Source organism: Pseudooceanicola sp. (assembly GCF_029213205.1).
Classification (GTDB): domain Bacteria; phylum Pseudomonadota; class Alphaproteobacteria; order Rhodobacterales; family Rhodobacteraceae; genus Pseudooceanicola.
This window is the reverse complement of record NZ_JARGNH010000011.1, coordinates 56,910-113,244: the sequence shown is the minus strand read 5'-3', so window position 1 is coordinate 113,244 and position 56,335 is coordinate 56,910. Positions and strand designations below refer to the sequence as shown.

Sequence of the window (56,335 nt, the reverse complement as noted above, 5' to 3'; positions counted from 1 at the left end):
GCCGCGCTTATGGCGATGATGCTGTTGACCTGGATCGGCAGCAAGCAACATCAGATCAGGGCCGAATTCACGGCGTTACGCGCCCGCCAAAAGACCGGTGTCGAACAGCCCCGCCGCGCCGCCTTGACCATCGTCATTGGCCTTGTCGTCCTGACGTTGCTGATGTTCACCAAGAACGCCTATAGCGAGAGTTTTCGGTCTTTTTATACCTTCTACCTGATTGAACGGTTCGGCCTTTCGATCCCTTCAGCGCAAATGATGCTCTTCATCTTCCTGCTGGCGGCGGCTGCGGGTGTCCTGGTTGGCGGCATTGTTGGCGACCGGATCGGCCGCTATCGGATCATCTGGATTTCGGTGCTGGGTCCCCTGCCCCTGACATTGATCCTGCCCTACGCGGATTTGTTCTGGACCGGCGTTCTGACGGTGTTGATCAACCTGATCATGGCCAGCGCCTTTGCCTCGATCCTGATATATGCGATCGACCTGCTGCCCAATCGGATCGGGTTGATCGGCGGCTTGTTCTACGGTCTGAACTTTGGGCTTGGCGGGGTCGCGGCGGCTTTTCTTGGTGTGCTGGCAGACAGCTATGGCGTCGAAGCGGTGTATCGGATCTGCTCGTTCCTGCCGCTGATGGGCCTGCTGGCCTGGTTCCTGCCCCGTATCGACGAGGGCGGCGGAACGTGATCCTCAAAACACCGGGCGGGCCTGACCAGCACGCGGCACGCCATTTGCGACAGTCAGGCCCGCCCGCCTGACCTCTTCGTCACAGCTGGACAATTCCCGGCAGTGGCGACGGGTTTGTGACTACGCGCCCGCACCCGCCGTAACCTCGGCCCGCAGCCGTTTCGCCGCGGCACCGGGGGCAGCACCCCAGACGGCGATCCAGCGATAGAAGATCGGCGTCAGGAACAGGGTGAACACGGTGGCAAATCCCAGCCCGCCGACGATCACCCAGCCCACGGCGATGCGCGCCTCCGCACCCGCGCCCGAGGTCAGCACCAAGGGCAGGCCGCCAAAGACCGTGGACACCATCGTCATCATCACCGGCCGGATGCGCAGCCGCAAGGCGTTGCGGATGGCGCTGTCGATATCCTCGCCGGCTTCGCGCAACTGGTTGGCGAATTCCACGATGAGGATACCGTTCTTCGCCATCACCCCGATCAGCATCACAAGACCGATCTGGCTGTAATAGTTCAGCGATCCGCCGGTGATCGAGATCGCCAGAAGCGCCGCCGCAAGCCCGAACGGCACCGTCATCATGATGACAACCGCGCTGGCGAAACTCTCGAACTGCGCGGCAAGCACCAGCAGCACGACGATCAGCGCCACGCCAAAGACAACATACATGCCGGCGGCCGTGTCATCGAGTGTTGCGGCCTCGCCGGTGAAGGTAATGCCCATGCCATCGGGCAGGACCTCCTCCGAAATCTCCAGCAAGCGCTCCATCGCGGTCGACAGATCGACGCCTTCGCCCAGGTTCGCCTGCATCGACACCGCCAGGGAGCCGCCGAGCCGTTCGATCTGCGCATCGCTGACCACCGTTTGCAACGAGGCCACGGCCGAAAGCGGAATATAGGCGCCGCTGTCCAGACGGATCGACATCGAGGCGATGTCAGAAGGGTCATCAATGGGGGGACCGCCGGGAACGACATTCACATCGACCTCGACGTCATCGGAAAAGACGCTGACCGCGACATCGCCCTGCACCAGGGCGCGCACCAGGCTGGTGACATCCGAGCTGTCCAGCCCCATGTCACGCGCGGCACTGTCATCCACGGTCACTTCGAGCTGGGCATTGACGCTGTTGTTGGACAGCTGCGGGTTCAAAAAGGTGGCGTCCTGTGACATGGCCGCGACAAGCTCGCCGGCGGCATCGGTCATGTCCGCCAGATTGGTCCCCGTCACCGCAAAGCCAAGCCCGCCGCCGGCACCGCGAATGTTGAGACTGTTGGTCGAGCGCGCGCTGACCTGAACGCCGGGCACCGATGACAGCCGTCCGCTGATCTGCGCGATCAGCTCTTGTTGGCTGAAGTCGCGTTCGGCCCAGTCCGGCAGGCGCACGACGATGAAGGCGCTGGTGCCGCCACCGACCCCGATGATGCTCTGCACCGCTGCGATCTGCCCGCTTTCCAGGTAGGGCGCCAGAATATCCTCGACCAGCAGGACCTGCGAGTCGAGGTAGTCGACGGTCGTGTCCGAGGCGCCGCGCGCCTGCACAAGGAAAAAGCCGCGGTCTTCCTCCGGGGTCAGGGTCGAGGGCAGCGTCACCGCCGCCCCGGCGGCGATCATGGCAAAGCCAAGCGCCACCGCAAGAACCAGAATCGGCGTGCGGATGGCGAAATCCATCACCCGGTCAAAGCCGCGCGCCAAAAGGCCCGGCCCGGTTTCCACGGCGTCGGCGCGCGGCTTTCCCGGGTCAAGCAAGGCCGCCAAAACCGGCGCAAGCGTAAGCGCGGTGAACGACGACAGCGTCACCGCAAAGGCCAGCACGAAGCCGAATTCCGAAAACACGCCCCCGGCCTGCCCGGGCAGAAAGGAAATCGGGATGAACACGGCGGCAAGCGTCGCCGTTGTCGAGATGACAGCGAAGAAAACCTCGTTGGTGCCGGCGGCGGCGGCGGCATAGGCCCCCATGCCGGATTTGCGTTTGCGCACGATGTTCTCGATCACGACGATGGCATCATCCACAACCATCCCCGTCGCCAGAACCAGCGCCAGAAGGCTGATCGTGTTGACGGAAAACCCGGTAAGCCAGATCGCGGCAAGCGTGCCGATCAAGGCCACCGGGATCGTGACCGCAGGAATGAGCGTCGCCCGCGGTGAGCGCAGGAACAGGAAGATCACCGCGATCACGATGACCGTGGCCAGCAGGATGGATTTGACCACCTCGTTGATCGACCCTTCGATGAAGATCCCGTCATCCGACGTCACCAGAAGCTGCACGCCCTCGGGCAGCTGCGCGCGCAACTCCTCGACAGCGATGCCCACGTCGCGGGAAATCTCCAGCGTATTGCCGACGGATTGCCGCGTGATATCAAGACCGACGGCGGTTTCACCATTCACCCGGCTGTAAACGCTGGCGTCTTCCGGGATCAGCTGGACAAAGGCGACATCGGCCACCTGCGTGGTGTCGTTGATCGGCAGTTGATTGATCGTGTCGACGGTCACCTCTTCGTTGCCGACCCGCAAGGACAGGGTTTGGGACTCCGTCGACAGCGACCCCAGGGCGGTGTCGTCGCGCAGCTGGGCCAGGGCGGTGGAGACATCGAAAATGGTCAGGCCCCGGCTCAGCAGGGACGGCATGTTCACCGCCACCCGAAACTCGTTGGCGCGGTCGCCGCGCAGGGTGATCTCGGCGATGCCGTCGATCAGGGACAGACGCTCATAGACCTTGTCTTCGGCGATCTGGGTCAGCTCGTCAAAGCTGGCGTTGCCCAACAGGGCAAGGCGAATGATCGCGTCGGCATTGCTATCGCTCTTGCTGACGCTGGGATCGTCGATATCGTCGGGTAGAGAGCGCAGGGTGCCCGAGACGATCTCGCGCGCCTCATTGGCGGCCACGTCGACATCGGTGCCATCGGAAAGATCAATCGTGATGCGGCTTGATTCCGCGCTGGACGTCGATTCAATGAAGGACATGCCCTCAAGCGCGCTCAGCGCGTCCTCAAGAACCTGGGTGACTTCGGTGTCCACCGTACTGGGCACCGCGCCTTCATAGGTGGTCCTGACCGACAGGACCGGGCGGTCCACGTCGGGCATTTCGCGGATGTCGACACTGCTGAGCGCCGCAAGACCCGCGATGATGATAAGAAGGTTCAGAACAACCCCGAGGATCGGCCGCGCGACGAATTTGTCGGCGAACCCGGCCTTGTGCGCCCGCTTTTCGAAACTCATGCGCCCGGCCCCTCGCTGGTCCGTGCCTCTGCCACCTGCGCGCCTTCGCGCAGTTTCGCGGCCCCCTCGGCCACGATCTGCGCACCCACCGGGGCGTCGGTTTCAACCCAGACCTGATCGCCGTTGCGGTACCGAATGGTAACAGGGGCGCGGCTGGTGCTGCCATCCTCAACCACCCAGATACCCGCGCCAGAGCGGTCCCATGTGATCGCGGTGGCCGGCACCACCGGCAGCGGATCGGTCTCTTCGGACATGCGGATGGCAAAGGTCATGCCCGAAAGCAGCAGACCCTCGGAATTGTCGATCTCCGCCTGCACCGTGGCGCTGCGGGTCACACTGTCCAGACGGCTGTCAAAGGCGGTGATCTGACCCTCGAAAATGCGCCCGGCATAGGTCGGGGTCGATACGAAAACCGGCTTGCCCTCGGTCAGCAGCGCGATCGAGCGTTCGGGCACCTCGAAGGTCGCCAGCAATGTCGTGGAATCGTCCACCGTCACGATGGCATCGCCGATCGACAAACGATCCCCGATGTTGACCTCGCTCAGGCCCAGGCGGCCGGAAATCGGCGCGACAATGGTGCGGTCTTCCAGCGCGATCTCGGCCAGCCCGACATTGGCCTCGGCCAGCCGCAGCGCGACTTCGGCCTCCGACAGGGCAACGTCGGTCACCACCGAGGTGCCGTTGATGCGCAGCCCCTGGTAGCGGCTGACGGTCTCCTGCGCCTGATCACGGCTGGCCTGCGCGATCTCAAGCGACAGGCGTTCGGTGCGATCGTCCAGCCGCAAAAGCACCTCGCCTTTCTCGACCAGCTTGTTGGCACGCAGGGCTGAGTCGACGACCTCGCCCGCTTCGGACGCAATCACTTCGGCGCGACCCAGCGAGACGGCGCTGCCAACGGTGCGCAGGACCAGCGAGTAGTTGCGTTCCTCCAGCGGCGCGAGAACCACCGTCGTCGCCCGGCCCTGCCCGCGCGCGCCGCCGGCTCTGCCACGCGGCGCGGCCGTCTCCTCGGCCGGGGCGCCGCCCCAGAACTGTGCGATCTGTTCGGGCGCGCCGAAAGCGATGACGTAGGCGCCCGCGAGGACTGCCAACGAGAGAAGGACAACAATCAATTTCTTCAAGGGTTTCCGGGCTCCTGGGTTCGCGTCGTCCATCGGGATGGATCAGCGGGAAATCTGTAAACTGGGTCTTATGCAATGCACCACACGTTGCAACACACCATCGCGTTGACTGGGGCGATGCCAGACAACAACCGCTTGTCTCCGCGCGATCGCAGCCGCACGCGCTGGCAAAAGCCGGAATGCCAAGGTGGCTGAATCCGCGCCCGCCTTAACAACACGTGCAAGAACACCGCCTGATTGATTTATCATGAAAGTCGTCCGCCTGATGCTTGTCTTCCTCCTGATACGGGCCTGCCGGTGTATTCTGTCGATTTGGGTCCAACTTTTCGCGGCGGGGTCCTGTCGACCATGTGTTCCCGAGACCTCTCAGCGCGACAGCGGGACGCGGAGAGACATCACCACCGCCATGCGGGTGATCTCGGGCCCGGTCCTGGAATAGCGTCACGGGCGGCGTTTCTGGGTCATGGGCCATAGCCATGCACCTGCCCTGCCCGCCTCAAGCAAGGGTCTTCTGGACAGCCTGTTGGGTCAACCCATCCCGCAACCGGAAATGGCATTTCTGTCCCGGTGCGCTGCCGCGCGGCTCTGACAATCGGTCATTGCCGCCTGAAAAGGCGGCAACCCGCGCGGGATGATGGGCGTTGCGAATGCGCTGACTGGCGAAGTTTGGCCGGCCCCCACCCCGGGTGGTGTCATCCCAGTTGGTTCAGGACCTGGCGAACTCGCAAAACATCCTGTGCCCGGGACAGGGTTGGTGCGTGGCCACAATCGTCGATCACAGTCGAGTCCGGCTTGGGGCCGGACTGTTTCATTTTGTCGAAGATTTCCTCGGTTACGAGATCCGATTTCGCACCGTGGAACAGGTGGCAGGGCGTGGTGATCCTTGCCCAGCGATCCCATGACATGCCCGTCGCGGCGCCGCCGGCCAAGTGCCGGATGATCGCCGGATCATAGTGCAGGGTCAGCCGTCCGTCGCTGCGCCGGCGCAGCGAACAACGTGCCAAACGGTGCCAGAACGCGTCCGAGGCGGGTCCAAATGGCGCATAAGCGTTGCGCAGCCAGATTTCAGCTTTGGTGAAACTGTCAAAATGTGGCGGGTTGCCGACATAGGACTGGATCCGCTCGATCGCGGCTTCCGGCACTTCGGGACCAATATCATTGATCAACAGGCAGGTCAGACGGTCGGCATGTGCCCCCGACGCCATCCGCATGCCGATCTGTCCACCCAAGGACGTGCCAAACCAGGCCGCGCGGTCCAGCCGGTAGTGATCCATCAGGTCAGAGGCGATACCAGCATAATATTCGACCGAGTATTCGGCGTCAGGATTGACCGACCAACTGGACAGGCCACGCCCGATCATATCGGGGCAAAGCACGTGATAGGTATCCGACAAGCCTGCCGCGATTTCGTCGAAATCCCGTCCGGTGCGCGCCAGCCCGTGCATCATCAGAACGGCCGGGGCGCCGGGTGTCCCCCATTCGGTCACATGAATTTCGTGATCCATCACCGGGACGAAGGCAAATCGTGGTTCGGTCATCTGCGCGCCCCCTTGGTCATCAGCGTGCCAACGATCCCCTTGGGAAAGAAATAGACCAGCAGAATGAAAATGATGCCGAGCCAGAACAACCAACGGTCCGGGTCCAGGAATTCAGGCAGCAGAGGAATGCCCGCCATCGCTTCGGCTGCCGCCCCCATCAGGTCGCGCAGGTAGTATTGCGCCATCACCATCAATACCGCACCGACAACGGCCCCCCACATCGTGCCCATCCCGCCGATGACCACCATCAGCAGGATGTCGATCATGATCGAAAAAGACAGCGTGGTTTCCGGCCCGGTGTATTTCAGCCAGACCGCATAGACCGACCCGGCCAGCGACGCGACCACCGCCGACAAGCAGAAGACGAAGGTTCGATAGGCGACGACGCGATAGCCGACAGCCTCTGCCCGCGCCTCGTTCTCGCGGATCGCCTTCAGAACGGTTCCAAGCGGCGACGCTGTGATCCGCAGCATGAGGAAGAACAGCACCATCGATGTCAGGAACACGAAGTAATAGGCGGCCAGTTTTCCGTTTAGCTTCACCCCAAACCAGCGCAGGACCTGGCCGTTTTCGTCGACCAGCAGCTTCGTCGTCGGCTTAAAGAGTTCAGGGACCCGGTAGGTGATGCCATCTTCGCCCCCGGTGATCTGCGAAAGCTGCGAGGCCAGCACCAGTACCACCGAGGCAGTGGCAAGGGTGATCATCGCGAAAAAGATCGCCTTGACGCGCAGGCTGATCAGGCCGATGGCCGCGGCCACGACCAGCGAGAGCAAGACGCCCGCGCCAGTGCCAAACGCGACCGCATCCCATCCCGGGCCCATCTGTTTGAGTGCAATGGCCGTCCCATAGGCGCCAAACCCAAAGAACATGGTATGGGCAAAGCTGACGATGCCAGTGTAGCCGATCAGCAAATCATAGCTGGCGACCAGCACGATAAAGATGCAGATGCGTGCCGCGACCTCCAGTGCCCGCACGTCCTGAAACAGGAACGGGGCGAACAGCAACAGGGCCGCGATGACGAGCATAGTGGTCTTGATGGCAAGGGCCCCAAATGTGTCTTTCATAGGTCCCATCTACTTCACCGCAGGACGCAGGCCGCTGGGGCGCCACATCAGAATTGCCATCATCAGGATCATGTTTGATGCCAGCGCAAGTTTGGGAGCAAGATAGCCGATGTAATTGGCTGTCAGCCCAACGATGATCGCGCCCAGCAACGTGCCTTCGATCGAACCCAGGCCGCCAATGATGACCACGATGAACACCACGATCATCATCTCGCCGCCAAGGGCCGGGGTGATCAGGGTTTCATACCCCGCCCACATTGCGCCCCCCAGGGCCGCCAATGCAGAGCCCAACATGAACACCCCAATGAAGAGCCGATCTATCTTGAACCCCAGCGCCTCGACCATCTCACGGTTCTCGACGCCGGCACGGATCAGCAAGCCAACCCGGGTGCGGTTCAGCAGGACCATCAGGCCGATGAAAACTGCCAGTCCAAGGCCAAAAGCGAAGACGCGATAGATTTCGATACTCACGTCGCCGATGATCCATGCCCCATGCAGAAAGGCCGGTCGTGGGACGGTCATGGGCGTGCCCCCCCAAATCGCGAGGATGATCTGTTCAGAAACGATTAACGCCCCCATGGTGATCAGGATCTGACGCAGATGGTCGCGGTAGACCGGGCGGATGATCACGGTTTCAAAAAACAGACCTGCGGCGAGACCAAACGCGATGGCCGCCAGCAAAGCGAGCCCAAGAGCGGCCGATGCGAGCATGATGTTGTCGCCATCCAGCCACCCCCCCAACGCAGCCAGAACCGAGGCCGCCACAAAGGCGCCAAAACTGATAAAGGCGGAATGGCCGAAGTTCAGCACGTCCATCAGCCCGAAGACCAGGCTGAGGCCCGACGCCATCAAGAAGACCATCATGCCCATCGAAAGGCCGGCAATCGTCAGCGTGACCCAGGAAGACGGCGCGCCGATCAGCACAAAGGCAATCGCCGCCAATGCCACCGGCAGAAGGTTGACGCCCCCGAAACGACCTAAAGTGTCAGAAAGTTTGTTCATGGCGCCCCTCATGCGGACAGGCCGAGCAAACGGCCCTGTAATTCGGCATCGGCGGCGAAATCGGCCATCGCGCCCTGATGAACGACGCGGCCGTCGTCGATCACCGCCATGTCACGGCCCAGACTGCGGGCAAAGTTGAAGTTCTGTTCAACCAGCAGGATCGTCGTGCTCTGTGCGATCTCGCGGAACGCTTCGCCCATCGCGGCGACGATCGACGGGGCAAGCCCCTTGGTCGGCTCGTCGATCAGGATCAGCGCGCGCGGTTCAACGATGGCACGGGCAACGGCCAGCATCTGTTTCTGGCCGCCGGACAGGCTCCACGCCTGTTTGGTCCAGAACTTTTCGAGCGCTGGAAACAGATCATAAATGCGCGACAGGCGGGTTTGGTCAAACTTGCCTTTGGCGGTGGCAAGAACAAGGTTTTCTTCAATCGTCAGGCCACCGAAAATACCCATGTTTTCCGGGACGTAGGCGATGTTCTTGCGGGCGATATCCGCAGTGGCCATGCCGGAAATCTCTTCGCCCTGGAATGTCACGGACCCTGGCGAAGGTTTCCATAACCCCATGATCGAACGCAAGGTCGTCGTCTTGCCGGCACCATTTCGGCCCAACAGGACAAACACGCCCCCCTCGTTCACGTCAAAGCTGACACCGTGCAGCACCGCATATTGGCCAATGTCGGTTTTCATATCGCGAACAGACAGCAAGGTCATGCAGTCTCCTCCGTCGCGGTGCCGAGATAGACGTCACGCACAATCTGGCTGCGCATGACCTCTTCGGGGGCGCCATCGGCCAGAAGCTCTCCGTTGTGCAGCACAATGATGCGGTCAGCCAGGGCGCGGACCACATCCATCTTGTGTTCCACCAGAAGCACCGTCTTGGAGGGATCGGATTTGATCGCAGCGATCAGATCCAGAACATCCGGCGCATGATCCAGAGACATGCCTGCGGTCGGTTCGTCGAACATATAGATGTCGGGCTCCATGGCCATCAGCAAGGCCACCTCCAGTTTGCGCTGGTCGCCATGCGGCAACGCCGCAGCGGGCATGTGAGCCTTGGCGCCAAGCTGCGCGGCATGCAGAAATTTTTCGGCCCTGTCAGTGAGATCGGTCAGCGCCACAGCCGGTCGGAACAGGCCCCATCCGGCGCCGGCGCGGGCCTGCACCGCGAGTCGGATGTTTTCCAGCACAGATAACTGCGGGAACAGATTGGTCAGTTGAAAGGCCCGTCCGAGCCCAAGCCGCGCCCGCGCAGAAGGAGACAGGCGGGTGATGTCGGTATCGCCCTTGTGGACCGTACCGGCGCTGGCGGTCAGCTGTCCGGAAATCAGGTTGAAAAAGGTGGTCTTGCCCGCCCCGTTGGGGCCGACAATCACCGTCGTTTCGCCCGGATGAAACGCGCAGGACACTTGGTTGACTGCGACATGTCCGCCGAAACGGATGGTCAGCCCGTCGGTGCTGAGAGAAGGTTGAGGCATGGCGCTAGCTTGCAATCCAGAGAGCCGACCCGGCCCGCCGCCTAACGGCGCAGGCCGGATCGCGCGATCAATTGTTGTGGCGACCGATGGGAATGTCCATCTCGTCGGGTTGGATGATCCGCACCAGGTCAGGGATCGCCCAATCGACGTTGTCATCCACGCGGATCTTGAAATGCACCATGGATTGAAGCGCCTGATGGTCTTCGGGGCGGAATGTCATCATGCCCTTGGGGGTTTCCCATGACATGCCTTCCATCGCCTTGATCAGGTCGTCGGTTTCATAGCTTTCGGCCGTGTCCAACGCCTTGACCACAGCCAGAGCGGCGGCCATGCCCCCGGCGGTGAAAAAGTCCGGCGGGGTGCCGAAACGCTTCTGATGCTCCTCGACCAGCCACTTGTTGATCGGGTTGTCGTAGGCTTCGTAATAGTAATAGACCGCGCCTTCCATGCCGGGAAAGCGTTTGTAGGTCGGCAACACCGGCAGGATATGACCGCCCATGGAAATCTCGATGCCGTAGCGGTCCGGATCCATCGCCTTGATCTTGCCGGGCGCGTCACCGCCACCCGCGATATAGACAAGAATGACCTTGCGGCCTTCGTGGTCTTTCAACGCATTGAACATCCGCTCGGTGGCGGCGGTGAAATCGGCGGTGCCCTGGGGCACGTATTCCTCGGTCACCACCGTCGCGCCGCTGCCTGCCAGCGCGGCCTTGAACGCTGTGATCCCGTCACGGCCAAAGGCGTAATCCTCGGCGATCGTGGCGACAAACAGGTTCTCGTCGGGCCGCAACGCAAGCGCCTGCGCCTGCATGTCCATGGACGAGTTGCGAGAGGTCTTGAAGATATAGCGGTTGCTGTCCGGCCCGGTCAGGCTGTCGGCCACAGCGGGTTCGACAATCAGGATCTTCTCGTATTCCTCGGCAATCGGCAGCATCCCCTTGGTGACCCCCGACGAGGTGGCGCCGACGGCCAGCAACACCTCGTCATCGCCATAGGCTTCGGCCAGCACGGCGCGGGCGACATCAGGCTTGAACTGGGTGTCCTTGATGATGACTTCGATGGGGCGACCCTTGACCTCATTTGTCCCCTTCGTGGCGTATTCGAGGCCCAGTTCGAACCCGGTCTGTGCCTGTTTCGAGAAGGCCTCGAAGCTTGAGCCGGACAGGCCGTGAACAAGTGCGATTTTTATCGGATCCTGCGCTGATGCCGCCCCTGCAAAGGTGGCGGAAACAGCAATGGCAGCGGCGAACCGCGTCAGTCGTTTCATGGTTTCCTCCCATACCGACGGGGGTGACCGTTGCGCGCACCTGACCCGTCGTCTACATAGGTTTGTATCATCCGGGACTGGATGGCTTGGGGCAAGATCGTGGAAATACGTATCGACGATTGCTATGAAACCGGCAGATTTGCGGAGTTGGCCTTCAACTTTGCCCCCGTTGGCCTGGTGGTCACGGAGAGCCGGGTGATCCGCGATTGCAACATCGCATTTGCGGATATGTTCGGCTTCAGACCGGATGAGTTGCGCGGGCAGATCTTTGCGATCCTGTACCCCTCCGACGAAGAGTTCGTGAACATCCGCGACCGGGGTATCAAACAGTTGCGGGAAACCAACCGCTATTGGGACGAGCGGATCATGGCACGCAAGGACGGCACTTTGTTCTGGTGCCGCGTTCGCGGCCATTCGTTCACGCCAAACCAGCCGCTGGCGCGCGCGGTATGGAGCTTTGCCGATCTGAGCGCGGAACGCCCCTATTTTCCGCTGACCCGCCGGGAACGTGAAATTCTAAGCTACGTGTCGGACGGGCTGACCAGCAAGGAAATCGCGCTGCAACTCGATATTTCCTACCGCACGGTTGAAGTCTATCGCGCCAAGCTCTTGCGCAAGTTCGGGGTCAACAACACCAGTGGCCTGTTCCAGTCTCTGGGCGGGATCGATGGCGATCATGTCGTATCCTCCTCTGGCAAATCCTAGGCTCCAAACGCAGCGTGTCACACCCTGAGCAAGACGGGTGCCGCGCGGGTGAGACGGAATACAGCGGATCGGACGGCGCTTCTGGGTCATCGGCAAAAGCCATGCACCTGCCCTGCCCGGCTCAAGCGCGTTTCTTCTGACGAGGCCGCGACGACGCGCTATCCTCAATGAAGGGGGCCGGAACGACGGTGATGAAGGGGGCGGTCAGCCGGTGGAGTCGGTCCGCCCATGCGCCGCGCCTCTCATGCCGGTGTCACCAGATGACCCTTCGGGATGTATGCCGCACGGTTTCAAAACGATTGACGGCACCAGAAACGACGTCAGCGGGTGATGCGCATCACCCGGAGTCACGCATAGCGCCGCATCGCTGCGGGGCGGCTCTGCGCACTTTTGCGGTTTTTCCAAGCCATGGGCTGGTAGGCCCTTTTGAAATGCTCGGCAATTTCGCTTCTGGCTGAACAGACGCTTAGGCAGTCCCGTGCTGGCGGACCATTCAGGGCCGCTTTGTGCGCGGTTGCCATCCCAAACAAAATTTGCAGCGCCTTGCGGTCTGTGTCCTCCAGCCCGTTCATGACCACCGGCCCGAGCAGGAGCGATTCCGACAAGCAGCCATTTGCGGTCACGATCTCATGTCGGTCACAGGCGAAATGTATCCAGGTGATCCGGGTCTTGCCCTGCATGTGCCGGATGCGGGGCAGCGACGTCAGTGACTTTGCGGGGGCCAACGCTTCGCTGGCGAAAATTTCCTGCAATTGTCCGCCGCCGCCCACCAGGAGACGATGTTGTGGCGACACGATCAGGTCATCTGTGGGGAGATTGTGGCCCAGGGCACCGGCCTTGATCAGCACCGGCTTGGACTCGTCGTCGACCGCATCCAACGGATGGTCATGGCTGTGGCTCCAGCGGATCGGTTGCGGGCCATGGTCCGCGGTCATCACCAGATCACCAGACCGAAGCGTTTCCACCGGGCGCGGGCCGTCGGGTGTCTCGATCAACGTTCCAAGTGCGTAGCACACGACCAAATCTGAAAAATTGGAATAGTTGACGTTGCCGTTGCTGTTTTGATTGGAGATCGAATAATTGACCCCGGCAATCATGGGCGTGTCCGAGACCAGCGCATAGTCCAGCATATTGATCGGCGTGTAGTCATCATTCGAAGTTGTGTTTTCGAACACGACATACACGGTGAAAGAAGGATCGCCATTGTCAGGCGTCACGTCAAACCTTTGCCGCGAGGCAACCTTCGCGTTGTCGGTAAAGATTGTCGATTGGGGGGCGACAACCTGATTGTTATCGAACGGATCGTTGTCATTGAAAACGGCATCATCGTCGATGACGCGGAAGGTTTCTTCGGCACCGGACGAGAACGAAAACGAATGGGTTCCGGCCGGATCGGTCCACAAATCTTCCATGGTTGCTGAGAGGGTCGTGTTTACCGACAGGACAGCAAATGCCATGGATCAGACCTTTGTAGTGACCGTGTTTGCACGACCGCGCCGCACTTTTCTGGAGCCTTTGCAGATAAAGGTATTTAGCCAGCAGAAATGTGGCGAGAAAGTGGCGGACGGCGCGGCGCAATCCACACCGTTGCATGAAATCAGCAGTTTTGCAGACCTCGTATTTGAGGCGAGCCTGCCGCCTTCCCCGTTGATTTCATGGCAGGCGAATGATCTCGGCGGTGCCGCGTGCGTTGAAGCGGTCATGAGTGCGAGGCGACGCGGAATCGGGTGCACGCGAAACATAGCCCGCGACCAGGTCGGTCACATCATGCTCAAGCTGGCCGAGGTGATCCCGACTTCCGTAGCGAGGCCGGATTGAAAGACCGGCCCCATCCGGCCCAATGCGACTATGACGCAGGCCTGCCGCGGCTGGATGTCGAGCAATGCAAGATTTCGGCGCAGCTCCGTCTCGAAAAGGTCTGCGCTGTGAAGAAGGCCGCGAAAACGGCGCCCATTAGATTGCGTGCTAACTGTTAATGCTCTAATCCCGTTCAGAGAGCGAGGAGTCAACCGAACTCATCCAAAGGATTTGCCATGCGCCCGAACCAGGCCACGCATCCCGTCCTTCCCTTCGTCGCCGCAGCCGTGCTGGCGATTGGCCCAGCCCGCGCCCAACCGACGGAAACGGACCTTGCCCGCATCGCCAGTTTCTTTGCGACTGCGCAGGTGGTTGAGGGGCCCAGCTTGGTCGATTGCACGCTGTCCGGCGACACCAAGACGACCTGCTTTTCCATCACCGTCAGCCATGTGCCACGGACCTACACGCCCGGCCCCTGGTGCCCGACGAACATTGCCGACGGCGCGGACGCGGGTGGCATCTGGTTCCTCGACGGCGAGACTGTCGATGTGGACGGCGCGTTCATCGCCTCGCTGGCCGAGGTCTATGGCGATACAAACTGGCAGCTTTTCGACCCCGACACCGGCGCGGTGCGCTTCACCGGCACGCTCGAATCCTGCGAGGCTGCGGCACGCCCCGATGTCGATCCGGCCTATCAGAACTCCTGCGTCCAATGCCTGCCCGAATACCTGCCCGAGGGCACAGCACTTACTTATGTCATCCCGCTGGTCCCGGTGCCAACGCAGCGCCCGGCCCCCACCAACCGCGGTGGTTCGGGGATCGCGCTGAACGGGGTGCGCCTGGACGGTCCCGCGCCGGTCGATGCGATCCTCGGGGCCTATACCATCGCGCCGTTCGACGATTGCGGCGGCCATGTGAACCCGCATGTCGGCTATCATTATCATGCCGTAACGGATTGCCTGACCGGCGTGCCGACCACCATCGCGGGGGCCACCTCGGATGCTGTGGCGGCGCATGGCGGCCAGATCGGCATCGCGATGGACGGCCATGCGATCTTTGCGCATCTCATGGCCGACGGTCAGGCACCACAGGGGCTGGATGCCTGCCACGGGCACGCGGCCGAGGGACTGCCCTACCACTATCACGCCGGTGCGGCGGGCTCGAACCAGATTCTCGGCTGTCTTGCGGCGGAAACCGGCTGCACGCTCGTAGAAGGTCAGACGGTTTGCGACGCCAGTCGCCCGCCGCCGCGTCCTTAACCCCAGCTTAGCCCTTGTGCATTCTTCTATGCGCGGGCAACGCACAACGAATGAGATGCCCATGACCCTGCGAAGTGCCCCTGTCGGGGCCGCGATCATCCTGGCCACCACCACCGTTGCCGCCTTTGCGCAGGCCCCCTATCCCGTGCCCGACACCAGACAGAGCACCTGTTATGATACCGACGTCGTGATCGATTGCCCCGCGCCGGGCGATGCCTTTTATGGTCAAGACGCGCAACATCAGGGCCCTGTGCCGAGCTACACTGCCAACGGCGACGGAACGGTGCGCGACGATGTGACCGGGTTGATGTGGCTCCAGTCGCCTGACCTCAATGGTGACGGCGATATCAACGTCGCGGACAAGCTCAGCTATGGCCACGCCATGGCAATGGCGGACCAGTTGAGCTTTGCCGGATATGATGACTGGCGGGTGCCGACGATCACGGAGCTTTATTCCCTGATCGACTTCAACGGCATGATGCCGCCGGAAAACAAGGGCACGGACACTGCGGGCCTGGTCCCGTTCATCGACACCACCTATTTCGCCTTCGGTTTCGGCGACACCGATGCCGGCGAACGGGTCATCGACGCACAAATGGTGTCCAGCACGGTGTACGTTTCGGGCACCATGCGCCGCAATGACCCCACGGTGTTTGGCGTGAATTTCGCCGATGGCCGGATCAAAGGCTATGGCATGCACCCGCGCGGTGACGACAAGCTGTTCTATGTGATGCTGGTGCGCGGCGACACGGGCTACAGTGTGCCTGCATTTACCGACAACGGCGACGGCACGGTGACGGACGCCAGCACCGGGTTGATGTGGGAGCAGGCTGACAGCGGTGCGGCGATGTCGTGGCAGGATGCCCTGAGCCGTGCCGAGCGCCTGAATGCCGAAGATCACCTTGGCCATGCCGATTGGCGCCTGCCCAACGTTAAGGAATTGCAGGGCCTCGTCGATTACACGCGCGCGCCCGACACCACCGGGTCGGCTGCGCTGGACCCGGTCTTTGCGATCAGCGCGATCATCAACGAAGCGGGGCAAGTGGACTATCCCTACTTCTGGAGCGCAACCACGCATGCCAATTTCACCCGATTTCCGGGGCGCTATGCGTCCTATGTCAGCTTTGGCCGGGCGATGGGCTACATGAACGGCTGGACAGATGTGCACGGCGCCGGCGCGCAGCGCTCCGACCCCAAGCTCGGAGATCCCGCCGACTATCCCGAGGGTCACGGTCCGCAGGGCGATGCAATCCGTATCCTGAACCACGTCCGCCTTGTGCGGGACGCCGACTGACGGCGGGCTCATGTCAAGCAACATCACCCCCACCCTTCCCTCCGGTTGCGATGGGACGTCCCGGACAGCCGCGCCGGCGTGGCAACTGGTGCGCGCCGTCATGATTGTCGCCACCCTCTGGCTGGTGTCGAACCAGGTGTATTACAGGCTCGTCGATGCGCTGGGGCTGGACAGCGGCTATGACGGCGCGCCGTTCTTGTTTACGGCCTATTACCTTGCCTGGTCAGCCTTTGCTGTCTGGCTGTTCCGCCCGCTGATTGTCCAAAGCCTGGACCGTGACGTCGTTGCGCGCGAGGGACTTTTTCTGCTGCCTGTCCTTCTGGGTTTTGCCCTTTTCGTGATTTACGGATTGTCGGTTTTCCCGAAGGTCTCGACGGTGCGCGCGCCGCCCGACCCACCGGAGTTCATGTTCGCCTCGGCCTGGTACTACCTGCCGAAATCCGCCGAAATCCTGTTCCAGCAAACACTTGTCGCAGGGCTTATTCTGACGGCTGCCCGAGCAGGCTATGCCATCGTCAGCATAGCGCTCGGGATGGCGGCAGCCTTTGGCGGCTTTCATCTGCTTCTGGCGTTCGACGGCTTCACCTCCGTTTACGTCACCCGTTTCACCCTTTCAGCGACCCTGTTCGGGGCTTTGCTGCCCTACTTCTACCTGCGCACCCGCAACGGATTCAGGTGGGCCTATTCGCTGCATCTGGGGTTTTACGCGCTCGACGCGACACTGACGCATTTCATTCTTGCGGCCCCTCCTTGGGCATAGAGCTATCGGGCCGGATTGCAGGAAATTAGGAACAAGGATTACCACCATGAAAACCATCAAGATCACGCTTTGGTCCCTGCTGGCCGGCCTCAGTCTGCTCTGGGTCGCGGCCAGTCTACCGCTGCCTGAAAGCCTGAGCGTCATCGCCGTCCGCAATCTGCTGGTGCAGTATTCCGGCGTGCTGAGCATCGGCGCGATGAGTGTGGCGATGATCCTGGCCGCGCGCGGGCCATGGCTGCAGCGCTGGCTGAACGGTCTCGACAAATCCTACCGCCTGCACAAATGGCTGGGCATTGCCGCGCTGGTCACCTCGACCACCCATTGGGTCGCGGCAAACGGTCCGAAATGGGCCGTGTCATGGGGGCTGATAGAGGCGCCAAACAGGCAACGCCGGACCGGTGAACTGCCCGATCTTGGCGCGGTTCAGACAGTCCTGAACAATCAGCGCGGCACAGCCGAGATGCTGGGCGAATGGGCGTTTTACGGGGCTGTGCTCTTGATCGCTGTCGCTTTGATCAAACGCATACCCTATCGTTTCTTTGCCAAGACCCACAGGCTGATCGCACTCGCCTATTTGGCGTTGACCTTTCACGCGGCGGTCCTGATGGACTTTGACGCATGGACGCAGCCGGTTGGCATTGTCACCGCGCTGTTGATGATTGCTGGTGGTGTTGTGGCGGTGTTGGCCCTGACCCGGCGGATCGGGCGCAGTCGCCAGGTTACCGGCAAGATTACAGCGCTGCTCCATTTTCCGTCGATGAAGATCACCGAATCCGAAATCACCGTGGACAAGGGCTGGTCAGGGCACGAGGCAGGACAATTCGCCTTTGTCACCTTTGATCGCAAGGAGGGCGCGCACCCCTTCACCATCGCATCGGCTTGGGACCCGGCAACGTGTTCCATCGCCTTTATCAGCAAGGGGCTGGGAGACCATACCGAACGTTTGCCGGAAACGCTGGCGGTGGGCGATGATGTCACTGTGGAAGGGCCTTACGGGCGTTTCACATTCGAGGATGGCAAGGATCGTCAGATCTGGATTGGCGCGGGGATCGGGATCACGCCGTTCATCGCGCGGCTAAAACACCTGGCCTCGACAGCCGACGGCAAACAGATCGACCTGATCCATTGCGTGCCCGAGATCGCGCCCGAACCGCAAGCCTTGCTGGAGGCCGACGCCACCGCGGCGGGGGCGCGATTGCATCTGATCCGCGACAAAGAGGACGGGCGGCTGACCGGCGCCCGCCTGCGCGAGATGCTGCCCGACTGGGCCGCGGCCAGCATCTGGTTCTGCGGGCCAGCGGGTTTCGGCGAGTCACTGCGGCGCGACCTTGTGGCAAACGGCCTGCGCCCGGCCGATTTCCACCAGGAACTCTTCAACATGCGCTGAGTGGCGAGATCGTCGATCCTTGCGGGGCATCGTCCGGCAATTCCGTTCTGAAACACATGGATAGAGGGAACCCGCCATGGAAACCTGCCCCCGGATCGCGTGGTCTGGCTGTGCCATACTGCTACCTGCCATGGTGCTTTTTTCGGCACAGCCAAGCGCCGCCCGAGAGGCCGGCTATCCGCTTGTCGATACGATGCAGGACCGGTGTTTCGATCTGGTGAGGTCGGCCATCGACTGCCCCGCCGAGGGCGCGCCCCTCTATGGCCAGGACACACAACACCCGCGCCTTGCGGCCTCTTACACCGACAACGGTGGGCAGCGTTACGGACGACAACACCGGCCTGGTCTGGCAACAGACGCCCGAGAATGACCGCCTGCAATACGCCGATGCCATCGCCTAGCCCACATTCACACCAAAGATCATGCCGACCGCTGCGGTCGCGGCCATGGCAAGCGCCCCCCAGAAAGTGACGCGAACGGCTCCCTTGACGACGCCTGCCCCACCGACCGATGCCCCGAGCCCGCCCAGCACTGAAAGCGCGACCAGAGTGGTGATCGCGACGACGAGAGTGATCTGGGCCACAGGAACCAGCGCAGCAATGATGAGCGGTATGACAGCGCCGACGGCAAAGGTCGCGGCCGACACGAGCGCCGCCTGGATCGGATGCGCCGTCACGGTTTCCGAGATGCCAAGCTCGTCACGCGCATGGGCGCCAAGTGCGTCTGTCTCGGTCAGCTGGATCGCGACCTGACGCGCGAGGCCATCGTCAAGCCCGCGCGCAACATAGATGCCTGTCAACTCGTCGAGCTCTGCCGCGGGCATTTCCTTCAACTCCCGGGTCTCGCGCGCGATGTCCGCCTGCTCGGCATCGGTCTGCGAGCTGACGGAAACGTATTCGCCGGCAGCCATCGACATCGCCCCGGCGACAAGCCCGGCAAGACCGGCAATCAGGATCTCGGGACGCCCGGACCCTGCCGCAGCGACCCCGACGACGAGGCTCGCCGTAGAAACCAGACCGTCGTTCGCCCCCAGAACAGCGGCACGTAGCCAGCCGATGCGATGAACCATGTGAACTTCGGGATGGGTGAGTTTGCTCATGGGGTGGCTCCTTGCGCGATGCGGGCCTGCCCGGAGGAGACCGCCTCTGTTTTCATTGCGGGTTCATGGGGCGCGATGCGCAGCGCGTTGAGGATCACGGCGACGCCGATCAACTCCTGTAATAGCACACCCTGGACCGGGGTGAGATGTCCATAGGCCGCCGCGACCATTCCGAGCACCGACAGGCCGATGCCCGCGACGAGGCTTTCGCCGGCGATCCGCCGCGAGGCCGGCGCGATCTCGATCCCTGGGCCCAGGCGATCATGAAACAAAGATGTCATCCGGTGCATGTCCCGGCGTCAATTCACGCGCTCGGAATCTGGACGGATCTCGAACAGCGGTCCCACTCTCGTTTCACGAAGATGATCACCTTCACGATCAATGAAGAGGGCGTTCAAGTTGTTTCTACGCGCCAATACGGCGCCCTCCAGGCTTCCTCTGACCATCAGGGCCGTTGCCCAGGCATCTGCCGCGGCGCAGGTCCGGGCCACGACGGTCACCGAGGCGGGCGACGTGATCAGCGGGGCGCCGCGCCCGGGGTCCATGGTGTGTGACAGGCGGCGGCCCTGCACCTCGACCCAGTGCCGGTAATCCCCCGAAGTCGCCACGGCGGCGTCCTGAAGCGCGAGAATGGAATGGGGCCTGCGGCGGTCGGGGTCCGGCGCTTCCACCGCGACGGTCCAGGCTTCTCCGTCAGGCCGGAGCCCGAGCGCGCGCATCTCGCCATCGATGCCGACGAGGCCAGCGGTGAGGCCGTGCGCGCCCAGGGCCTCTGCCAGCCGGTCGACCCCGTAGCCCTTGGCAATTCCGTTCAGGTCCAGTGCAATCGGCGCGGATTTGCAGACCGTCCTCTCCCCGATCTCCAGCGCCTTGTGCGCCGGGCAGCGGGGCGCGGCCATTGCCGCGCGGATGCCCTTCGTTTCTGCTGACTCAGTCCCGAAGCCCCAGGCTGTCACCGCATCGCCCATGCCGACATCGAAGGCCCCGTCCGAGGCGCGTCCGATCTCAAGACCGAGGCGAAGAACCTCTCTCATCCGATCCGGGACCATGACCCGGGCACCGACAGGCGCTGCGTTCAGGCGCATCAGATCGCTGTCGGGCTTCCAGGTGGACATCTGCGCGTCGACCTCGTCGACAGCGGCCTGCAACGCGGCGCGGACCGGCACCGGATCGAAGCCGATCGGCGCGAACAGGAGCGCCGACCAGCGCGTGCCCATGGTCGGGCCATTCAGAGCGTGGCGCACCATTTCAGTAGACATCTTCGACATATCGCCCCTCCGTCTTCAGAACCGCAGGCGTGAGCCCGGCAGGCGCGAGGATCTCGGCCAGCGCGTCGGTCACGCCCGCCGCCATGTCGCGCCCGCCACAGACCATCACGCGCGCCCCGTTGCGAATAAGATCCGCGACCTGAGTGGCCTCGCCCCGCAGCGCGTCCTGGACGTAGCGTGGTCGTGCCCCGCGTGAGACTGCCGTCACCAGGCCGGTCAGACGGCCTTCTTCCTGCCAGGCGGTGATCTCCTCGTTGTAGAAAAAGTCACTGTCGGGATGACGCATGCCAAAGAACAGGTGGATGGCGCGCCCCCGCGCATTGCCGCGCACAAAGCCCGCGAGAGGTCCGATCCCGGTACCGGCGCCGATCAGGATCAGCGGTGCACGACCCCGGCCCGGATGGAAGCCGGGATTGCGGCGGAGGAAGGCTGTCACGGTCTGCCCGGGTTCCAAGGCGGTGAGCTGCGAAGAGGCAAGGCCTCCGGGGTGTTTCTTGACGACGATCTCGATGAACCCGTCGCGGCGTGCGGAGGCGAGTGAGTAGAGCCGCGAGACGGCGCTTCCTTCCGGCAGGATGCCGATCAGGTCGCCGGCCGTGAATCGGGCGAACCCGGAACCGGTCAGCCGCTGCCAGAGTGAGACCTGCGGCAGGGCAAAGCGCAGGATCGCGGTCGGGGCCTGAACCTCGGCGCCGTAGTCCCGCCGCGAAACGAGGGTCAGCGTCTTGGTTTTGGGCAGCACGGGCTGGTGCGACAATTCCAGGGGGATCCCGAGCGCCTCGCCGAGTGCGCGACCCCAGCGGGCGAAGTCCTGCGGCGACTGGCGGTTGATGGTGTCGAGCGGCAGGAGTTCGGGCCAGCCCTTCGCCTGTGCCGTGGCCGCAACGGCTTTGGCGAAGGCGCAGTAGGCCGGGAAGCTCCGGTCGCCAAAACCGAGCACCGCCAGAGGAATGTCCGGCGCGTGTTCCGACGCGTTCAGCCGGTCGAGGAAGCCCTTGGCCGAGGCGGGGGCCGCCCCGTCGCCATAGGTCGCGGTGAGCAGGATGATCCGCTCGGCCCTGGTGTAGCGGTCCGGGGCGAAGCCCGACATCGGGCCGACATGAACGCTCTGCCCGGCTTGCGACAGTGCGGCGTGCAGCGTTGCGGCGAAGCCCCAGGTGCTGCCGCCCTCACTGCCGACAAGCAGGATCGTTTCGGCGCGCCCGGCGGGTTGATTGCCCCGGATGCGCGGCCGCCTGCGCCGCCCGGCAAGCCAGACCAGCACGCCGGTTGCGCCCATTGCCGGCACGCCGAGGGCCATGAGCCCGAGCACGAGGCCGAGCGTCGCCGCACCCTGTCCGGTGTGCAGCATGTAGATGGTTTCCGAGACGCGCTCCCACCCGGTCAGATCGCCCCAGGCCAGCAACGCGCCGCTGCCCTGGTCGATATACCCGGTCCCACGGTCCGTCTTCAGCGCGAAGACGTCCGTCGCATCGCCCGGATAGGGAAAGCTCAGCTCACGCAGCTCGGCGACAGGCGTCTGTCGCAAAATGGCCATCTGGTCGAGGGCAAACCCCGTTTCACCGCTCACCTCGGTCGGGAAGGCTGGCGCTGCGCCGCCATCAGGGAGAAGATCGAAGGTCGAGGCCGTCATCCACAAAGCCGTAGTGGACGACAGAACCAGGCCGATCACCGCAACCCGTGCAATCTCGACGTGCAACCGACCGGCAAGCGGCCCCCGCAGAGGCGCGAACCAGTGTCGCCAGCCGCCGGTCCGCCGCGCGACCAGCGCCGCCCCGGACAGCGAGAGGACCAGCATCGCCAAAGCCCCCGCCGCCATGGCGATGCGCCCCCCATCCCCGAGGAACAGCGAGCGATGCAGGTTGGTGAGCCAGCGCAGGGTCTGGTTCGGGTCGGCCGAGGCCACGCCTTCACCCGTAGCCGGATCGATCACTGCGGCGCCGGGCGTCCCCTGATCGAACCAGTAGGCTGTAATCCGGCCCGAAGGCGACCGGCGGATCTGCTCGACGCCCGGATAGGCCACCAAAATGCGCTCCGCCAGGGTGGCGACCGTCAGTCCAGCCTCGGATTGCGGCGCGGAGAGCCGCTCGGCCGCAGGAAAGACCGACAGCGCCGCGCCGCTCAAGCCGAGGATGGTGACGAGAGCCAGAGCCAGAAGACCTGGCCAGCGATGGAGTGCCCGGATCATGGCCTGCCCCTTCACATGTCGTAGGCGAAACTTGCGATGTAGCGGCGGCCGCGCACGGGGGTGCCAGCGCCGTCGGTCGTGAGCGGCACCGCCACCTCGTTCGGGCTGTCACGCATGTCCTCGACGGCGGCGTCGACGTGAAGCGTGTAGCCCGCATCAAACAGCGCATCGGCAAGCTCGAGAGTGATCTCCAGCGTGCGGCCCGCGCCGACGCTGGCACCGGTGATGCCGTTCACCTGCGCGGTGTCCCCGCCGGTCGCGCGGGACCAGTCGCCCAGATGCTTGTAGTATTTGGATTTTCCGCCAGCCATCCAGAGGCTGCCGACGTAGGCGTCCGAGGCGTCGGTGACGTAGAACGCGAGATAGGCGCCATCGCCGCCATAGGCGTTGAGTGTCGTGGTCAGGGTGACCGGCCGCGCCATAGCGATGCCGGGAACCGTCAGCGCCGTGGTTAGCGCAAGAGTTGCGAGAAGCGATTTCATTGAGAGGGTCCTTCCGAAAGTCGTAACAAGAGGAATAACGTGCGGCGCGGTGGAGTCCGCCGCACCGCCGCATGATTCAGTTCACCTGAACCTTTGGAGCGGCGCCATTTTCGAAGAGGCCGTTCTGCGGCGGTGCGACAGTGCCTGCGGGCGCGGGGTTCTTGCCGCCGCGGTCATCATCATCATCGTCATCGTCGTCATCATCATCGTCGTCATCGTCTCCGAAGCGAAGCCACCAGCTTTTGCGATGACCTCGGTTGTCGTCATCGTCGCTCGCAAGGATGAGCGGCAGCGATTTCGCGCTCTCTTCAAAGACTGCGGCGAAAGGCCGAAGATGCGCGTCGTCCGGGGATTGAATCGCGCTCCATGCCGGGACACCGATTGCGGCGGTCAGCGCCGTGGTGGCAGCGAGAATCGTCAGGGTATGCTTCATAACAGGGTCTCCTTGGTGTGCTGAATTCAATATGGAGAGCGGACCTGAGGGCTTCCTGACAGCGGAGCGATTCCTGCTTCAGCTTGCCGTCAGGAAGGAAAAGGCCCCGCCGGGAATTGCGGGGCCGGGTTGCGCCGACGCGGTGATTGGCCGTGCGGGGCGACGGTCAGGCGATGTCGTCCGGTAGCGGCTGCCGACAAGACTCCGGACGAGCCGGAATGCGACAAGGCCTCCAGTGGAATATCCGAACCAGCGGTTCCCAGTCCCGGACCGTGCCAACCCTCGCTGTGGCCGTTTGGGCGCGCCTTGCCCCGCGCGTTTCAGTCGTTGTTGCTTTCCTGGCGATCCCGGCCCCGATCCTGCGCGCGCCGATCCTCTTCATCCTCGTCCTCGTATTCGAACTCGATCACTTCAAGCGTCGCCGGATGGATTGTTACCTCGATCGGGCGCCCTTCGGCATCGTGGCCGTCGATTTCATAGCAACCGTCGTCGATCTTGATGCGGCGCACCGTCCAGCCGTTCTCTTCGGCCAGGCTGGCCACGGCATCGCGTGGTTGCCAATCGGCCATTGGCACGAAGCAATCATCATCCGCCGACGCCATCCCGGCGGGAAAGGCTGAGAGAAAACCAAGAATTGTCAATGTCTTCTTCATGGGTCAAACTCCTCTATGCGGCCCATCTTGATGTAATTTATGCACGCCAAAGCTGACAGTAACCTGAAGTGGGGTGCGCGATCCGCTTCAGCTTGGTGTCAGCCAGACGGATCATGAAGGGCCATCGGGAAAGGACGGGGGCGACCATGCGCATTCTGCTGATCGAGGACGATACGACTCTCGGCGCCGCCGTGCGTGACCAGATCGCTGCCGATGGCCAATCCGTCGACTGGGTCACACGACTCGACGCCGCGGGCGACGCTCTGCACGCGGCCGCTTACGACCTGATCCTGCTCGACCTCATGCTGCCGGACGGCCGCGGCATCGGGTTCCTGAAGACCCTGCGCGCACGGGGCGACGTGACGCCAGTCATCATCCTGACCGCGCTGGATCAGGTCTCGGACCGGATCGAAGGGCTCAATGCGGGGGCCGACGACTATCTCGTGAAGCCCTTCGACCTGGCCGAGCTTTCCGCCCGGATCGGATCGGTCGCCCGGCGTTACAGCGGCAATCCGAACCCCATCGTCACCCATGGCCCGCTCGAGATTGACCTCGCCGCACGCAGCATTCACCGCGACGGCAAGCCGGTGGCGCTGACAGCGCGCGAATGGGCCTTGTTCGACGCGTTTCTCGCTCACCCCGGTCAGTTGCTGTCCAAGGCGCAGCTGGAGGACAAGTTATATGCGTTCGGGGCCGAAATCGAGAGCAACACCATCGAAGTTCACGTCAGCCGCCTGCGCAAGAAGCTCGGGAGCGCGATCATCGAGACCCAGCGCGGCATGGGCTACAGGCTGGGCCGGCCATGAGGCTGCCGCGCAGCCTGCTGGCGCGGCTCGGTCTGTCGCTGGGCCTCGTTCTGACGATCCTGTGGCTGCTGGCCGCCACGGTCACGGCGGTGATCGTGCGAGGCGAACTGGACGAGGTCTTTGACAGCGCCCTGCGCGAGACCGCCGAACGCATCCTGCCGCTGGCCGTGACCGACATCGTCGGGCGCGAGGATCAGGGCGTGACGCAACGGCTCGCGCCTATTCGCGAGCACGACGAATTCTTCACCTACCTTGTGCGCGATGCCGAGGGGCTGATCCTGCTGCGGTCCCACGCGGCAGATCCCGCAGTGTTCCCGCCCTACGATGGACCGGGGTTCCGCCAGACCTCAACACACCGGCTCTACAGCGACGCGGTGCTCCAGGGGACGATCCGCATCACGGTCGCCGAACCGCTTGCGCATCGCGGGGCCGTCGCGCGGGAAATCCAGATGGGCCTCGGTCTGCCACTCCTGATCGTGCTGCCACTCGCGCTGGCGTCGATCATCCTGGCCGTTCGCTTCAACCTCGCCCCCCTGCGCCGGTTCCGCATGCGCCTCGAGGCGCGCGGCGCCCGCGACCTCTCGGAGGTTCCCGCCGACGATCTGCCGACAGAGATCGGACCACTGGCCGCGACCCTGAACAGCCTTCTGGCCAGGTTGCGCGAAGCGTTCGAGGCGGAACGCAGCTTTACCGCCAATGCAGCGCATGAGTTACGAACCCCGCTGGCAGGCGCCATCGCCCAGGCACAGCGGCTTCGGTCAGAGACACGTGACCCCGCCACTGACGCGCGCGCCGCAGAGATCGAGGCGACGCTCAAACGCCTGACCCGCCTCTCGGAACGGCTCATGCAGCTCGCGCGGGCGGAAGGCGGGCGACTGCGGACAGATCAAAGTGCGGATCTGAGGGCCGTCGCGCGTGTCGTTGTGGATGATATCGGGCGCACTGACGCTCTGGGTCGGATTGCGCTGAAGCTGCCGGACACGGCCGTCATGTCGGACATCGACCCCGACGCCTTCGCCATCCTCTGCCGGAACCTCGTGGAGAACGCCCTGCGCCACGGGGACGAAAGTGCCCCCGTCGATGTGATCGTGACAGGAGACGGCCAATTGATCGTGGCGAACGATGGTCCCGTCGTGCCGCGCGAAACCCTCGACCGCCTGACTGCGCGTTTCGAGCGGGCGAACTCCGGCACGGATGGCAGCGGGCTCGGCCTCGCCATCGTCGCCGCCATCGCGGACCGGATCGGAAGCCAACTCATTCTGGAATCGCCGCGTCCGGGATCGACTTCCGGTTTCCAGGCTTCCCTCAGGTTGCCGGTGAGTGTTCTCGACACCGTCGCGCGAGACGCGACGCGGAGGACGTGACAAGTGGAGGGCCATCAGCCGCTTCGCGCCTGCTCCCGCCGCATGGCGTAATCGCTCAACATCTCGCCAATAACCGGGCCATCGGCACCTGCAGGATGACGGCCATGTTCATCGCCTCCATCGTCTTGCCCTGGTTCGATGCGCCGTCTCCCGAGAACGCCACCGCCACACGGTCCGTCCCGGTCAGCTGTTGCGTCAGTGCGGCCCCAACTGCCAAGGGCGGGCTGCCGCCGACAATCGCGTTGGCCCCCAGCATGCCCTTGTCCATGTCCGCGATATGCATCGACCCGCCCTTGGCGATGCAGTGGCCGAGGCCACGGTGGGTCGATCCGATCCAGCCGTCATCGCTGAGATCAAAGCAGATGCCGCCACCGCCTCGGGCATCGGTGGATTGAAGTCAGCCTGATCGGGCGCGCCCGACAAGAAATCGTTCTCCAGCGTCAGCTTCGCATGCGGGGTCTTCACATCGCTCACCGGCTCCGGCTCGGCCTTCGGGCCACCACCGAACACCCCGGTTCAATCCCTTGTGACATCCCGAGCGGCGCGGTCAGAATGCGGTGTCTGTCCCGTCCAGCCGGTCAATCACCAATCCCGGACGCAGAGATCGCCGCCCATGGGACCCAGGTGCAATCGGGCCTTCAGGCGCCAGAGAACATTTGCTGGCGCAAGTAAACTCTGCCTTCATTGCCCTCTCACACAGCCCCCGCCCCCTTGCTCCGCCGCGGCGCGGCTTTCTGCCCCATACATGCCGGATCAGCGATCCAAGGTTGATCCCAGCCGGAAATACCGTGAAGAGTTTCCCTGAGCGCCCAATGACCGGGCGACAGGTTAGAACGGGAGGAGCGAGAATGTCGAAGTCTCTGTCTGGAATGAACGTGGCGGAATATCTGGGTGAAGCGGGCAAGCAGGCATGGGTCATCGATGACCTGGCGCCGGGCACCAAGACGCGGCCAGTGAAAAGGGTCGGCATCATCGGCGCCGGCACCATGGGTGGTGGCATCGCGATGAACTTCGCCACCGCCGAAATCCCGGTGACCATGGTGGAAACCAGGCAAGAGGCGCTGGATCGCGGCATGAAGGTGATGCGCGGCAATTATCAGCGCAGCGCCGACAAGGGCCGCTTTCCGCAGGCAGAGGTCGATGCACGGATGGGCCGGATCACCGGCAGCCTCGACATGAATGACCTCGCCGATTGCGACCTGATCATCGAAGCGGTGTTCGAGGATATGGATGTGAAGAAAGGGGTCTTCACCAAGCTCGACGCGATCTGCAAGCCGGGCGCGATCCTCGGCACCAATTCCTCGGGCCTTGATATCGACGCGATTGCGGCAATGACCAAACGCCCGCAAGATGTGATCGGCCTGCATTTCTTCTCACCCGCCAATGTGATGAAGCTGCTGGAAATCGTGCGCGCCGATCACACCGCCGACGATGTTGTCGCCACCTCGATGGAGGTCGCCAGGAAGATCAACAAGGTCGCGGTGATGGCCGGGGTCTGCCCGGGCTTTGTCGGCAACCGCATCCTGCGGGCCCGGCAGATGCAGGCGAACAAGCTGCTCTACAAGGGCGTGATGCCCTGGGACATCGACGCCGCGATCAACGTCTTCGGTTTCAAGATGGGGCCCTACCAGATGTCCGACCTCGCGGGGCTCGACATCGGCTGGTCCAAGGGCGCGACCACCGCCAATCCGATCCGCGACGCGCTTTGCGAACTCGACCGGCGCGGTCAAAAGACCGGCGCGGGCTATTACGATTATGACGAAGCCCGCAATCGCACCCCCTCCAAGGTCACCGAACAGGTGATCCGCGAGGTCACCGGCGCCGACCCCTCGACCATGACCCAGGCTGAAATCACCGAAACCCTGATCTATCCGATGATCAATGAAGCGGTGAAGATCCTTGAGGACAACAAGGCGCAGCGCGCCTCGGATATCGACGTGATCTGGATCAACGGCTACGGCTGGCCCCAGGACAAGGGCGGCCCGATGTTCTATGGCGACACGGTCGGTGCCAAGGCCGTGCTGGCGCGGATGGAAATCGTCGGTGCCGAGGATCCCGATTTCGCCCCGGCCGAAACCCTGAAGAAACTGGCGGCCGAGGGCGGGTCCTTCCTCGACCTCGATCTCGGCGGGCTGAAAACCGCCGGCACCGAGGCCCGCAAGGCAGGCTGAGGCCAAAACAGAGGGCGCGCAGCGGACAGGCCGGTGCGCGCCACGCCTCCGGCGGGACTGTTTGGAACAAGATGAAGATCGCAGCCTTTTCGCTTCATCTTGCCCAAAATATTCCAGGGGTCCGGGGGCAGCGCCCCCGGCGGGGCGTCACAAACGCAAACAGGTGGCAAAATGAGTAATCCAGACAGAATTCCAGTAATTGTAGCAATCGGTCAGATCAACGACCGGCCCGATGATCCTGCCGAAGCGCTCGACAGCCTCGGGCTGATGGCGGCGGCGCTGCGCCTTGCCGATGACGACGGCGGTGGTGGCTGGCTGACCGATCTGGATGCGCTCTCCACCGTCGATCAGATCTCCTGCCCCGAGCTGACCGATATCGCCGCCGCTCTCGCCGCCCGGCTGGGCGCCACGCCACGGATCGTTGAGACCACCGAGATGCCGCATGGCGACAGCCCGATCCGGCTGTTGAACCTGGCCGCCAACCGGATTGGTCGGGGCGAAATTCGCAGCATGGCGGTGGTCGGGGCCGAGGTCCTGCGCAGCGTAGCCAAACGCGCCGCCGCCAGCGGCACCAGGCCCGGAGACCTGCTGCGCGCCAATCCCAAGCGCCGGGTGCATCCTTACCGGCGCGCCTTTGGCCTGCTCGCGCCGACGGATATGTATCCGCTTTACGAGAACGCCAGCCGCCATGCCTGGGGTCAGAGCCTGGCCGAGGGTCAGGCAGAAACCGGAGCGATCTGGGCACAGATGGCGGCGGTCGCCGCCGCCAACCCGAATGCCTGGCTGCGCAACGGCGCCAGCGCCACGGATATCGTGACGCCGAGCGCCAGCAACCGGCCGATCGCGCATCCCTATACCAAGCTGATGGTCGCCAATGCCTCGGTCAACCAGGGCGCGGGATTCATCGTCGCCTCACTGGCCGAGGCCCGCCGCCGCGGTCTGCCCGAAGACCGGCTGATCCATATTGGCCATGGCGCCGGGGCGAATGAGCCTTACGAATTGCTGGAGCGTGCCGATTTCACCGGGTCGGTGTCGATGCAGACCGTGCTCACCCGCACCCTCTCCGCCAACCGGATCAGTGCCGCCGAGCTTGCCCATATCGAGCTGTATTCCTGCTTTCCGATTGTCCCGAAACTCGCCCGCCGCAGTCTCGACTGGCCGCTGGAGCGGCCGGTGACGGTGTTCGGCGGGCTGACCTTTGGCGGTGCCCCGGTCGCCAATTACATGAGCCACGCAGTCGCCAGCATGGTCGAGCTGTTGCGCGGCACCAGTGACTCCGGCTTGCTCTATGCCAATGGCGGCATCGTCACCACCAACCATGCAATCGTGCTTTCCGGCGCACCGCTGGCGGCGCGGTTCCCGCAAGAGGACCAGGCGCAGGCGCTGGCCGATGCGGCGCGTGGCCCGGTGCCGGCGCTCGCGGAGGATCACGTTGGCCCGGTGACGGTGGAAAGCTGGACGGTGTTCTATGACCGTGACGCCCAGCCGAGCCGGGGCATTGTCGTCGCCCGCACCGCCGAGGGCAGCCGGACCCTGGCCGAAGTGCCCGCCAGCGATACCAGCCTGATCGCGGCACTCACCGATGGCAGCATCGACCCGGTGGGACAATCTGGGCGAATCGCGATCGACAACGGGCGGCGGCGCTTCGCGTTCTGAAATCCGGTCGGCTGAATTGCGGCCAGCGCAATTGCAGCGACCGAATACACCGCCGACCTAGAACCCGGCTGTGGCCTCGGCGGCCTGAATCGCGGCGATCTGTGCCGACAGCCCCGGCGCCCGCGCCGGAAACACCCCGTCCAGCGCCGCGGTGCCAATGGTGAAGCCCCAGGCCCCGGCCGCGCGCAGGGCCGCGATCCGCGCCGGGCTGTCGACTGATCCGGCAACGATCACCGGCTTGTCGGTGACCCCGACAACCCCTGCGATCAGCGCCTCGACATCACCACGAAACCGCCAGGCCAGCAGGTCGAGCCCATGCACCCCCTCCAGCGCCGCCAGCTTGGCGGCTGAGGCGACAATCGCCCCGGCGGGCCCGTGCAACACGCTCGGGATACCTTCGATCCGCCCCGGAAACGGCATGTAGCGCAGGCCGGATCCGGCCACCAGCGGCGCCACCAGATCGGCATTGGTGCCCCCCAGCAAGACATCGACCCCGATCCGCAGCGCGGCCCGGGCCGAGACGAGTTCGCTGGCCTGATCCTCTGACACCACCTCGAGGTAACAGGTCGCCCCGGCAGCGTTGATCCGGTCACGCAACCCGCGCAGCCGGTCCTCGGGCAGGCCGACATCCTTGAACCCGATATGGCGCACCCCGCTGGCGATCACTGTCTCCAGATGCACCTCGGCGTCGGCCACGGTCCGGTCATTGCGGGTGAGCATGAAGATAAAGGCCATCAGCCCGCCTTGTCCCGCGCCGCCACCAATTGCCGTGCGGCCTGCAGCGCGGCGATCATGCTCTCGGCCGAGGCGATGCCCTGCCCGGCAAGGTCAAAGGCGGTGCCATGATCCGGCGAGGTGCGCACAAAAGGCAGCCCGAGAGTGACATTCACCCCCTGCTCCAACCCCATGTATTTCACCGGGATCAGCCCCTGGTCGTGATATTGGGCCACCACCACGTCGAACTGGCCCTGGCGCGCCTGCATGAACACCGTATCGCCCGGCCAGGGGCCGCTGGCGTCGATGCCTTCGGCCTGCGCCGCCTTGATCGCCGGGGTGATGATGTCGATCTCTTCGCGCCCGAACAGCCCGCCCTCTCCGGCATGTGGATTCAACCCGGCGACCGCGACCCGCGGGCGGGCGATGCCAAAGGCACGGGTGCCGGAATCGGCCAGGCGGATGGCGCGCATCTGGGCGTCGAAATCGCCCTGGGCGATGGCGTCGCGCAGGCTGACATGGATGGTGACCAGCACCGTGCGGATGACATCGTTGAGCAGCATCATCGCGACGTTTTCGGCGCCTCCGTGATATGCCAGCATCTCGGTATGGCCGGGGAATTTCACCCCAGCCGCCGCCAGCGCCTCTTTGTGGATCGGGGCGGTGACGATGCCGGAAACCGCGCCCTGCCGTGCCAGGCGGATCGCGGCCAGGATCGCCGCCGCCGCCGCCTGGCCCGCTGCTGCACTGACCTGTCCATAGACGGGCGCCGCGGCCTCGGCTCCGGCCACCAGCAGGCGCAAATGCCGATCCGACAGCGCCGCGTCCTCGGGTGAGGCGACCTGCTGCAATTGCATCCCCGGCGCCACCAGCGCCAGCGCCCGTTCTGCGACCGCAGGCTGACCGATCAGCACTGTATCCGAGGAGCCCAGCATCGCGCGCACCGCCACCTCGGGGCCGATTCCGGCGCCATCGCCAATGGTGATCGCGAGTGGTTTTGTCATGGTCTACCCCGGCGAATGACGCTTTGGCGCAGGGTAAGCCGATCCCGAGCGATGCGAAAGCGCCAGTTCGCCCGATCTGGCACTTCAAACCGGGGCACATATGGCGATTCAGCCGGTCACATATCAAATTGCCGTGGAATTATCGCGATTCAGCGATAAATTCGCCATGCCGCCGGGCTCAATTGTCGGGGCGATGCGAACAGCTGGACCAGCACCAATGGATGACGATCTTTCACACCATCACCGCAGGATGATCGCCGCCCGGCATCAGCGGCTGTTCCAATTGCTGGCCGAGGGCAAGATCCGCGCCAACCGCCTGACCGATCCGCCAGCGCAGCTGACCCGGCCCAGCCCGAGCGTCAGTGAATTCGCCGAATACGCGCGCCGCTCGATCACCTCACCGAAGCGATCGATCTGGCGGTTGAAACCCTAGGGTCTGAAGCCGGTCGCAACCACGAATTTCTCCGAGGAATCTGCGCGTGAGGCCAGTGGTTTCACATTCGCGACCTTGGTAAATTTCTGTTTCAGAAGCTTCTGCAACTCCCCCTCGGCGCCGCCCGCCAGAACTTTGGCGACAAAGGTGCCGCCCTCTTCGAGCACGTCAAAGGCAAAATAGGCCGCCGCTTCGCACAGCGCGATGATCCGCATGTGGTCGGTCTGTTTGTGGCCGCTGGCGCTGGCGGCCATATCGCTCATCACCACATCGGCGCGGCCGCCCAGCCAACCCTTGACCAGAATGTCGGCGTCGTCTGCCATGAAGTCGAGCTGGTGGATCTCGGCCCCCGGCACCGGATCGACCTCTTGCAGATCGACCCCGATGATCCGGCCCACCGCCTTGCCGGATTTTTCGCCAAGCGCATTGATCCGCGGCACCGCCACCTGCAGCCAGCCACCGGGCGCACAGCCGAGGTCGACGATCCGGGCGCCGGGCACCAGAAAGCGGAATTTGTCGTCGAGTTCCATGATCTTGAAGGCGGCGCGTCCGCGATAGCCTTCGTTCTGGGCGCGCTGCACATAGGGATCGTTCAACTGCCGCTGCAACCAGCGGGTCGAGGACGCCTTGCGCCCGCGCGCGGTTTTCACCTTGACGGTCAGATCGCGCTGGCCGCGCCCTGAGGTGTTCTTGCCTGTCGGTTTCTTAACCATATCCGCATCTTTCGCCGGCGCCGGGAGTCCCGAAAGGGTCGATATACGCATTTGCCGGGCAATACAAAAGCCTGACACGCGGCGGCTAGTAGGATTTCACTGTCGCGCCACCGCGCGCCGCCTAGAACGGCCCGTCCTCAAGCACCCCGTCGGCGCTCATCTGCGCATAGAGCAGCCCCTCGCGCAGGCCCCGGTCGGCCACCGAAAGCTGATCGGTCGGCCAGCAGCGCAGCAGCGCCTGCAGAATGGCGCTGCCCGACATGATCAGCGCCTGCCGGTCCTGACCAATGCGCGGATCGCGCCGCCGCCCCTCGGGGCCAAGGGTCAGATAACCGCGGATCACCGTGTCGATCTGATCGCTGGTCATCCGGAGCCCGTCAACCTTGGTGCGATCATAGCGTTTCAGTCCCAGATGACTGGCTGCCACGGTGGTGACGGTGCCGCTGGTGCCGACGATCTGAAAGCCGGCGCGGGTCTGTTCATCCTTGTAGGGGGCGAATTCGGCCAGGTTTTCCTCGAAAAACCAGGACATCAGGGCAAAGCGTGCCGCGTCGTTTTCGACATCGCGAAACTGATCGCGCAGCGTCGCCACCCCCAGCGGAACCGAGATCCAGTCGACCACCTTGGCGGCGGGAAACGGGCTGGCCTGTGGATGAAACCCGGCGTGCAGCCGCATGATCGCCCGGGGGCGTTCCTGTTTCGGCACGCTTGAGAGGTCGATCCAGACCAGTTCGGTCGAGCCACCGCCGATATCGACGACCAGCAATTGTTCGGTGCGGGTCGACACCAGGGGCGCGCAGGACACAACCGCCAGCCGCGCCTCTTCCTCGGGTTCGATGATATCCAGCACCAGCCCGGTTTCGCGTTCGACATCCTTGAGGAAGCCCTTGGCATTGACCGCGCGGCGGCAGGCCTCGGTCGCGACCAGCCGCATCCGGGTGACGCCATGCCGGTCCAGTTTCTGGCGACAGACCCGCACCGCTTGCAGGGCCCGGGTCATTGACGCGCGTCCCAACCGGCCGGATCGTTCCAGCCCGGCCCCCAGTTGCACAGATTTGGAAAAGCTATCCACGACATGAAACTGACTGCCCTTGGGTTGGGCAATCAGCATGCGACAGGCATTGGTGCCCAGATCCAAAGCGGCATAAAGCGCCGAGGGATCGGGCTGTTTCAGTGCGGGGCTATCTACCGGTTTCGGGAACGCGCCCGCACCATTCGGACGCTTGGGCGCCATGATACACGCCCTCCATTTCGAGTTGCTTCAAAGGTAACTGTCACGCTGTCTTTTATCAAGGGGCTCGCAGGCTCGCCGTTCTCTTTCTGGTTGTGTGTCATCGCCTTAAATCAATCGTCGAGCGCGCCGCTGTGTCCCGGCACCGGCCACCACTCAGAGGCGCCAGACACGGTGCAAGACGGGCCCGGGCCGCCGGTTCTGCCTCATAAACATGCTGAACAATCCTCCGATTCGAGGCACTGGCCGCGCCGTCGCAGGCTTTGTATGACCGGTGGGACGACACGCCGGGGACTGATGGTCGCTCTTCACCTGCGCGATGTCGAAAACGATGCAAAGCGATGCGACGCGCTCCGCTATTCAGGGGCAGGACATGTGAGGGTTACAGCCGATGCCAGAGGTTACGATTGTCTATTGGCGGGATATCCCGGCACAGGTGATCGTCGGCAGGGGCCGGCGCAGCGCCAAGGTGCAATTGCCCGAACGATTTGAGCAGGCCATCGACCGGGCTGCGATGAAATCGGGCGCCGCAGGCACCGACGCCTATCTGGCGGAATGGCACAAGAAACCCACAGATCCCGCCGAGGGCACGCCTTCGGATATCGCGCGGATCACGGCCGACCGGCTTGACTCCGTTTATGATCAGGACCGCCTCAAGGCGCTGATCGGCAACGACGGATGGGCCTGATCGCCTGTCGTGTGAGGGAAATATTGATGGCCCTTTTGAACTTTCGCCGCGCGGGTGCACCGCGCCAGACTCCGCATTCCGACACTACCGGCTCAGGCAGTCTCAACGCGATTCTGGCGGGGTATTCGATCGAGGTGATGCCGCGCACCGCCGACAAGATCGAGGATTTCCGCGCCCTGCTGCCGGCTGGCACACGGGTCTATATCGCCCATATCGACGGCACCCCAATCGAGGATATGGTCGCCACCGCCAAACGGATCGCGGCGCAGGGCTTTGCGGTGATGCCGCATTTCGCCGCCCGCTCGATCCCCGACCTTGCGACCCTCACCGATTGGATCGCCCGCTATCAGGGCGAGGCCGGGATCACCCAGGCGCTGCTGCTCGCTGGTGGCATCGCGCAGCCGCGTGGTGAGTTCGACAATTCGATGCAATTGCTGGAAACCGGGCTGTTCGACCGGGCCGGCTTCACCGATCTGCATGTCGCAGGCCACCCCGAAGGCAACCGCGACATTGACCCTGATGGCGGCGAGTCCGGGGTGATGGCGGCGCTGCGCTGGAAACAGGCGTTTTCGGCACGCACCGATGCAAGCATGGCGATTGCCACCCAGTTCGCCTTTGCCGCCGCCCCGGTCATCGCCTGGGCGGAAAAGCTGCAGGCCGCCGGGATCAGCCTGCCGATCCATGTCGGCATCGCCGGTCCGGCCAAGTTGCAGACCCTGATCAAATTCGCCATCGCCTGTGGCGTCGGCCCCTCGCTTAAGGTGTTGCAAAAGCGCGCGATGGACGTCACCAAGCTGGTTCTGCCCTATGAGCCGACCGAAGTGCTGACCGACCTGGCCACCTACCGCGCCAGCCATCCCGACAGCCTGATTGCCGGGACACATATGTTTCCGCTGGGTGGAATCGCCCCCGCCGCACAGTGGCTGACACGGCACAGCGGCGCGACCCGGGGGCCAGCTGCCGCTGTCGCCCGCTGAACAACGGCCCGGACCCCGGGTCGCCCGACCCAAACGACCGGCCCCAGGGGCCCGCAAACAACCAAAGGGAAGACAATGACCCGCACCGTGCTGGAAAGCAAAACCAAGACTGTTGTGATCGGCTTTGACGAACCGTTTTGCGTGATCGGCGAACGGATCAACCCGACCGGGCGCAAGAAACTGGCGGCAGAGCTGGAACAGGGCGATTTTTCCACCGTCGAGCGCGACGCGCTGGAGCAGGTGGCCTGTGGCGCGATGGTGCTGGATGTGAATTCTGGCGCGGTGTTCACCAATCGGATGGCCGCCGACCCGCGCTATGCCGACAACAACTTTGTCGAACCGCCCTTGATGCGCGAATTGATCGCCCGGGTGCAGGCCATTGTCGATGTGCCACTCTGCATCGACAGCTCGGTCCCCGGCGCGCTTGAGGCCGGGCTGGAAGCCGCCGAGGGGCGCCCCTTGCTGAACTCGGTCACCGGCGAAGAGGAACGGCTGGAGCTGGTGCTGCCGCTGGTCAAGAAATACAACGTGCCGGTGGTGGCGATTTCCAACGACGACACCGGGATTTCCGAGGATCCGGATGTGCGTTTCTCCGTCGCCAAGCGGATCGTCGAACGCGCTGCCGATTTCGGCATTCCGGCGCATGACATCGTGGTCGATCCGCTGGTGATGCCGATCGGCGCGATGGCCAGCGCCGGGCAGCAGGTCTTTGCCCTGGTGCGGCGGCTGCGCGACGAGCTCGGGGTGAACACCACCTGCGGTGCCTCCAACGTCTCATTCGGGATGCCGCACCGGCACGGGATCAACGCCGCCTTCCTGCCGATGGCGATTGGCGCCGGGATGACCTCGGCGATCATGAACCCGGTGCGTCAGGTCGAGATGGAGGCGATCAAGGCCGCCAATGTGCTGATGAACCACGACCCGAACGGCAGCGCCTGGATCGCGTTTTCGCGGATCATCGATGCGGTGGCCGAGGGCGCCAGTTTCCCCGACGCCGCCCGCGCCGCCGCCGAGGCTGGTGGCGGTCGCGGTGGTCGTCGCCGTCGGCGCGGCTGACACCGCCAGCGGCGCGAGATCCAACAAGAACGCCGGGCGCAACCGCCCGGCGTTTTGCCTTGTCCTCGCGATCTTGGATCAGACCAGACCGGCGGCTTCGTCGATCCCGAGCATCAGGTTCATGTTCTGCACCGCCGCGCCCGAGGCCCCCTTGCCGAGGTTGTCGAGCACCGCAATCAGCGTCACCGCGCCGCTGGCGGCGTCGCCATGCACGGACAATTCCAGCCGATTGCTGCCGTTCAACCGCTGCGGCATCACCCGTGGCTCATGCACCGAGGCCTCGACCACCGCGACGAATTGCTCGCCCGCATAGGCCGCGCGCAACGCCGCCTCTGCTTCGGCCAGGCCCTTCGGCCCCATCCCCCCGAGATGCACCGCCACCGCCATGCCCTGGGCATAGGCGCCGACCGAGGGCACGAACACCGGCGCGACGTCGAGCAGCCCGTATTTGGTCATCTCCGGCAAATGCTTGTGGGCTTGCGAGGCGCCATAGAGGAACGATCCGGTGACCGTGCCGCTCTCATATTCCGCGATCATCGCCTTACCGCCGCCGCTATAGCCGGAAACGCCCGACACCGCCGGGGCGCTGGCGGGGTCGATCAGCCCGGCTTCGACCAGCGGCCGGATCAGCGCGATGCCACAGGTCGACCAGCAGCCAGGGTTCGACACCCGGCGGGCCTGTTGCAGCGCCGCCCGTTGGCCAGCGGCCATTTCGGCGAAACCAAACACCCAATCGGGATTGACCCGATGCGCGGTCGAGGCGTCGATCAACCGGCCCTCATCCGGCCCCAGCGCCGCCACCAGGTCCTTGGCCGCCGCATCCGGCAGGCACAGGATCGCCACATCGGCTTCGCGCGCCGCATCGGCCCGCGCCGCGACGTCCTTGCGACGGTCCTCGGCCAGGCTGATCAGGGTGATATCGCGGCGGACTTCCAGCCGCTCGCGGATCTGCAGGCCGGTGGTCCCGACCTCACCGTCAATGAATACCTTATGGGCCATGGCTCGTTCTCCCCGGCTGCGCGCCGCCGTTCAACACTGTCGCCGGGCCTACGTCAACGACCGGCTTCATCTTGCCAAAAATATTCCCGCCGGAGGCACCTGCGGGCAACGCAGCGCCCGCCGCCGGGCAAGAACGGCGCGGCTCAGCCCAGCACCGTCAACCGCTTGATCAGGCTCGATGTGTCCCATCGCCCGCCGCCCATCCGCTGCACATCCTTGTAGAATTGATCAACCAGCGCGGTGACCGGCAGGCTGGCGCCGATCTCATCGCCGGCGTCCAGGCAAATGCCCAGATCCTTGCGCATCCAATCCACCGCAAAGCCATGTTCGAAGGCATCCGCCAGCATCGTCTGATAGCGGTTCGACATTTGCCAACTGCCCGCCGCGCCCTGCGAGATCACCTCGACCACGGCAGCACCGTCGAGCCCGGCTTTATCGGCAAAGTGCAACGCCTCAGACAGCGCCTGCACCAGCCCGGCAATGGCGATCTGGTTGCACATCTTGGTCAATTGCCCGGCACCGCTGTCGCCCAGGCGGCGGCAGATCTTGGCATAGGCGGCAATCACCGGCTCCGCGGCGGCGTAATCGGCCGCGCTGCCGCCGCACATCACCGACAACGCGCCGTTTTCCGCGCCCGCCTGCCCGCCCGAGATCGGCGCATCGACAAAGCCAAGCCCTGCCGCCCTGGCCGCCGCGTTCAGCTCGGCGGTGACCTGAGCGGAAACCGTGGTGTGATCGACCAGCACCGCGCCGGGTTTCATACCGGCAAAAGCACCGTCTGCGCCCAGGCAGACGGCGCGCAAATCATCGTCATTGCCGACGCAGGTCATCACGAAATCCGCATCCACCGCCGCGTCTCGCGGCGTTGCCGCCGCCGCGCCCTGGTGCTGGCCCAGCCAATCCTTGGCCTTGGCAGCATTGCGATTGAACACCGTCACCGCATGCCCCGCAGTGGCCAGATGCCCGGCCATGGGAAAGCCCATCACCCCCAACCCGATAAATGCGACCTTGACCATGGCTTTCCCCTTTCCCCGAGATACCATAGGAGTCATGTCGGCCCGGCGGCAGATTGGCAAGGGCCGAGGCTTCAGGCGACGCAGACAGAACCAGCAAGAGGACCGGCCCAGACATGCAAATCGTTTTCCGGTGGTTGCTCAGACTCGCAGCGGCGATGGTGGTGGTCGCGGTGGTCGGGGTTGCGACGGTCTATTATCTCGCCTCGCGTTCGCTGCCCGATTACAACAAGACCCTGCAGGTCAGCGGCCTCACCGGCGAGGTCGAGATCCTGCGCGATCACGCCAATGTGCCGCATATATTTGGCGCCAGCGATGCTGATGTCTTTTTCGGGCTTGGCTATGCCCATGCTCAGGACCGGCTCTGGCAAATGATCACCATGCGCCGCACCGCCCAGGGTCGGCTGTCCGAGGTATTCGGCCTGCGCACCCTGGCGATCGACAAGCTGGTGCGGCGGCTCGACCTCTACGCACTGGCGCGGCGCTCGGTCGATGCGCAGGACCCGGAAACCCTGACCGCACTGCAGGCCTATGCCGATGGCGTCAATGCCCGGCTGGACGAGGTGAATGAGGGCGCCCTGGGCCGGGGCGCGCCCGAGATGTTCCTGTTCAACGCGCCGATCTCGCCCTGGCAACCCGCGGATTCGCTGGCGATGGTCAAGCTGATGTCGCTGCAATTGAGCGGGCAACTGGCGCGTGAAGTGCGCCGCGCCCGGACCTCGCTGGCGCTGCCGGATCCGGATCGGATCATTGATATCCTGCCCGATGCGCCGGGCAAGGGCATTGCCGCCCTGCCTGCCTATGCGGCGCTGTTCCCGGCGCTGGCCGAACGCCAGTTTGCCGCCGCTGCCCCGGCGCCACACATCCCGCTGTCGCCGGTGATGCCGATCGAGCTGGCCGGCGCCTCCAACGCCTTTGCCGCCGGATCGACCCGCTCGGCCACCGGTGGCACCCTGTTGGCCAATGATCCGCATCTCGGGCTCAGCGCCCCGGCGATCTGGTATCTGGCGCGGTTGGAACTGGCCAACGGCGGGGTGATCGGCGGCACCATTCCCGGCATGCCGGTGGTGCTGGTCGGGCGCAGTGCCAAGCTCGGCTGGGGGCTGACCTCGTCCTATCTCGACGATCAGGATGTGGTGATCGAACAGGTCAACCCCGAGGATCCCGAACAGTACCGCACCCCGGATGGCTGGAAGAAATTCGTCACCCGCGATTCCATCGTGACGGTCAAGGACCAGACCTCGGTCACTCTGCGGCTGCTTTGGACCGACAATGGCCCGGTGCTGTCGGGCGCCGATTACCGCCTCGCCGACATCACCCCGCCGGGGCATGTGGCCGCGCTCGCCTGGACCGCGCTCAGCGCGGCTGACACCAGCCTCGCCGCCGGGCTGAAGCTGATGCAGGCGCCGGATCGCAAGGCCGCGATCGCGGCGATGGCTGACTATATCGCCCCGGCGCAGAACCTGGTGCTGGTCGATGCCGAAGGGATCGCGATGAAATCCATCGGCGCGATGCCGCGCCGCAATGTCGACCATGAAACCATGGGCCGGATGCCAGCCCGTGGCTGGCTGGCTCAAAACCGCTGGCGGGGGATGCTGCCCTATCTGTCGAACCCGGAATTTGTCGATCCCAGCGGCGGTTTGCTGGCCAATACCAACAACAAGCTGCTGGACCGGCCCTTTCCCCAGCATGTGTCTTATGATTGGGGCGACAGCCAGCGCATTCACCGCCTGCAACGGCTGCTTGGCACCCGCCAGGTCCACACCCGCGACAGTTTCATCGAAGCGCAGCTGGACACCGTGTCCTATACCGCCCGCTCGCTGCTGCCACTGATCGGCAAGGATCTGTGGTTCACCGGCGAGGCGGCCCCCGAGGGCACGCCGGAGCGGCTGCGCCAGCATGCGCTGAACCTGCTGGCCGACTGGAACGGCGAGATGAATGAACATCTGCCCGAGCCGCTGATCTATGCCGCCTGGCTGCGCGCCCTGCAGGCGCGGCTGATCCAGGACGATCTGGGGCCGTTGGCGGCTGAATACACCCAGGTCGAGCCGCTGTTCATCGAACGGGTCTACCGCGACATTGACGGCGCCTCGATCTGGTGCGACGTGCGCCAGTCGACCCCGATCGAGACCTGCACCGATATCGCCCGGCTGGCGCTGGACGATGCGCTGGTCTGGATCACCAGCACCTGGGGCACGGCGCTGGATTCGCTGCGCTGGGGCGACGCCCATCAGGCGGCCCAGGATCACCAGACCTTGGGCAAGGTGCCGCTCTTGCGCTATTTCGTCAATATCCGGCAATCGACCAGCGGCGGCGACAACACCCTGATGCGCGGCGCCACCCGTGGCGGCTTTGGCGCCGATGCGTTTCTCAATGTGCATGCGGCGGGCTATCGCGGCGTCTATGACTTCGCCGATCCGGATTCCTCGGTCTTTGTGATCTCGACCGGCCAGTCCGGGCATTTCCTGTCGCGCCATTACGACGATCTGGCACAGCTCTGGCGGCGCGGCGAGTATATCCCGATGTCGCTGGATCAGGACCTGGCCCGCGCCGCCGCCGTTGGCGTCACCCGGCTGATTCCGCGCAACTGAGGCTTTTCATTTCCGGCCCCCGCGCTAGGCTTGCCAAAACCGCGCCAGGGAGACACCGCATGGAACCTGTAAGACTTGGCCGCACCGGCCTGATGATTTCGCCCGTGGTCTTTGGCTGCAATGTCTTTGACTGGACCACGGATACCGCCACCTCGCATCATTTGCTGGACCGGATGGTCGAGGCCGGGATCACCACCCTCGACACCGCCGATGTCTATAACCGCTGGGTCGAGGGCCACTCGGGAGGTGAGAGCGAGATCGTGCTGGGCCAATGGTTCGCCGCCAATCCCGGCCAGCGCGACAAGGTGCAGCTGATCACCAAGGTCGGCGGGCCGATGCCCGACGGACAGGGCCTGTCGGCAAAATGGATCGAGACCGAAGTCGAGCATTCATTGAAACGGCTGCAAACCGACCGGATCGACCTCTATTTTTCGCATCGTCCCGACGATGCCACCCCGCATGAGGAAACCCTCAGCGCCTATGACCGCCTGATCGCCGCCGGCAAGCTGCGCTGCATCGGCGCCTCGAATTTTGACGCGGCGCGGATGCAGGCGGCGGAATCGGCCGCCACCAGCCTGGGATTGACGCCCTACGGCGCCCAGCAGCCGGAATACAACCTGTTCACCCGCGATGTCTATGAGGGGCCGCTGGCCGAGTTCTGCATCCGGCATGACATCGGGGTGATCCCGTTCTTTGGGCTGGCGGCCGGGTTCCTGTCGGGAAAATACCGGGTCGAGGCCGATCTGAAAGGCCCGCGCGGCGAGCGCACCATCGGGCGGTTCCTGAACCAACGCGGACTGAAGATCCTGGCCGCCATGGATCTGGTCGCGGCGGAAACTGGCGCCAAACACGCGGAGATCGCGCTGGCCTGGCTGCGCCAGAAACCCGGGGTCACCGCGCCGATCGCCTCGGCCACCAGCGACAGCCAGCTTGACAGCCTGATCGCCGCCGCCGGGTTGACCCTTTCGGACAGTGCCATGGCGACGCTGGATGCGGCGGGGTAACGCGCGCCCGTCGACCGGCTAAAGCTGGCGGAACCGCGCTTCTTGCAGCGGCGACCAATGCACCCGCAGCTGCCAGCCGTCCTCGGTCTCGGTCTCGCTCAGCACCACGTTCTGCTCATAGAGCCAGGCGCGTTGCCGCCCGGCGTCAAAGGGCAGGATCAGATCGGCCGCGCTGCGCTGTTGGCTCAGCTTCTCGGTCACCGCCGCCAGCAGGGTGTCGATCCCCAGCCCGGTGATCGCAGACAGCGCCAGCGTGTCATCCTCGCGCCCGGCGCGACCGATCAGCTCGGCCCGGGTCTCTTCGGGCACCAGATCGATCTTGTTCCAGATCTCCAGAACTGGCACCGCCTCGTCCAGCCCCAGGTCGGCCAGAATATCGTTGACATCCTGCGCCTGTTCGGCGGTTTCGGGATGCGAGATATCGCGCACATGCAGCACCAGATCGGCCTCTAGCACCTCTTCCAGCGTGGCGCGAAAGGCGGCAACCAGCTGGGTCGGCAGGTCGCTGATGAACCCGACCGTATCAGAGAGGATCACCTCGGGCCCATCCGGCAGGCGCAGCCGCCGCATCGTCGGATCAAGGGTGGCAAAAAGCATGTCCTTGGCCAGCACATCGGCGCCGGTCAAGCGATTGAACAGGGTGGATTTTCCGGCGTTGGTATAGCCCACCAGCGCGACAATCGGGAACGGCACCTTGGCGCGGGCGGCGCGGTGCAGCTCGCGGGTCTTCACCACCCGCTCCAACTGACGCTTCAGCCGGGTCATCTGTTCGTCGATCGCGCGGCGGTCCGCCTCGATCTGGGTTTCACCGGGGCCGCCGACAAAACCAAGTCCGCCGCGCTGCCGTTCCAGGTGGGTCCAGGCCCGGACCAGCCGGGTGCGCTGATAGCTGAGCGCCGCCATTTCCACCTGCAACACCCCCTCGCGGGTGCGGGCACGGTCCGAAAAGATCTCAAGGATCAGCCCGGTCCGGTCCAGCAGCTTGACGCCCCATTTCTTTTCCAGATTGCGCTGTTGCACCGGGCTGACCAGCCCGTCAATCAGCACCAGCTTGACCTCGGCGGCCTCAAGCTGCGCCTTCAATTCTTCGATCTTGCCGGACCCGAACAGGGTGGCGGGCACCGGTTTGGCCAGCCGCACGATGCCCGAGCCGACCACCTCGAGCCCGGGCAGCGCATGGGCGAGCGAAACCGCTTCGGCCAAGGCGTAATCGGGCGCGTGGCGGCGCGCTTCTCGGGTCAGGTCGGGATGCAGGATCCAGGCGCGGGTTGGCGCCGGGTCATTGGGCGTCAATTTTCGCTTTCGCCTTCATACAGGCTGATCGGTTGCGAGGGCATGATGGTGGAAATCGCGTGTTTATACACCAGTTGCGATTGCCCATCCCGGCGCAGCAGCACACAGAAATTGTCAAACCAAGTGATCACGCCCTGCAGCTTGACGCCGTTGATCAGGAATATGGTGACCGGAACCTTGGATTTTCGGACGTTGTTCAGGAATGCATCCTGAAGGTTCTGTCGATCTGACGCCATTCTTGAAATGCCTTTGTTCTTGTAAATCGCCGTTGCACGGCTGTCCCGCAGTGTAGCTGATTATGGGTTGCGCGCGACCGAGTTTCCAGACCCAATCCGCGCCAACCGTATCAGCTGACGCAGAATTGCGTCAGTCGCGCCACAAGTTTCGGTTCAAAAGCGCGATAATGGCCAGAAGTTCCAGCCGCCCCAGCACCATCACCGCACAGAGAACCCCCTTGGACCAGGGGTCAAGCGTGATCAGATCGACCGGGGTTTCGGCGGCCAGGCTGATCAGCGGCCCGGTGGTCGACAGGGCGGCGGTGCTGAGCAGCATCGAATTCTCGAACGAGGTGCCAAGCCCGGCCAGGATCGCCGTTGCTGCGGCCAGGGTCATCGCGAACAGCATGAAGGAAATCCAGGCCTGAAATGCGCCATGCCGGCGAATCCGGCTGGTCCGGCTGCCGGATCCGGCCACCGAATGCGGATGCACCAGCCGCTCCATCTCACGCAGGCCCGCCAGGTAGAGCGCGAAGACCCGCAACAGCTTGACCCCGCCCGCGGTGGTGGCGACGCCGCCGCCGACCATCGCCAGCCCCATCAGGATCATCCCCGGGGTGTGCAGCCCCGACATCCGCTGGGCGGCGTCCCAATCGGCGCTCTCGAACCCGGTGGTGGTCAGGAACGACAACACCGTGAACAGCCCGCCCCAGAGGGCGCGGAACCCGATGGTTGCATCGCCATCGGCCGAAACCTCAAGTGCGGCCAGCCAATGGCGCAGGAACATCAGGGTCGGCACCGCGACGACAATCGCCAGGCCGATGCGGAATTCCGGGTCCTTCCAGAACCCGTGCCGCGCCACCGCAGTGTCCGAGGCAAAGGTGATCCGCGACAGCGCGAACAGCAGGAACAGAAAGATCACCATCTCGCCGCCGATCCCGGAATTGGCGTATTGAATGCCGCCAATCGGTGAAATGCCGCTGGTCGCCAGGGTCGACATCGCATGGCAAAGCGCCACCAGCGGCTCATCACCGCCCAGGATCAACAGCAGCCACAGCGCCGCGGTCAGCCCGGCATAGACCGGCCCCAGCCGCAGCGCGCTGGTCTGCACCCTTCGCACCGCGCCGGCGCGCAGAAACCGGTCGAGCCTGGTGGTGCCGACATTATGCGACACCGCCGCCGTCACCTCGAACCCGCCCAGTGACAGCGGCGCCATGATTGCCGCCGCCGCCACCCAGATCAGCAACCCGCCCATCCAGCCGACCTGGGCCCGCCACAGATGCAGGCTCGGCGGCAGCCGGGCCGGATCGAACAGGGTTGCGCCGGTGGTGGTCAGGCTGGAAACCATCTCGAAATAGGCGTTGAGAAAGGTGGTGGTGCGCAGCGCGTCGTAAAACGGGATCGCCAGCAGCACCGGCAGCAACACAAAGGTCGACAGCAAGGCCATCAGCGCCCCGAGATCGCCGCGATGCGAGCGCGCGCCGCGTGGCCCGCGCGCCAGCCCGATCAGCACCAGCAGCGCAAGCGCCAGGCCGGAGGTGTAGAAAAAGCTGCGCGCCACCACCAGATCGCCGATGATCAGCGCATGGCTGGCCGGCAACAGCATCGACAATGCCGCCAGGCCGAACAGGATCAGCAGCAGCGATTGTTCGTGAAGGCGTTCCAGCATCGGTTCAGAAATAGTCGATCGAGACCTGCAACAGGCGCTCGACCTCGGGCACATCGGCGGCCATCGCAAAGATCACGATCACATCGCCCTCTTCGATCCGGGTGGCGCCGGTCGGCTTGATCACCTTGTCGCCCTTGAGGATCGCACCGATCAGCACGCCCTCGGGAAAGTCGATCTCGCGGATCGACTGCCCGGAAATCGGGCTGGTCGACAGCACCTCGGCCTCGATCACCTCGGCCTCGGCATCGCCGATCGAATAGACGCCCCGCACCCGGCCATGGCGGATGTGGCGCAGGATCGAACTGACGGTGGTGCCGCGCGGGTTGATATAGGCGTCGATCCCCAAGGGCCCCAGCAGCGGCACCAGCGTCGGATCGTTGATCAACGCAATCGCCATCGGACAGCCCAGGCTCTTGGCGCGCACCGCGGCCAACAAGTTGGTCTTGTCGTCGTCGGTGACCGCAAGGATCGCGTCGGCCCGGCTGATACCGGCCTCGGCCAGCAATGCGGAATCGAGCCCGTCGCCATGCAACACGATGGTGCGTTCCAGCGCGTCGGCGGCGCGTTCGGCATTCTTGCGGTTTTTTTCCACCACCTTGGCGCGGATCCGCTGGGTGCGATCCTCAAGCGCCTTGGCCACCGCCAGCCCGACATTGCCGCCGCCGACAATCACCACCCGTTCCTGTTTCTTGCTGGATTTGCCAAACACCTCAAGGGTGCGGGGCACGTCTTCGTTGACCACAAAAATATAGCAATCATCGCCGGGAAACAGCTGATCGCCCGGTTCCGGGGCAAACAGTTTGCCCTCGCGACGAATGCCGACAACCACCGCGCGCAGAGTCGAAAACAGATCGGTCAATTGCCGCAGCGGGGTGTTCACCACCGGGCAATCCTCGCCGATATGCAGGCCGAGCAGCTGGGCGCGCTTTTCCAGAAAGGATTCGGTGTCAAAGGCGGCCGGTGCCGACAGCCTTTGCAGCGCCGCCTCGGCGACCTCGCGTTCGGGGCTGATCACCACATCGATCGGCATGTGGTCACGTCGGTAGAGGTCGGAATAAATCGCGTCGAGATAGCTTTGCGCCCGCAGCCGGGCGATCTTGCGCGGGATCGCAAACACCGAATGGGCGACCTGGCAGACCACCATATTGACCTCGTCCGAATAGGTCGCGGCGATGATCATGTCGGCGTCCCGCGCCCCGGCACGTTCGAGAATGTCAGGATAGGAGGCTGACCCGGCAATGCCCTGCACATCCAGCGTTTCCGTGGCGCGCGCGACCAGTTCGGGATTGTTGTCCACCACCGTCACATCGTTGTTTTCACCGGAAAGATGTCGCGCGATCTGCCAGCCGACCTGGCCCGCACCGCAGATGATGACTTTCATCATGCCGTCCCATTGGATGCCTCAGCGGTCCGGGACCGACCTTGGCCCCTGCCCCAAGACAATGTGAATGACATGCGGCCCCGGAGGGGTCAAATGATTTGTCAGCCCGCGCCAACGTGGCACAGTGGCGCCATGCGACCCGAATCACGCACCCTGCTGGCCCTTCCCCTGCTCGCCCTGCTGGCGGGGTGTCTGCCCTATACGCTCTACCATCGCAGCGGCGTCAGTGTTGATGACGTGCGCCGGGACGAGGTCGATTGCGGCCGCATCGCCCTGGCACAGGCGCCGGTGGAGATGGAACTGGATATCATCCCGGGCCGTGTGATCATGCAGCCGGTGATCTGCGATGCCGCCGGGAATTGCCGCGGCGGCCGGGCCCGTGAATTGCCGGATCGCCATATCCGCCGCGACGTGAACGAGGAATTGCGGCGCCTGATCGCCCGCCAGTGCATGGCCGAGCGCGGCTATCAGCGCCTCACCCTGCCCGCCTGTTCTGAGCAGATCAGCAAGGCGGTTGAACCGGCAATCACCCGGGTGCTGCCAAAGCTGACGCCGCAGGCCTGTGTGATCCGCCGCGGCGGCGAGAATTATCAGATCGTGCCGGGATAAGGCCTGCCCTACGGCGTTGACGGTGCCGCCGTCGGGTTTGGCGCTGAGACAGCCGATACCGGCGGCACGTCCGGCGCAAGCCCGGCGCGCAGCTTGCCGCCCAGTTCGGCAGCGGCCGCCGCGAGGCCCGCGTGCTGATGCGTCGCCAGAGAGCACAGCGCGTCCTGAAGCGCGTCGGTCACCTCGACCGCGTCCAAGCTGTCACGCAGCACCGGCCCAAAGATGCGGTTCAAGGTGCCACCCGCGTCGAAATCCGCCATGAACAGGCGCTGAAAGCGGCTCGGCTCAATCTCGTAGGGTTGGGTATCATGCATCACCCGCGCCATGCGTTGAATGCAATCTATCGCGGTGCCGGGGTCATTTACCCCGGGCGACAGGGCGCGGCTGGCGATCTCTGACAGGTTGAGCAGCCCGAATGCCGGATCCTGCGGATAATTGCGCAAGCTGCCAATCGCAATCTGGCGCGCGATAATGTCATGCAGGTCCGGATCGGCACGGTCGGTCTGGGCGATCACCCGGCCTTTTGGATAAAAGGCGCCGATCTGCACGTCGATCCAGATATGGGCATTTGCCTCTTTGGCCGCATTTTCCAACATCTCCTGATAGACCTGCTGCACATAGCCCGAACGCGGCGCGTAGACCTCATAGACCTGGTCCGGCAGAACCGCGGTGGCCAGAGATTGGCAGCCCAGCCGCGGGCGGCGCATCCGCAGGTCCCAGGCTTCGGCGGTCTGATCTTCGATACGCTGCGCGGTCTGGATCAGCGAACCGAACATCTCAAGATGACGCACCCAGCGGATGATGGCGACAATGATCATTGCCGCCACCAGCAGCGTCATGCCGAACAGCACCACCAGGTTGTCTTCGCGAAACACATCGGTTTCGCGCAGGACAATTGCGTTCAGCGCATAAAGATACGCGCCGATAAAGGTGGCAAGGACGGTATGGGTGGTGGTGTCCTGCAACATAATTTGATGCGCACGCGGCGTCCACATCCCGGACACCGAACGATGTGTTGCCGCCATGACCGCCAGCGAAAAGGTGGTCACCGTCAACATTGAATTGGCGATGACTGACAGGATTCGATCGACCGCCGCGGCACCGATCAGCCCATGCATCCCATCAGGGATCAGCGGTGAAAAGACATAGGCGATGGCGACCGACAGAAACGAAAGCACTGCAATCAGCAACACCCGCACGATCAACAGGCGGGAAAACTCGTTTGCCTTGCGCATCAGGGTCTGGAACATCGGCTCTCCTTCCTGTTCAGCTAATCAGATTGCGGCGCGGGCCGAAAGCGCCGTCCCGCAGTGACAAGGCATGGCTCGCCAGCGGCGCGAATGGTCGTTTTTCGCCATGACACTGCGGTTTGTCCCCCACAATATTGCAGGAAATCTCGGGAGTGACGGATATGAAAACCACCGCAAGGGTCGTTGTCATCGGCGGCGGAGTCGTCGGCTGTTCGGTGCTCTATCATCTGACCAAACTCGGCTGGACCGATGTGATGCTGCTGGAACGCTCGGAGCTGACCAGCGGATCAACCTGGCACGCGGCGGGCGGGTTTCACACCATCAACGGCGACACCAATATGGCGGCGCTGCAGGGTTATACCATCCGGCTCTATCGCGAGCTGGAAGAGATCACCGGCATGTCCTGCGGGCTGCACCATGTCGGCGGCGTGACCCTGGCCGACAGCCAGGATCGGTTCGACATGATGCTGGCCGAACGCGCCAAGCACCGGCACATGGGGCTGAACACCCGGATTGTGACGCCTGAGGAGATCAAGGAGATCGCGCCGGTCACCAATATCGAGGGCATCATCGGCGGGCTTTACGATCCGCTTGACGGGCATCTCGACCCCTCCGGCACCACCCATGCCTATGCCAGGGCGGCGCGGATGGCGGGGGCGGTGATCGAAACCCATTGCATGGTGCGCGAAACCAATCAGCGCCCCGATGGCAGCTGGGATGTCGTCACCGACAAGGGCAGCATCCACGCCGAACATATCGTCAATGCCGGCGGCCTCTGGGCGCGCGAAGTGGCGGCGATGGCCGGGCTCTATCTGCCGCTGCACCCGATGGAGCATCATTACATCGTCACCGATGACGTTCCCGAGATTTATCAACGCGATAGCGAGCATCCGCATGTGATGGACCCGGCTGGGGAAAGCTATCTCAGGCAAGAGGGGCGCGGCCTCTGCATCGGGTTTTATGAGCAACGGGCCAAACCCTGGGCCGTCGATGGCACGCCTTGGGATTTCGGCCATGAGCTGCTGCCGGATGACCTCGACAAGATCAGTGACTCGATCGAATTCGCCTATCGCCGCTTCCCGGTCCTGGCCAAGGCCGGGGTCAAGACGGTGATCCACGGGCCATTCACCTTTGCCCCGGACGGCAACCCGCTGGTCGGGCCGGTGCCGGGCCTGCGCAACTATTGGTCCGCCTGCGCGGTGATGGCCGGGTTCAGCCAGGGCGGCGGCGTCGGGCTGATGTTGGCGCAGTGGATGACGGCGGGGGAATGCGAACGCGACACCGCCAGTTTCGACGTCGCCCGCTTTGGCACCTGGACCACCCCGGGCTACACCCGCCCCAAGGTGATCGAGAATTACCAGACCCGGTTTTCCGTCGCCTACCCGAACGAGGAAAAGCCCGCCGCGCGCCCGTTCCGCACCACGCCGATGTATCAGCTGTTTGATCAGATGGGCGCGGTCTGGGGCCAGCAATACGGGCTGGAGGTGGTCAATTACTTCGCCGAAGGTAACGAGCCGCGCTATGAAACCCCGTCCTTCCGCCGCTCCAACGCCTTTGCCGCCACGGCGCGCGAATGTGCGGCGGTGCGCGGTGGCGTCGGCATCAACGAGATCCAGAATTTCGGCAAATACGCGGTGCGCGGCCCCAATGCCCGTGCCTGGCTCGATCACATCATGGCCGGTCGGGTGCCGAAACCGGGGCGGATGGCGTTGACGCCAATGCTCTCGGCCTCGGGCCGGATCATCGGAGATTTCACCATCTCTTGCCTGGTCGAGTCTGAGTTCCGCCTGACCGCCAGCTATTCGGCCCAAGCCTATCACCTGAGATGGTTCATGCAAAACATGAAGAACGTCGTAGAACTGGCTAATATTTCTGATCAAGTCACCGGATTTCAACTGGCTGGTCCGCGGGCACGCGCGGTGCTGGCCGCCTGCACCCGTGATGACGTCGCGGCGATGAAATTCCTCGATGTGCGGCGGATGACCATCGGCATGGTCGACTGCATCGTGCAGCGGGTCAGCTATACCGGCGACCTCGGCTATGAGATCTATTGCGAGGCGATCTGTCAGCGCAGCCTCTGGGACACGCTCTGGGCCGCCGGGCAACCGCTGGGGATGAAACCCTTCGGGATGCGGGCGATGATGTCGCTGCGGCTGGATCGGCAATTCGGGTCGTGGCTGCACGAATTCAGCCCCGATTACACCCCGGCGGAAACCGGGCTGGAACGTTTCATCGCCTGGAAGAAGCCGGTGGATTTCATTGGCCGCGCCGCGGCCGAGGCCGAGCGGGCGCGTGGGCCGGACCGGCGGTTGATCGGCTTCACCGTCGAGGCCAGCGATACCGACGTGCATGGCTATGAACCGATCTGGCTCGATGGGGAGGTCGTCGGATTCTGCACCTCGGGCGGCTATTCGCACCACCTCGGGCAGAGCATCGCCCTCGGCTTTGTCCCGACGGATGCCGACCGGCCCGGGCTGCAGGTCGAGATCGAGATCCTTGGCGACAGGCGCAGGGCACGGCGGATCGACGCGCCGCTCTGGGATGCAGACGGTGCGCGGATGCGCGGCTAACCGGACTTCGGCTCCAGACCGGCCAGCACCGCCCGCGCGGCGCGCAGACCCTGTGCTTCATCGCCCTGCCCCAGCCGCGCCATGCAGAGCGCCAGCGCCGCCTGCTGCGCGTTGGAATTGTCAAAGAGGTCCAGCACCGCCTCGGCAATCGGCGCCGGTTTGCAGGCGTGGCCCAGGAATTCCGGCACTGTCCGGCTTTCCGCAACCAGATTGACCAGCGTCACCGTATCGATGCGCAACAGCCGTTTCAGGATCACCCGGCTGAGCCAATGCATGTCATAGGCGATCACCATCGGCACCTGCGCCGCCGCCAGTTCCAGCGAGACCGAGCCGGAGGCCGCCAGTGCCAGATCCGCCGCCTGAAACGCCGCCCGTTTCTGCGCAACAAATGCGGGCGGCGTCATTTCGCGCGGATCGAGGATCAGCGGTGTCACCGGCCAATTGGCGCTGAGCGCGGTGACCAGACCGGCAACCGAGGGCGCGGCCGGCAGCACCGCGCGGATATCAGGGCGCTCGGTGCGGATCCGCGACAGGGCGGCGCCGAAGACCGGCATCAGGCGGCTGACCTCAGCCCGGCGCGATCCCGGCAGCAGCAGCAGGATCGGCGCATCGCCAAGCCCCTGGGCCAGGCGAAACGCCGCCGCCTGTGCGACGCTCGCCTGCGGCGCGGACACCGCCGGGTGACCAACGAAATCGCAGGCGACGCCCGCCGCTTCGATCAGCGGTGGTTCAAACGGCAGCAGCGCCAGCACCTGATCGACACTGCCACGCAGCCGCGCCGCCCGCTGTGGTCGCCAGGCCCAGACCGACGGCGCCACATAGTGAACCACTCGGATGGCGCTGCGCGCCTTGACCGCCCGTGCCAGCCGCAGGTTGAATTCCGGGCTGTCGATGGTGATCAGCAGATCCGGGTCTTGTGCCAGCACCGCCCGCCGGACCTGGGACAGGCGGCGGCGCAGCGCCGGATAGCGCGGCAGCACCTCGGCCAGGCCCATGACACTCAACTCTGTCATCGGAAACAGCGACTCCAGGCCCTGCGCCTGCATCAACGGCCCGCCGACCCCGGCAAAGCTGACCTCGGGGCACAGGCTGCGCAGCCCGGCCATCAGCGCGGCACCAAGCGCATCGCCCGAAGGCTCGCCAGCCACCAGAAACACCCGCATCAGCCGCGCGCCAGCAGAAACAGGCCGGTCTCGTCCAACGCCGCCTCGACCGCCGGGCGGTCGATCAACAGCACCCGGCGCGGCGTCACCAAGATCCCCGCCAGCCCGGCCCGGGCGGCACCCCGAATGGTCTCAGGCCCCAGGGCGGGCATGTCGACGCGCAGATCCTGCTGCGGCTTCGGCGCTTTCACCAGCACCCCGGGCGCGCCGGGGCGCAGGTCCGCAGGCAGCGCCGCGACCGCCGCCAGCAGCGCATCGGTGCCCTGCAACGTCTCGATCCCCAGGCATTGACCGGCGGCGACCACCGCCGCCTGACCGACATCCAGCGGCCCCAGCGCCGCAACAATCGCCAGCGCATGGTCGGCATCCGCCAGCATCGCCGCATCCGGGTCGGGGCCGAGGTGCAGCCCCGGTTCAACCAGCAGGCCGGGCGCGATCTGATGCGCGCCGACCACCTCGAACCCGGACTCCTCAAAGAACCGGATGACCTGACGCAACAGCGCGTCATCCCCGGCGGCCAATGCGGGCATCAGACGTGGCGCCTGCGCCAGCGTCACCGCGTCCAGCCGGGTCATGTCGAGCCTGGGTCGAGTCAGCGCGCCTGCCAGAACCAGCCGGTCCACCGTTGACCGCTTGAGGTCCGACACCAACGCCCCGAGCCGTTCAAAGTGATGCGGCTGGCCGATGGTCGGTGTGACGTCGGAGGGCACCCCGGCGAAGGTGGCGACAAAACAGCCCGGATCGGCCGCCTGAATCTCCAGCGGCAAGTCGCCGCCAAACGCCAGCAGGCCCAGCCGCCCGGCCATGCTCAATCCCGCCCCGGTGTCAGATAGGACCGGTCGCTTTCCGAGGTCACGAAGTCGACGATCTGGCGGACATAGGCGCTGTCGCTCAGCCCGCCCAGCCGCTGGGCGCGTTCAAGAAAGCTGCCCTCGCCCTGCGCCAGCGTCTGAAACGCGGCCATCAGTGCGGTTATATCCGCCCGCGCCACGCCGCGCCGTTTCAGCCCGATGATATTGACCCCCTCCAGTGCACCGCGCGGCGCCTGCACCAGCCCATGTGGGATCACGTCATGGGCGACCATGGTCAGCGCCCCGATGATCGCCCCCTGGCCGATGCGCACGAATTGATGCAGCCCGGACAGCCCGCCGATGATCACGTCATCGCCGACCTGGCAATGGCCCGCCACCGCGCAGGCATTGACCAGAACAACCCGGTCACCGATTTGCGCATCATGGGCGACATGACAGCCTGCCATCAGCAGGCAATCGGCACCGATCCGGGTGACGCCGCCACCACCGGCAGTGCCGGTGTTCACCGTCACATGTTCCCGGATGCGGGCGCGCGGCCCGATTTCAAGCGCCGAAGGCTCGCCAGCATATTTCATGTCCTGCGGCGGGCCGCCGACCACGGCAAAGGAATGAATCCGGCTGTCAGCGCCGACAAGGGTGGTGCCGGTCACCACCACATGGCTGTCCAGCCGCACCTGTTCGGCCAGCCGGACCTCGGGGCCGATATGGCAAAAGGCACCGATCTCACAGCCTGCACCAATCACCGCGCCCGGCTCGATCACCGCCGAAGGGTGGCACTGTGCTTCGGGGCTGATCGACATGCCATGGCTCCTTGGGCTGATCCCTTGGGCACTTAGTCCTTGGGCAATTCCATCATTGCGCTGAATTCGGCCTCGCAGGCCAGCTCGCCCGCGACCTCGGCCCGTCCGGTGAATTTCCAGACCCGACTGCCGGGCTTGCCGCGGCTGGTGGTCAAATGCATTTCAAGCACGTCGCCCGGCACCACCCTACGGCGGAATTTGCAGGCCTCGATTCCAAGGAAATACACCAGCATATTTCGATCGGCCATATTCAGCGCCGCGCCCACCATAATCGCCGCCGTCTGCGCCATCGCCTCGACGATGAGCACGCCCGGCATGATCGGATTGCCCGGGAAATGGCCCTGGAATTGCGGCTCGTTCATCGTGACATTCTTGATCCCGCGGGCGGATTGATAGCCATCGATATCCTCGACCCGGTCGACGAGGAGGAAAGGATAGCGATGCGGAATGATGCGCTGAATGAGTTCGAACCCGGCCCGGGTCGGGGTATCGGTCATAGAAACTTCCTTATCGTTGGCCGCGGCGTAAGGGCGGCGCCCCGCTGACTAGCAAGTGACCCGGTTGCGGGCAAGTCATGCGACCGGTTCACTGATCTCCGCCCGGCGGTGCAGCGGGGTCTGTAGCATCTTTGCGCTCCGCATCGGCCGCGTCCAGCCTGCGGATCACTTCCGGGGTGATATTGGCGATCTCGTCGCTGACAAAGACAAAGCGGGTCTCGATGATCGCCACCGCCCCGGTCTCAAGCATGATTTCCTCAAGCACTGGTTTGGCGGTCAACAGAAAGCGACGGCGACCCTCTTCGCTTTTTTGCCCCAGGGCCCGGGCCTTGGCATCCTGTTCACTGCGCAGCTTGCGCACCTTTTCATCAAAGGCATCGGCCAGGGCGCGGAACGCGTCCGGCGCCATGGTCTTGCGCTGTTCGGTCAGCTGCTGTTCCTCATCGATCAACGTTGCCTCGAGCTCGCGGTTTTCAGTGGCCAGGGCGCGGCTGCTGGCTTCGATCTCGGCGGCGATGCTCTGCCCCAGTTGCGATCCGGCAAAGGCCGCATCGCTGTCGATCAGCAGGATATTGCTCTGAAGCGTCGAAAGCCTGTCCTGGGCCGGGCTGACCGGGGCCGTGAGAACAAGAGCGAACAGGGCCAGCGCCAGCGAGCGCAGGCCCGGCAGGCGCAGAGAGCACGCGCCCGCCATGCCGGTCAGAACTGCGTTGAAATGGTCAGCTCGAACTGCTGTTCGCGGTCAAAGGATTCCTTCTTGATCGCTTTGGACCAGTTGAAGCGCAACGGTCCGATCGGCGTATCCCAGAACACCGACAGCCCCAGCACATGGCGCAGCGCGGCATTGTTGTTGACCACGGTATCGCCGGCGCTGGCGTTCGATCCGCCATCCAGGCCCCAGACGGTGCCGACGTCATAGAACAGCCCGCCCCGGATCCCGTATTCCGACGGCAGACCCAGAGGGAATT

General features: G+C 64.2%; 53 protein-coding genes and 1 pseudogene (2 of these 54 only partly in view). 20 read left to right on the top strand and 34 right to left on the bottom strand.

Annotation, left to right across the window (positions count from 1 at the left end; all coding sequences use genetic code 11):
* On the top strand, positions 1-684 hold the 3' portion of the coding sequence (locus tag P1U48_RS10480; protein WP_301068926.1) for an MFS transporter. 516 nt of this gene lie to the left of the window's left edge; the window shows 684 of its 1,200 coding nt (coding positions 517-1,200); the start codon falls outside the window, past its left edge; the stop codon is at positions 682-684.
* A gap of 120 nt (positions 685-804) precedes the next feature.
* On the opposite strand, the gene P1U48_RS10475 is transcribed toward P1U48_RS10480, so the two are convergent.
* From P1U48_RS10475 to P1U48_RS10440, 8 genes are all read right to left on the bottom strand, one after another.
* The gene (locus P1U48_RS10475; RefSeq protein WP_301068925.1) at positions 805-3,894 is read right to left on the bottom strand and encodes an efflux RND transporter permease subunit; all 3,090 of its coding nucleotides are present in this window, start codon (positions 3,892-3,894) and stop codon (positions 805-807) included.
* Positions 3,891-4,985, bottom strand: coding sequence for an efflux RND transporter periplasmic adaptor subunit (locus P1U48_RS10470; protein ID WP_301068924.1), 1,095 nt, complete (start codon positions 4,983-4,985; stop codon positions 3,891-3,893). Before P1U48_RS10470 ends, P1U48_RS10475 begins: the two co-directional genes overlap by 4 nt.
* Before the next feature lie 722 nt (positions 4,986-5,707).
* Positions 5,708-6,553 (bottom strand): alpha/beta hydrolase, encoded by an 846-nt coding sequence (locus P1U48_RS10465; RefSeq protein ID WP_301068923.1) that lies wholly within the window; start codon positions 6,551-6,553, stop codon positions 5,708-5,710.
* Complete coding sequence (locus tag P1U48_RS10460; protein ID WP_301068922.1) at positions 6,550-7,578, bottom strand: branched-chain amino acid ABC transporter permease; 1,029 nt, start codon at positions 7,576-7,578, stop codon at positions 6,550-6,552. Before P1U48_RS10460 ends, P1U48_RS10465 begins: the two co-directional genes overlap by 4 nt.
* A 48-nt stretch (positions 7,579-7,626) precedes the next feature.
* The gene (locus P1U48_RS10455; protein ID WP_301068921.1) at positions 7,627-8,619 is read right to left on the bottom strand and encodes a branched-chain amino acid ABC transporter permease; all 993 of its coding nucleotides are present in this window, start codon (positions 8,617-8,619) and stop codon (positions 7,627-7,629) included.
* Between the two features lie 8 nt (positions 8,620-8,627).
* On the bottom strand, positions 8,628-9,332 hold the full coding sequence (locus P1U48_RS10450) for an ABC transporter ATP-binding protein (RefSeq protein WP_301068920.1): 705 nt from the start codon (positions 9,330-9,332) through the stop codon (positions 8,628-8,630).
* A complete protein-coding gene (locus tag P1U48_RS10445) occupies positions 9,329-10,096 on the bottom strand; it encodes an ABC transporter ATP-binding protein (protein ID WP_301068919.1) in 768 nt (255 codons plus the stop codon). Before P1U48_RS10445 ends, P1U48_RS10450 begins: the two co-directional genes overlap by 4 nt.
* Positions 10,097-10,163: 67 nt before the next feature.
* Positions 10,164-11,363: a substrate-binding domain-containing protein gene (locus P1U48_RS10440; protein ID WP_301068918.1), complete on the bottom strand. Its 1,200-nt coding sequence runs from the start codon at positions 11,361-11,363 to the stop codon at positions 10,164-10,166.
* Between the two features lie 81 nt (positions 11,364-11,444).
* Between P1U48_RS10440 and P1U48_RS10435 the strand changes: the two genes are divergently transcribed.
* Positions 11,445-12,068 (top strand): LuxR C-terminal-related transcriptional regulator, encoded by a 624-nt coding sequence (locus tag P1U48_RS10435; RefSeq protein ID WP_301068917.1) that lies wholly within the window; start codon positions 11,445-11,447, stop codon positions 12,066-12,068.
* 347 nt (positions 12,069-12,415) lie between these two features.
* Here P1U48_RS10435 and P1U48_RS10430 read toward each other — a convergent pair whose 3' ends face one another.
* Positions 12,416-13,525, bottom strand: a complete 1,110-nt coding sequence (locus P1U48_RS10430; protein ID WP_301068916.1) for a Hint domain-containing protein — start codon at positions 13,523-13,525, stop codon at positions 12,416-12,418.
* On the opposite strand from P1U48_RS10430, the gene P1U48_RS10425 reads away from it, so the two are divergent.
* From P1U48_RS10425 to P1U48_RS10400, 6 genes are all read left to right on the top strand, one after another.
* Complete coding sequence (locus P1U48_RS10425) at positions 13,524-13,886, top strand: hypothetical protein (protein ID WP_301068915.1); 363 nt, start codon at positions 13,524-13,526, stop codon at positions 13,884-13,886. The genes P1U48_RS10430 and P1U48_RS10425 overlap by 2 nt on opposite strands.
* A 215-nt stretch (positions 13,887-14,101) precedes the next feature.
* Positions 14,102-15,124: a YHYH protein gene (locus P1U48_RS10420; protein WP_301068914.1), complete on the top strand. Its 1,023-nt coding sequence runs from the start codon at positions 14,102-14,104 to the stop codon at positions 15,122-15,124.
* Positions 15,125-15,185: 61 nt separating this feature from the next.
* On the top strand, positions 15,186-16,418 hold the full coding sequence (locus tag P1U48_RS10415) for a DUF1566 domain-containing protein (protein WP_301068913.1): 1,233 nt from the start codon (positions 15,186-15,188) through the stop codon (positions 16,416-16,418).
* A 10-nt stretch (positions 16,419-16,428) separates the two neighbouring features.
* Complete coding sequence (locus P1U48_RS10410) at positions 16,429-17,178, top strand: hypothetical protein (protein ID WP_301068912.1); 750 nt, start codon at positions 16,429-16,431, stop codon at positions 17,176-17,178.
* Between the two features lie 46 nt (positions 17,179-17,224).
* Positions 17,225-18,565 (top strand): ferric reductase-like transmembrane domain-containing protein, encoded by a 1,341-nt coding sequence (locus P1U48_RS10405; RefSeq protein ID WP_301068911.1) that lies wholly within the window; start codon positions 17,225-17,227, stop codon positions 18,563-18,565.
* A gap of 260 nt (positions 18,566-18,825) precedes the next feature.
* On the top strand, positions 18,826-18,966 hold the full coding sequence (locus tag P1U48_RS10400) for a hypothetical protein (protein WP_301068910.1): 141 nt from the start codon (positions 18,826-18,828) through the stop codon (positions 18,964-18,966).
* Here the strand turns inward: P1U48_RS10400 and P1U48_RS10395 are convergent.
* The 7 genes and pseudogenes from P1U48_RS10395 to P1U48_RS10365 all read right to left on the bottom strand — a co-directional run bounded on the left by P1U48_RS10395 (position 18,963) and on the right by P1U48_RS10365 (position 24,688).
* The gene (locus P1U48_RS10395; protein WP_301068909.1) at positions 18,963-19,664 is read right to left on the bottom strand and encodes a VIT family protein; all 702 of its coding nucleotides are present in this window, start codon (positions 19,662-19,664) and stop codon (positions 18,963-18,965) included. The two genes, P1U48_RS10400 and P1U48_RS10395, sit on opposite strands and share 4 nt — an antisense overlap.
* Positions 19,661-19,927: pseudogene (locus tag P1U48_RS10390) on the bottom strand (heavy metal translocating P-type ATPase); the annotation flags it as partial. The pseudogene P1U48_RS10390 and the gene P1U48_RS10395, both read right to left, overlap by 4 nt.
* A 36-nt stretch (positions 19,928-19,963) precedes the next feature.
* A complete protein-coding gene (locus P1U48_RS10385) occupies positions 19,964-20,932 on the bottom strand; it encodes an FAD:protein FMN transferase (RefSeq protein WP_301068908.1) in 969 nt (322 codons plus the stop codon).
* Positions 20,913-23,120 carry a PepSY domain-containing protein gene (locus tag P1U48_RS10380; protein ID WP_301068907.1) on the bottom strand — a complete coding sequence of 736 codons (2,208 nt, stop codon included), beginning with the start codon at positions 23,118-23,120 and terminating at the stop codon, positions 20,913-20,915. Before P1U48_RS10380 ends, P1U48_RS10385 begins: the two co-directional genes overlap by 20 nt.
* A gap of 11 nt (positions 23,121-23,131) precedes the next feature.
* Positions 23,132-23,602 (bottom strand): DUF2271 domain-containing protein, encoded by a 471-nt coding sequence (locus tag P1U48_RS10375; RefSeq protein ID WP_301068906.1) that lies wholly within the window; start codon positions 23,600-23,602, stop codon positions 23,132-23,134.
* Between the two features lie 76 nt (positions 23,603-23,678).
* On the bottom strand, positions 23,679-24,035 hold the full coding sequence (locus P1U48_RS10370; RefSeq protein WP_301068905.1) for a hypothetical protein: 357 nt from the start codon (positions 24,033-24,035) through the stop codon (positions 23,679-23,681).
* 320 nt (positions 24,036-24,355) lie between these two features.
* The gene (locus tag P1U48_RS10365) at positions 24,356-24,688 is read right to left on the bottom strand and encodes a PepSY domain-containing protein (RefSeq protein ID WP_301068904.1); all 333 of its coding nucleotides are present in this window, start codon (positions 24,686-24,688) and stop codon (positions 24,356-24,358) included.
* Positions 24,689-24,834: 146 nt separating this feature from the next.
* Here P1U48_RS10365 and P1U48_RS10360 point away from each other — a divergent pair, with 146 nt between their 5' ends.
* Together P1U48_RS10360 and P1U48_RS10355 are read left to right on the top strand one after the other, a co-directional pair.
* Complete coding sequence (locus P1U48_RS10360; RefSeq protein WP_301068903.1) at positions 24,835-25,494, top strand: response regulator transcription factor; 660 nt, start codon at positions 24,835-24,837, stop codon at positions 25,492-25,494.
* Positions 25,491-26,858: an ATP-binding protein gene (locus P1U48_RS10355; protein WP_301068902.1), complete on the top strand. Its 1,368-nt coding sequence runs from the start codon at positions 25,491-25,493 to the stop codon at positions 26,856-26,858. The genes P1U48_RS10360 and P1U48_RS10355 overlap by 4 nt, the downstream gene beginning before the upstream one ends.
* Before the next feature lie 55 nt (positions 26,859-26,913).
* Here P1U48_RS10355 and P1U48_RS10350 read toward each other — a convergent pair whose 3' ends face one another.
* Positions 26,914-27,159 (bottom strand): thiamine pyrophosphate-dependent enzyme, encoded by a 246-nt coding sequence (locus tag P1U48_RS10350; RefSeq protein ID WP_301068942.1) that lies wholly within the window; start codon positions 27,157-27,159, stop codon positions 26,914-26,916.
* A gap of 547 nt (positions 27,160-27,706) precedes the next feature.
* Between P1U48_RS10350 and P1U48_RS10345 the strand changes: the two genes are divergently transcribed.
* Positions 27,707-29,029 carry a 3-hydroxyacyl-CoA dehydrogenase gene (locus P1U48_RS10345; RefSeq protein WP_301068901.1) on the top strand — a complete coding sequence of 441 codons (1,323 nt, stop codon included), beginning with the start codon at positions 27,707-27,709 and terminating at the stop codon, positions 29,027-29,029.
* A gap of 171 nt (positions 29,030-29,200) precedes the next feature.
* Positions 29,201-30,685 (top strand): hypothetical protein, encoded by a 1,485-nt coding sequence (locus tag P1U48_RS10340; RefSeq protein ID WP_301068900.1) that lies wholly within the window; start codon positions 29,201-29,203, stop codon positions 30,683-30,685.
* A 57-nt stretch (positions 30,686-30,742) separates the two neighbouring features.
* Here P1U48_RS10340 and P1U48_RS10335 read toward each other — a convergent pair whose 3' ends face one another.
* A complete protein-coding gene (locus P1U48_RS10335) occupies positions 30,743-31,420 on the bottom strand; it encodes a hypothetical protein (protein ID WP_301068899.1) in 678 nt (225 codons plus the stop codon).
* Positions 31,420-32,403 carry a 4-hydroxythreonine-4-phosphate dehydrogenase PdxA gene (pdxA, locus tag P1U48_RS10330; RefSeq protein WP_301068898.1) on the bottom strand — a complete coding sequence of 328 codons (984 nt, stop codon included), beginning with the start codon at positions 32,401-32,403 and terminating at the stop codon, positions 31,420-31,422. The genes P1U48_RS10335 and pdxA overlap by 1 nt, the downstream gene beginning before the upstream one ends.
* Before the next feature lie 217 nt (positions 32,404-32,620).
* On the opposite strand from pdxA, the gene P1U48_RS10325 reads away from it, so the two are divergent.
* Complete coding sequence (locus P1U48_RS10325) at positions 32,621-32,836, top strand: hypothetical protein (RefSeq protein ID WP_301068897.1); 216 nt, start codon at positions 32,621-32,623, stop codon at positions 32,834-32,836.
* On the opposite strand, the gene P1U48_RS10320 is transcribed toward P1U48_RS10325, so the two are convergent.
* Positions 32,833-33,549 (bottom strand): RlmE family RNA methyltransferase, encoded by a 717-nt coding sequence (locus P1U48_RS10320; RefSeq protein WP_301068895.1) that lies wholly within the window; start codon positions 33,547-33,549, stop codon positions 32,833-32,835. The genes P1U48_RS10325 and P1U48_RS10320 overlap by 4 nt on opposite strands.
* Before the next feature lie 121 nt (positions 33,550-33,670).
* Positions 33,671-34,783 (bottom strand): Ppx/GppA phosphatase family protein, encoded by a 1,113-nt coding sequence (locus tag P1U48_RS10315; RefSeq protein WP_301068894.1) that lies wholly within the window; start codon positions 34,781-34,783, stop codon positions 33,671-33,673.
* A gap of 388 nt (positions 34,784-35,171) precedes the next feature.
* On the opposite strand from P1U48_RS10315, the gene P1U48_RS10310 reads away from it, so the two are divergent.
* The 3 genes from P1U48_RS10310 (at position 35,172) to P1U48_RS10300 (ending at position 37,501) form a co-directional block, all read left to right on the top strand.
* Positions 35,172-35,468, top strand: a complete 297-nt coding sequence (locus P1U48_RS10310; protein ID WP_301068893.1) for a virulence factor — start codon at positions 35,172-35,174, stop codon at positions 35,466-35,468.
* A gap of 26 nt (positions 35,469-35,494) precedes the next feature.
* A complete protein-coding gene (locus P1U48_RS10305; protein WP_301068892.1) occupies positions 35,495-36,445 on the top strand; it encodes a methylenetetrahydrofolate reductase in 951 nt (316 codons plus the stop codon).
* Positions 36,446-36,520: 75 nt separating this feature from the next.
* Entirely contained in the window at positions 36,521-37,501 is a 981-nt protein-coding gene (locus tag P1U48_RS10300; protein ID WP_301068891.1) for a methyltetrahydrofolate cobalamin methyltransferase, read from the top strand.
* A gap of 78 nt (positions 37,502-37,579) precedes the next feature.
* Here P1U48_RS10300 and argC read toward each other — a convergent pair whose 3' ends face one another.
* A complete protein-coding gene (argC, locus tag P1U48_RS10295) occupies positions 37,580-38,500 on the bottom strand; it encodes an N-acetyl-gamma-glutamyl-phosphate reductase (protein ID WP_301068890.1) in 921 nt (306 codons plus the stop codon).
* Between the two features lie 143 nt (positions 38,501-38,643).
* Positions 38,644-39,516: an NAD(P)-dependent oxidoreductase gene (locus tag P1U48_RS10290; RefSeq protein WP_301068889.1), complete on the bottom strand. Its 873-nt coding sequence runs from the start codon at positions 39,514-39,516 to the stop codon at positions 38,644-38,646.
* Positions 39,517-39,629: 113 nt separating this feature from the next.
* On the opposite strand from P1U48_RS10290, the gene P1U48_RS10285 reads away from it, so the two are divergent.
* Both P1U48_RS10285 and P1U48_RS10280 read left to right on the top strand, forming a co-directional pair.
* Positions 39,630-42,104, top strand: coding sequence for a penicillin acylase family protein (locus P1U48_RS10285; protein ID WP_301068888.1), 2,475 nt, complete (start codon positions 39,630-39,632; stop codon positions 42,102-42,104).
* Positions 42,105-42,163: 59 nt separating this feature from the next.
* Positions 42,164-43,108 carry an aldo/keto reductase gene (locus P1U48_RS10280; protein WP_301068887.1) on the top strand — a complete coding sequence of 315 codons (945 nt, stop codon included), beginning with the start codon at positions 42,164-42,166 and terminating at the stop codon, positions 43,106-43,108.
* Between the two features lie 18 nt (positions 43,109-43,126).
* On the opposite strand, the gene hflX is transcribed toward P1U48_RS10280, so the two are convergent.
* The 4 genes from hflX to trkA all read right to left on the bottom strand — a co-directional run bounded on the left by hflX (position 43,127) and on the right by trkA (position 47,666).
* Positions 43,127-44,401 (bottom strand): GTPase HflX, encoded by a 1,275-nt coding sequence (gene hflX / locus P1U48_RS10275; RefSeq protein ID WP_301068886.1) that lies wholly within the window; start codon positions 44,399-44,401, stop codon positions 43,127-43,129.
* Positions 44,398-44,637, bottom strand: a complete 240-nt coding sequence (hfq, locus tag P1U48_RS10270) for an RNA chaperone Hfq (RefSeq protein ID WP_301068885.1) — start codon at positions 44,635-44,637, stop codon at positions 44,398-44,400. The genes hflX and hfq overlap by 4 nt, the downstream gene beginning before the upstream one ends.
* A gap of 130 nt (positions 44,638-44,767) precedes the next feature.
* Positions 44,768-46,285, bottom strand: coding sequence for a potassium transporter TrkG (locus P1U48_RS10265; protein ID WP_301068884.1), 1,518 nt, complete (start codon positions 46,283-46,285; stop codon positions 44,768-44,770).
* Between the two features lie 4 nt (positions 46,286-46,289).
* Entirely contained in the window at positions 46,290-47,666 is a 1,377-nt protein-coding gene (gene trkA / locus P1U48_RS10260; RefSeq protein ID WP_301068941.1) for a Trk system potassium transporter TrkA, read from the bottom strand.
* A 132-nt stretch (positions 47,667-47,798) separates the two neighbouring features.
* On the opposite strand from trkA, the gene P1U48_RS10255 reads away from it, so the two are divergent.
* Positions 47,799-48,275: a hypothetical protein gene (locus P1U48_RS10255; RefSeq protein WP_301068883.1), complete on the top strand. Its 477-nt coding sequence runs from the start codon at positions 47,799-47,801 to the stop codon at positions 48,273-48,275.
* Positions 48,276-48,283: 8 nt separating this feature from the next.
* Here the strand turns inward: P1U48_RS10255 and P1U48_RS10250 are convergent, their stop codons facing one another.
* Positions 48,284-49,525, bottom strand: a complete 1,242-nt coding sequence (locus tag P1U48_RS10250; RefSeq protein ID WP_301068882.1) for a DUF2254 domain-containing protein — start codon at positions 49,523-49,525, stop codon at positions 48,284-48,286.
* A gap of 161 nt (positions 49,526-49,686) precedes the next feature.
* Between P1U48_RS10250 and P1U48_RS10245 the strand changes: the two genes are divergently transcribed.
* Positions 49,687-52,095, top strand: coding sequence for an FAD-dependent oxidoreductase (locus P1U48_RS10245; protein ID WP_301068940.1), 2,409 nt, complete (start codon positions 49,687-49,689; stop codon positions 52,093-52,095).
* Here the strand turns inward: P1U48_RS10245 and lpxB are convergent.
* The 6 genes from lpxB to bamA all read right to left on the bottom strand — a co-directional run.
* Positions 52,092-53,258 (bottom strand): lipid-A-disaccharide synthase, encoded by a 1,167-nt coding sequence (lpxB, locus tag P1U48_RS10240; protein ID WP_301068881.1) that lies wholly within the window; start codon positions 53,256-53,258, stop codon positions 52,092-52,094. The genes P1U48_RS10245 and lpxB overlap by 4 nt on opposite strands.
* Positions 53,258-54,064: a UDP-2,3-diacylglucosamine diphosphatase LpxI gene (lpxI, locus tag P1U48_RS10235; protein ID WP_301068880.1), complete on the bottom strand. Its 807-nt coding sequence runs from the start codon at positions 54,062-54,064 to the stop codon at positions 53,258-53,260. The genes lpxB and lpxI overlap by 1 nt, the downstream gene beginning before the upstream one ends.
* 2 nt (positions 54,065-54,066) lie before the next feature.
* The gene (gene lpxA, locus P1U48_RS10230) at positions 54,067-54,870 is read right to left on the bottom strand and encodes an acyl-ACP--UDP-N-acetylglucosamine O-acyltransferase (RefSeq protein WP_301068879.1); all 804 of its coding nucleotides are present in this window, start codon (positions 54,868-54,870) and stop codon (positions 54,067-54,069) included.
* A gap of 32 nt (positions 54,871-54,902) precedes the next feature.
* Positions 54,903-55,367: a 3-hydroxyacyl-ACP dehydratase FabZ gene (gene fabZ / locus P1U48_RS10225; RefSeq protein ID WP_301068878.1), complete on the bottom strand. Its 465-nt coding sequence runs from the start codon at positions 55,365-55,367 to the stop codon at positions 54,903-54,905.
* An 88-nt stretch (positions 55,368-55,455) separates the two neighbouring features.
* Positions 55,456-56,061 carry an OmpH family outer membrane protein gene (locus P1U48_RS10220; RefSeq protein WP_301068877.1) on the bottom strand — a complete coding sequence of 202 codons (606 nt, stop codon included), beginning with the start codon at positions 56,059-56,061 and terminating at the stop codon, positions 55,456-55,458.
* Between the two features lie 5 nt (positions 56,062-56,066).
* A protein-coding gene (bamA, locus tag P1U48_RS10215) for an outer membrane protein assembly factor BamA (protein WP_301068876.1) crosses the window boundary here: on the bottom strand, positions 56,067-56,335 show its 3' end. It continues 2,002 nt past the right edge of the window; 269 of the gene's 2,271 nt are visible here — the last part of the coding sequence; the start codon falls outside the window, past its right edge; the stop codon is at positions 56,067-56,069.

Excerpts from the sequence above, each read along its gene's own strand:
- P1U48_RS10475 (WP_301068925.1), bottom strand. The coding sequence starts at position 3,894 with ATGAGTTTCGAAAAGCGGGCGCACAAGGCCGGGTTCGCCGACAAATTC.
- P1U48_RS10465 (WP_301068923.1), bottom strand. The coding sequence starts at position 6,553 with ATGACCGAACCACGATTTGCCTTCGTCCCGGTGATGGATCACGAAATT.
- P1U48_RS10460 (WP_301068922.1), bottom strand. The coding sequence starts at position 7,578 with ATGCTCGTCATCGCGGCCCTGTTGCTGTTCGCCCCGTTCCTGTTTCAG.
- P1U48_RS10455 (WP_301068921.1), bottom strand. The coding sequence starts at position 8,619 with ATGAACAAACTTTCTGACACTTTAGGTCGTTTCGGGGGCGTCAACCTT.
- P1U48_RS10450 (WP_301068920.1), bottom strand. The coding sequence starts at position 9,332 with ATGACCTTGCTGTCTGTTCGCGATATGAAAACCGACATTGGCCAATAT.
- P1U48_RS10445 (WP_301068919.1), bottom strand. The coding sequence starts at position 10,096 with ATGCCTCAACCTTCTCTCAGCACCGACGGGCTGACCATCCGTTTCGGC.
- P1U48_RS10440 (WP_301068918.1), bottom strand. The coding sequence starts at position 11,363 with ATGAAACGACTGACGCGGTTCGCCGCTGCCATTGCTGTTTCCGCCACC.
- P1U48_RS10435 (WP_301068917.1), top strand. The coding sequence starts at position 11,445 with ATGGCTTGGGGCAAGATCGTGGAAATACGTATCGACGATTGCTATGAA.
- P1U48_RS10425 (WP_301068915.1), top strand. The coding sequence starts at position 13,524 with ATGGATCAGACCTTTGTAGTGACCGTGTTTGCACGACCGCGCCGCACT.
- P1U48_RS10430 (WP_301068916.1), bottom strand. The coding sequence starts at position 13,525 with ATGGCATTTGCTGTCCTGTCGGTAAACACGACCCTCTCAGCAACCATG.
- P1U48_RS10420 (WP_301068914.1), top strand. The coding sequence starts at position 14,102 with ATGCGCCCGAACCAGGCCACGCATCCCGTCCTTCCCTTCGTCGCCGCA.
- P1U48_RS10415 (WP_301068913.1), top strand. The coding sequence starts at position 15,186 with ATGACCCTGCGAAGTGCCCCTGTCGGGGCCGCGATCATCCTGGCCACC.
- P1U48_RS10410 (WP_301068912.1), top strand. The coding sequence starts at position 16,429 with ATGTCAAGCAACATCACCCCCACCCTTCCCTCCGGTTGCGATGGGACG.
- P1U48_RS10405 (WP_301068911.1), top strand. The coding sequence starts at position 17,225 with ATGAAAACCATCAAGATCACGCTTTGGTCCCTGCTGGCCGGCCTCAGT.
- P1U48_RS10400 (WP_301068910.1), top strand. The coding sequence starts at position 18,826 with ATGGCCAGGACACACAACACCCGCGCCTTGCGGCCTCTTACACCGACA.
- P1U48_RS10395 (WP_301068909.1), bottom strand. The coding sequence starts at position 19,664 with ATGAGCAAACTCACCCATCCCGAAGTTCACATGGTTCATCGCATCGGC.
- P1U48_RS10385 (WP_301068908.1), bottom strand. The coding sequence starts at position 20,932 with ATGTCGAAGATGTCTACTGAAATGGTGCGCCACGCTCTGAATGGCCCG.
- P1U48_RS10380 (WP_301068907.1), bottom strand. The coding sequence starts at position 23,120 with ATGATCCGGGCACTCCATCGCTGGCCAGGTCTTCTGGCTCTGGCTCTC.
- P1U48_RS10375 (WP_301068906.1), bottom strand. The coding sequence starts at position 23,602 with ATGAAATCGCTTCTCGCAACTCTTGCGCTAACCACGGCGCTGACGGTT.
- P1U48_RS10370 (WP_301068905.1), bottom strand. The coding sequence starts at position 24,035 with ATGAAGCATACCCTGACGATTCTCGCTGCCACCACGGCGCTGACCGCC.
- P1U48_RS10365 (WP_301068904.1), bottom strand. The coding sequence starts at position 24,688 with ATGAAGAAGACATTGACAATTCTTGGTTTTCTCTCAGCCTTTCCCGCC.
- P1U48_RS10360 (WP_301068903.1), top strand. The coding sequence starts at position 24,835 with ATGCGCATTCTGCTGATCGAGGACGATACGACTCTCGGCGCCGCCGTG.
- P1U48_RS10355 (WP_301068902.1), top strand. The coding sequence starts at position 25,491 with ATGAGGCTGCCGCGCAGCCTGCTGGCGCGGCTCGGTCTGTCGCTGGGC.
- P1U48_RS10345 (WP_301068901.1), top strand. The coding sequence starts at position 27,707 with ATGTCGAAGTCTCTGTCTGGAATGAACGTGGCGGAATATCTGGGTGAA.
- P1U48_RS10340 (WP_301068900.1), top strand. The coding sequence starts at position 29,201 with ATGAGTAATCCAGACAGAATTCCAGTAATTGTAGCAATCGGTCAGATC.
- P1U48_RS10335 (WP_301068899.1), bottom strand. The coding sequence starts at position 31,420 with ATGGCCTTTATCTTCATGCTCACCCGCAATGACCGGACCGTGGCCGAC.
- pdxA (WP_301068898.1), bottom strand. The coding sequence starts at position 32,403 with ATGACAAAACCACTCGCGATCACCATTGGCGATGGCGCCGGAATCGGC.
- P1U48_RS10325 (WP_301068897.1), top strand. The coding sequence starts at position 32,621 with ATGGATGACGATCTTTCACACCATCACCGCAGGATGATCGCCGCCCGG.
- P1U48_RS10320 (WP_301068895.1), bottom strand. The coding sequence starts at position 33,549 with ATGGTTAAGAAACCGACAGGCAAGAACACCTCAGGGCGCGGCCAGCGC.
- P1U48_RS10315 (WP_301068894.1), bottom strand. The coding sequence starts at position 34,783 with ATGGCGCCCAAGCGTCCGAATGGTGCGGGCGCGTTCCCGAAACCGGTA.
- P1U48_RS10310 (WP_301068893.1), top strand. The coding sequence starts at position 35,172 with ATGCCAGAGGTTACGATTGTCTATTGGCGGGATATCCCGGCACAGGTG.
- P1U48_RS10305 (WP_301068892.1), top strand. The coding sequence starts at position 35,495 with ATGGCCCTTTTGAACTTTCGCCGCGCGGGTGCACCGCGCCAGACTCCG.
- P1U48_RS10300 (WP_301068891.1), top strand. The coding sequence starts at position 36,521 with ATGACCCGCACCGTGCTGGAAAGCAAAACCAAGACTGTTGTGATCGGC.
- argC (WP_301068890.1), bottom strand. The coding sequence starts at position 38,500 with ATGGCCCATAAGGTATTCATTGACGGTGAGGTCGGGACCACCGGCCTG.
- P1U48_RS10290 (WP_301068889.1), bottom strand. The coding sequence starts at position 39,516 with ATGGTCAAGGTCGCATTTATCGGGTTGGGGGTGATGGGCTTTCCCATG.
- P1U48_RS10285 (WP_301068888.1), top strand. The coding sequence starts at position 39,630 with ATGCAAATCGTTTTCCGGTGGTTGCTCAGACTCGCAGCGGCGATGGTG.
- P1U48_RS10280 (WP_301068887.1), top strand. The coding sequence starts at position 42,164 with ATGGAACCTGTAAGACTTGGCCGCACCGGCCTGATGATTTCGCCCGTG.
- hfq (WP_301068885.1), bottom strand. The coding sequence starts at position 44,637 with ATGGCGTCAGATCGACAGAACCTTCAGGATGCATTCCTGAACAACGTC.
- P1U48_RS10265 (WP_301068884.1), bottom strand. The coding sequence starts at position 46,285 with ATGCTGGAACGCCTTCACGAACAATCGCTGCTGCTGATCCTGTTCGGC.
- trkA (WP_301068941.1), bottom strand. The coding sequence starts at position 47,666 with ATGAAAGTCATCATCTGCGGTGCGGGCCAGGTCGGCTGGCAGATCGCG.
- P1U48_RS10255 (WP_301068883.1), top strand. The coding sequence starts at position 47,799 with ATGCGACCCGAATCACGCACCCTGCTGGCCCTTCCCCTGCTCGCCCTG.
- P1U48_RS10250 (WP_301068882.1), bottom strand. The coding sequence starts at position 49,525 with ATGTTCCAGACCCTGATGCGCAAGGCAAACGAGTTTTCCCGCCTGTTG.
- P1U48_RS10245 (WP_301068940.1), top strand. The coding sequence starts at position 49,687 with ATGAAAACCACCGCAAGGGTCGTTGTCATCGGCGGCGGAGTCGTCGGC.
- lpxB (WP_301068881.1), bottom strand. The coding sequence starts at position 53,258 with ATGCGGGTGTTTCTGGTGGCTGGCGAGCCTTCGGGCGATGCGCTTGGT.
- lpxI (WP_301068880.1), bottom strand. The coding sequence starts at position 54,064 with ATGGCCGGGCGGCTGGGCCTGCTGGCGTTTGGCGGCGACTTGCCGCTG.
- lpxA (WP_301068879.1), bottom strand. The coding sequence starts at position 54,870 with ATGTCGATCAGCCCCGAAGCACAGTGCCACCCTTCGGCGGTGATCGAG.
- fabZ (WP_301068878.1), bottom strand. The coding sequence starts at position 55,367 with ATGACCGATACCCCGACCCGGGCCGGGTTCGAACTCATTCAGCGCATC.
- P1U48_RS10220 (WP_301068877.1), bottom strand. The coding sequence starts at position 56,061 with ATGGCGGGCGCGTGCTCTCTGCGCCTGCCGGGCCTGCGCTCGCTGGCG.